The 57671-nt window shown below is 69.3% G+C and carries 43 protein-coding genes, 2 tRNA genes and 2 pseudogenes (1 of these 47 running past the window's edge); 39 read left to right on the forward strand and 8 right to left on the reverse strand.

The window, feature by feature from the left end:
- The first annotated feature begins 479 nt into the window (after nt 1-479).
- Complete coding sequence (locus BIV24_RS16935) at nt 480-2531, forward strand: glycosyltransferase family 4 protein (protein WP_245766843.1); 2052 nt, start codon at nt 480-482, stop codon at nt 2529-2531.
- 116 nt (nt 2532-2647) lie between these two features.
- On the opposite strand, the gene BIV24_RS16940 is transcribed toward BIV24_RS16935, so the two are convergent.
- Nucleotides 2648-6211, reverse strand: coding sequence for a bifunctional glycosyltransferase/CDP-glycerol:glycerophosphate glycerophosphotransferase (locus BIV24_RS16940; RefSeq protein WP_071367162.1), 3564 nt, complete (start codon nt 6209-6211; stop codon nt 2648-2650).
- Between the two features lie 22 nt (nt 6212-6233).
- Nucleotides 6234-8465, reverse strand: coding sequence for a bifunctional glycosyltransferase/CDP-glycerol:glycerophosphate glycerophosphotransferase (locus tag BIV24_RS16945; protein ID WP_071367163.1), 2232 nt, complete (start codon nt 8463-8465; stop codon nt 6234-6236).
- A 331-nt stretch (nt 8466-8796) separates the two neighbouring features.
- On the opposite strand from BIV24_RS16945, the gene galE reads away from it, so the two are divergent.
- The 6 genes from galE to BIV24_RS16975 all read left to right on the forward strand — a co-directional run bounded on the left by galE (nt 8797) and on the right by BIV24_RS16975 (nt 15068).
- Nucleotides 8797-9768: a UDP-glucose 4-epimerase GalE gene (gene galE / locus BIV24_RS16950; protein ID WP_071367164.1), complete on the forward strand. Its 972-nt coding sequence runs from the start codon at nt 8797-8799 to the stop codon at nt 9766-9768.
- A 196-nt stretch (nt 9769-9964) separates the two neighbouring features.
- Nucleotides 9965-11092 (forward strand): glutamate 5-kinase, encoded by a 1128-nt coding sequence (gene proB / locus BIV24_RS16955; RefSeq protein ID WP_177198747.1) that lies wholly within the window; start codon nt 9965-9967, stop codon nt 11090-11092.
- A gap of 144 nt (nt 11093-11236) precedes the next feature.
- Nucleotides 11237-11740, forward strand: a complete 504-nt coding sequence (locus tag BIV24_RS16960; protein WP_071367166.1) for a hypothetical protein — start codon at nt 11237-11239, stop codon at nt 11738-11740.
- Nucleotides 11741-11822: 82 nt separating this feature from the next.
- On the forward strand, nt 11823-13109 hold the full coding sequence (locus BIV24_RS16965) for a glutamate-5-semialdehyde dehydrogenase (RefSeq protein ID WP_071367167.1): 1287 nt from the start codon (nt 11823-11825) through the stop codon (nt 13107-13109).
- Nucleotides 13110-13208: 99 nt separating this feature from the next.
- Complete coding sequence (locus tag BIV24_RS16970) at nt 13209-13817, forward strand: SCO2584 family spore wall biosynthesis protein (RefSeq protein WP_071367168.1); 609 nt, start codon at nt 13209-13211, stop codon at nt 13815-13817.
- 183 nt (nt 13818-14000) lie between these two features.
- Entirely contained in the window at nt 14001-15068 is a 1068-nt protein-coding gene (locus tag BIV24_RS16975) for an SCO2583 family membrane protein (protein WP_071367169.1), read from the forward strand.
- A gap of 184 nt (nt 15069-15252) precedes the next feature.
- Here BIV24_RS16975 and BIV24_RS16980 read toward each other — a convergent pair whose 3' ends face one another.
- Nucleotides 15253-16392 (reverse strand): M48 family metallopeptidase, encoded by a 1140-nt coding sequence (locus tag BIV24_RS16980; protein ID WP_071367286.1) that lies wholly within the window; start codon nt 16390-16392, stop codon nt 15253-15255.
- 414 nt (nt 16393-16806) lie between these two features.
- Here BIV24_RS16980 and BIV24_RS34450 point away from each other — a divergent pair, with 414 nt between their 5' ends.
- The 6 genes from BIV24_RS34450 to BIV24_RS17005 all read left to right on the forward strand — a co-directional run bounded on the left by BIV24_RS34450 (nt 16807) and on the right by BIV24_RS17005 (nt 20887).
- A complete protein-coding gene (locus BIV24_RS34450; RefSeq protein WP_177198748.1) occupies nt 16807-16962 on the forward strand; it encodes a hypothetical protein in 156 nt (51 codons plus the stop codon).
- An 82-nt stretch (nt 16963-17044) separates the two neighbouring features.
- Nucleotides 17045-17707: a nicotinate-nucleotide adenylyltransferase gene (gene nadD / locus BIV24_RS16985; RefSeq protein ID WP_071367170.1), complete on the forward strand. Its 663-nt coding sequence runs from the start codon at nt 17045-17047 to the stop codon at nt 17705-17707.
- A gap of 16 nt (nt 17708-17723) precedes the next feature.
- Nucleotides 17724-19493 carry a LytR C-terminal domain-containing protein gene (locus BIV24_RS16990; protein ID WP_071367171.1) on the forward strand — a complete coding sequence of 590 codons (1770 nt, stop codon included), beginning with the start codon at nt 17724-17726 and terminating at the stop codon, nt 19491-19493.
- Nucleotides 19494-19606: 113 nt separating this feature from the next.
- Entirely contained in the window at nt 19607-20053 is a 447-nt protein-coding gene (gene rsfS, locus BIV24_RS16995) for a ribosome silencing factor (RefSeq protein WP_071367172.1), read from the forward strand.
- Complete coding sequence (locus tag BIV24_RS17000) at nt 20050-20718, forward strand: histidine phosphatase family protein (protein ID WP_071367173.1); 669 nt, start codon at nt 20050-20052, stop codon at nt 20716-20718. The genes rsfS and BIV24_RS17000 overlap by 4 nt, the downstream gene beginning before the upstream one ends.
- A gap of 96 nt (nt 20719-20814) precedes the next feature.
- Nucleotides 20815-20887 (forward strand) — tRNA-Ala (locus BIV24_RS17005).
- A gap of 233 nt (nt 20888-21120) precedes the next feature.
- Here BIV24_RS17005 and BIV24_RS17010 read toward each other — a convergent pair.
- Entirely contained in the window at nt 21121-21579 is a 459-nt protein-coding gene (locus tag BIV24_RS17010) for an SgcJ/EcaC family oxidoreductase (RefSeq protein WP_071367174.1), read from the reverse strand.
- An 89-nt stretch (nt 21580-21668) separates the two neighbouring features.
- On the opposite strand from BIV24_RS17010, the gene BIV24_RS17015 reads away from it, so the two are divergent.
- The 3 genes from BIV24_RS17015 (at nt 21669) to BIV24_RS17025 (ending at nt 23092) form a co-directional block, all read left to right on the forward strand.
- Nucleotides 21669-22169 (forward strand): MarR family winged helix-turn-helix transcriptional regulator, encoded by a 501-nt coding sequence (locus BIV24_RS17015; protein WP_071367175.1) that lies wholly within the window; start codon nt 21669-21671, stop codon nt 22167-22169.
- A 477-nt stretch (nt 22170-22646) separates the two neighbouring features.
- Nucleotides 22647-22880, forward strand: coding sequence for a hypothetical protein (locus BIV24_RS17020; protein WP_071367176.1), 234 nt, complete (start codon nt 22647-22649; stop codon nt 22878-22880).
- A 139-nt stretch (nt 22881-23019) separates the two neighbouring features.
- Nucleotides 23020-23092 (forward strand) — tRNA-Ala (locus BIV24_RS17025).
- Between the two features lie 114 nt (nt 23093-23206).
- Here the strand turns inward: BIV24_RS17025 and BIV24_RS17030 are convergent.
- A pseudogene (locus BIV24_RS17030) lies at nt 23207-23990 on the reverse strand (NADH-ubiquinone oxidoreductase-F iron-sulfur binding region domain-containing protein); the annotation flags it as partial.
- Nucleotides 23991-24462: 472 nt separating this feature from the next.
- Here BIV24_RS17030 and leuS point away from each other — a divergent pair.
- From leuS to BIV24_RS17080, 10 genes and pseudogenes are all read left to right on the forward strand, one after another.
- Entirely contained in the window at nt 24463-27384 is a 2922-nt protein-coding gene (leuS, locus tag BIV24_RS17035) for a leucine--tRNA ligase (protein WP_071367177.1), read from the forward strand.
- A 169-nt stretch (nt 27385-27553) separates the two neighbouring features.
- Entirely contained in the window at nt 27554-28291 is a 738-nt protein-coding gene (locus tag BIV24_RS17040; protein WP_071367178.1) for a hypothetical protein, read from the forward strand.
- 72 nt (nt 28292-28363) lie between these two features.
- Nucleotides 28364-29209: a DegV family protein gene (locus BIV24_RS17045; RefSeq protein ID WP_071367179.1), complete on the forward strand. Its 846-nt coding sequence runs from the start codon at nt 28364-28366 to the stop codon at nt 29207-29209.
- A gap of 136 nt (nt 29210-29345) precedes the next feature.
- Nucleotides 29346-30464: a ComEA family DNA-binding protein gene (locus tag BIV24_RS17050; protein WP_107459524.1), complete on the forward strand. Its 1119-nt coding sequence runs from the start codon at nt 29346-29348 to the stop codon at nt 30462-30464.
- A complete protein-coding gene (locus BIV24_RS17055; protein WP_079168325.1) occupies nt 30461-33109 on the forward strand; it encodes a ComEC/Rec2 family competence protein in 2649 nt (882 codons plus the stop codon). The genes BIV24_RS17050 and BIV24_RS17055 overlap by 4 nt, the downstream gene beginning before the upstream one ends.
- 31 nt (nt 33110-33140) lie before the next feature.
- Nucleotides 33141-33382: pseudogene (locus tag BIV24_RS32015) on the forward strand (arylamine N-acetyltransferase); the annotation flags it as partial.
- Between the two features lie 187 nt (nt 33383-33569).
- Nucleotides 33570-34451, forward strand: a complete 882-nt coding sequence (locus tag BIV24_RS17065) for a YceI family protein (protein ID WP_071367181.1) — start codon at nt 33570-33572, stop codon at nt 34449-34451.
- Nucleotides 34452-34492: 41 nt separating this feature from the next.
- Nucleotides 34493-34738, forward strand: coding sequence for a hypothetical protein (locus BIV24_RS17070; protein WP_071367182.1), 246 nt, complete (start codon nt 34493-34495; stop codon nt 34736-34738).
- 82 nt (nt 34739-34820) lie between these two features.
- Complete coding sequence (gene holA / locus BIV24_RS17075) at nt 34821-35810, forward strand: DNA polymerase III subunit delta (protein WP_107459542.1); 990 nt, start codon at nt 34821-34823, stop codon at nt 35808-35810.
- Between the two features lie 203 nt (nt 35811-36013).
- Nucleotides 36014-37903 carry a recombinase family protein gene (locus tag BIV24_RS17080; protein WP_079168326.1) on the forward strand — a complete coding sequence of 630 codons (1890 nt, stop codon included), beginning with the start codon at nt 36014-36016 and terminating at the stop codon, nt 37901-37903.
- Between the two features lie 61 nt (nt 37904-37964).
- Here the strand turns inward: BIV24_RS17080 and BIV24_RS33900 are convergent, their stop codons facing one another.
- Nucleotides 37965-38159 carry a hypothetical protein gene (locus BIV24_RS33900; RefSeq protein ID WP_143064617.1) on the reverse strand — a complete coding sequence of 65 codons (195 nt, stop codon included), beginning with the start codon at nt 38157-38159 and terminating at the stop codon, nt 37965-37967.
- 158 nt (nt 38160-38317) lie between these two features.
- Here BIV24_RS33900 and BIV24_RS34455 point away from each other — a divergent pair, with 158 nt between their 5' ends.
- From BIV24_RS34455 to BIV24_RS17120, 7 genes are all read left to right on the forward strand, one after another.
- Complete coding sequence (locus BIV24_RS34455) at nt 38318-38788, forward strand: hypothetical protein (protein ID WP_071367185.1); 471 nt, start codon at nt 38318-38320, stop codon at nt 38786-38788.
- Nucleotides 38785-38997, forward strand: coding sequence for a hypothetical protein (locus BIV24_RS17090; protein WP_071367186.1), 213 nt, complete (start codon nt 38785-38787; stop codon nt 38995-38997). The genes BIV24_RS34455 and BIV24_RS17090 overlap by 4 nt, the downstream gene beginning before the upstream one ends.
- A gap of 605 nt (nt 38998-39602) precedes the next feature.
- Entirely contained in the window at nt 39603-40196 is a 594-nt protein-coding gene (locus tag BIV24_RS17095) for a hypothetical protein (protein WP_143064618.1), read from the forward strand.
- A gap of 594 nt (nt 40197-40790) precedes the next feature.
- Entirely contained in the window at nt 40791-41657 is an 867-nt protein-coding gene (locus BIV24_RS17100) for a hypothetical protein (RefSeq protein WP_143064619.1), read from the forward strand.
- 13 nt (nt 41658-41670) lie between these two features.
- Nucleotides 41671-42006, forward strand: a complete 336-nt coding sequence (locus BIV24_RS17105; protein ID WP_071367189.1) for a hypothetical protein — start codon at nt 41671-41673, stop codon at nt 42004-42006.
- Between the two features lie 370 nt (nt 42007-42376).
- Nucleotides 42377-42772, forward strand: coding sequence for a phage terminase small subunit (locus BIV24_RS36665; protein ID WP_483883275.1), 396 nt, complete (start codon nt 42377-42379; stop codon nt 42770-42772).
- A 945-nt stretch (nt 42773-43717) separates the two neighbouring features.
- Complete coding sequence (locus BIV24_RS17120; RefSeq protein ID WP_079168327.1) at nt 43718-47908, forward strand: transglycosylase SLT domain-containing protein; 4191 nt, start codon at nt 43718-43720, stop codon at nt 47906-47908.
- Nucleotides 47909-48222: 314 nt separating this feature from the next.
- Here BIV24_RS17120 and BIV24_RS17125 read toward each other — a convergent pair whose 3' ends face one another.
- Nucleotides 48223-48489, reverse strand: coding sequence for a GntR family transcriptional regulator (locus tag BIV24_RS17125; RefSeq protein WP_071367193.1), 267 nt, complete (start codon nt 48487-48489; stop codon nt 48223-48225).
- 166 nt (nt 48490-48655) lie between these two features.
- On the opposite strand from BIV24_RS17125, the gene BIV24_RS17130 reads away from it, so the two are divergent.
- Both BIV24_RS17130 and BIV24_RS17135 read left to right on the forward strand, forming a co-directional pair.
- A complete protein-coding gene (locus BIV24_RS17130; RefSeq protein ID WP_071367194.1) occupies nt 48656-49021 on the forward strand; it encodes a hypothetical protein in 366 nt (121 codons plus the stop codon).
- Nucleotides 49022-49254: 233 nt separating this feature from the next.
- Nucleotides 49255-49452: a DUF397 domain-containing protein gene (locus tag BIV24_RS17135; protein WP_071367195.1), complete on the forward strand. Its 198-nt coding sequence runs from the start codon at nt 49255-49257 to the stop codon at nt 49450-49452.
- Nucleotides 49453-49827: 375 nt separating this feature from the next.
- Here the strand turns inward: BIV24_RS17135 and rpsT are convergent, their stop codons facing one another.
- Nucleotides 49828-50094, reverse strand: a complete 267-nt coding sequence (gene rpsT / locus BIV24_RS17140; RefSeq protein ID WP_071367196.1) for a 30S ribosomal protein S20 — start codon at nt 50092-50094, stop codon at nt 49828-49830.
- A 231-nt stretch (nt 50095-50325) separates the two neighbouring features.
- Between rpsT and lepA the strand changes: the two genes are divergently transcribed.
- The 4 genes from lepA to hemW form a co-directional block, all read left to right on the forward strand.
- Nucleotides 50326-52194, forward strand: coding sequence for a translation elongation factor 4 (lepA, locus tag BIV24_RS17145; protein ID WP_071367197.1), 1869 nt, complete (start codon nt 50326-50328; stop codon nt 52192-52194).
- 243 nt (nt 52195-52437) lie between these two features.
- Nucleotides 52438-54312 (forward strand): AMP-dependent synthetase/ligase, encoded by a 1875-nt coding sequence (locus BIV24_RS17150; RefSeq protein WP_071367198.1) that lies wholly within the window; start codon nt 52438-52440, stop codon nt 54310-54312.
- Nucleotides 54313-54534: 222 nt separating this feature from the next.
- Nucleotides 54535-56472 (forward strand): SpoIIE family protein phosphatase, encoded by a 1938-nt coding sequence (locus BIV24_RS17155; protein WP_071367199.1) that lies wholly within the window; start codon nt 54535-54537, stop codon nt 56470-56472.
- Nucleotides 56473-56512: 40 nt separating this feature from the next.
- Nucleotides 56513-57671, forward strand: partial view of a radical SAM family heme chaperone HemW gene (gene hemW, locus BIV24_RS17160; protein ID WP_071367289.1) — the 5' portion only. 74 nt of this gene lie beyond the right edge of the window; only the first 1159 of its 1233 coding nucleotides appear in the window; the start codon lies at nt 56513-56515; the stop codon falls past the right edge of the window.

The raw sequence follows: 57671 nt of genomic DNA on the forward strand, positions 1-57671 counted from the left end.
CGTACTGGACGTACTTGGGCTTTCGTCTGGCGCGGCGAGTGGGGGTACCCCCTGCTCGAAGAGCTTGGGGGAGCGTGCCGGGCGTCGCGACGGGGCGAACGTTGCCTGCCGCGGCACTGGAAGACTCGTGAAGACCTTGGGGTGACGGCCTCGACGCGTGGGCGGCGGGGCCGGACTCCTTCGTGTGGTGATGGGGGAATGGGCCGGGGAGACAGGGCGGGCCCCGCTCTTGCGTACCCGGTGCGTGGCGGGAACTCCTCACACCGTCCCCGCACATGTGTCTCAATCGTGATCTCTGGAGAACAACTTCTGGTCGTTCGACCTTGTCTGACATGCCGTAACGCCCCGCCTCGATCGGCGTACGGCTGTCGGCGGGGGAAATCAAGACAGGCGAGTCGGCGTACCCGTGCCGCAACCGGTTCTCGGACCGTGGTCAAGGGCGGCGTCGGCACCCGGCGTCCCGAATGGGGGTTTTCACTGTGAAGATCGCATTTCTGGTCCGCGACCTCTGCCACATGGGGGGCGTGGTGAGTGCGACCCAGAACCTGGCCGGTGCGCTCGCCGAGAAACACCAGGTGGAGATCGTGGCGCTGCGCAAAGTGCGCGACGAGTCGTACTTCCCCCTGGACCCGCGGGTGTCGGTGCGGGTGCTGAGCGATCTGCGTCCGCATTCGCCGGTCTCCGACGTGGACGACCCGCTCGTGGACAAGTTCCCGCTGATCTACCCGCTGAACGTCGGCGCCGAGAAGCCGGTCGTCAGCAGGCTTGCCGAACTGCGGCTGCTGGAGTACCTCGCCACCACGGACGCCGACGTGGTGGTCAGCTCCAGCCCGCGCAACACCATCATGCTGGCCCAGGCCCGGGGGACCTACCTCAAGGTCACCCAGGAGCACTCGAAGCCGGCCATCTACGCCAAGGACATCAAGGAGCGGCTGTTCCCCGCGTACCTGTCCCTGGACGCGTTGACGGCGCTCACGCCCGAGGAGGTCGCCGACATCGGCCGGCAGGTGCCGGCGGTCCGGGACCGGCTCGCGGTCATGCCCAACTGCGTGCCCGCCGCGCCGATCCGCTCCAAGGGCACCAACAAGGTCGTCATCACCGCCGGCCATCTCACCGACAACAAGAACCACGCGCTCCTCGTCGAGGCGTTCGCCCAGGTCCACGCCCAGGCGCCGGACTGGACGCTGCGCATCTACGGGAACGGCGCCGAGAAGGCCCGGCTGCGGGCCCGCATCGAGGAACTGGGGCTGTCCAACAGCATTTTGCTGATGGGTCCGGCCGCACCGGTCACGCCCGAGTTCGGCAAGGGTTCGATCTTCGTCCTGCCCTCGAAACGGGAGGCGTTCGGCAACGTGATCGTGGAGGCGATGGCGGCCGGGCTGCCCGTCGTCAGCACGGACGCCGACCACGGCCCGCGCAACATCCTCACCCACGGCGAGGACGGTCTGATCGTGCCGCGCGGTGACGTGGACGAGATGGCGAAGGCGATCCTGCAGCTGGTGCGGGACGACGAGCTGCGGCGGAAGATGTCCGAGAACGCCGTGCGCAACGCCGAACGCTTCCACGAGACGGCTGCCCGGGAGCGCTTCGAGGCCATCGTGGAGGAGGCGCTCGCCCGCAAGGCGCTGCCCCGGCATGCCACCGCCCGGGTCGACGCCGAGGGCAGCGTGTACATCGGTGTGGGGCGGCTGCCCGAGAACGCCCGGGGCGCCGACCTGGTGGTGCGCAGAGGCGGCAAGGACGTCGAAGAGCGCCGCTTCCCGCTGTCCGCCGACGGCGAGGCTCTCATCCCGTGGGACGCGGGCCTCCCGCACGGCTCCTGGAACACGCTCCTGGCCACCCCGTCGGGTGCCGAGGTGCCGCTGAGCACGGACGGCTACGGGTGCGACACCCGGGACCTGCTCGCCGTGGAGCTGCCCCGGCCTCAGGGTCATGCGCTGGCGCTGCTGCTGCCCTACCGGCACGACGACGGCGGGCTGCGGGTGCGCAGCGCGCTGCGCGAGGTGCATGCCGAGGTGGGCCCCGTGCAGGTGGACGAGCGGGTCATCCGGATCCGGGCGGACCTGTGGGGGGCCGAGCCGGGCTCGGGTGCGGTGGTGGAGGCTGTGCACCGCCGTGACAAGAAGCGCGTGCTCACCTTCCCGCTGCAGGACGCCAAGGGGGGAACGGTCGCGGCGGTGATCGACTGCCAGAGGCTGGCGGCGGAGCACTCCGACAAGGACGACAAGGAAGTCATCTGGGACTTCTGGGTCCGACCGGCGGACGGGGCGCCCCGTGTCGCCCTGGCGAAGCTGGCCACCGACGTGCTCAGGACGACCGACGTGTTCACCTTCCCGCGGCCCGTGCTCTCCTCCGGCTCCGCCACCCCGGCCGTTGCCGGCGCGCGACCGTCCGTGGTGAAGCGGGCCATACGCAAGGCCCGGGGCGCCCAGGGCGCGACGACGCCCCCGGCGGCGGCCAGCCGACGGACGGAACTGCGGCCGTACTTCACGGCCCTGAGCCAGTTCGCGGTGAAGACCGTGCGGCTGTGACCGTCTCGCCGCCCGCGGTGCGAGGCGGCCCAGACGCAGGGGAACAACGGGCCGGGCCCCAAAGGACGCGTCGCGTCCTTTGGGGCCCGGCCCGTTGTGTCACTCGGGCACGCCGGTCACAGCTCCCGGCTCTGCTCCAGCATCCGGTCCACGACCCGCGCGGAGGCGTGGCCGTCGTCCAGGTCGCAGAACAGGTGGTGGAAGCGGTCGAAGCGGTCCTGGTACTCGACCGACACCCGGTCGATGTCGCGGATCGAGTCGACCAGTTCCTTGGAGCTGAAGATGAGGGGCCCCGGTGAGTCCTGCTCGAAGTCGAAGTAGAAGCCGCGCAGCGTGTCCCGGTAGTGCTCCAGGTCGTAGGTGAAGAACAACATGGGCCGACGCAGGTGGGCGTAGTCGAACATGACCGAGGAGTAGTCCGTGATCATGATGTCGGCCGCGACGTACAGGTCCGCGATGTCCGGGTACTCCGACACGTCCCACACGAACCCGTTGCCCGCGCCGGGCACCGCGTCGACGACGTTGGAGTGGCGGCGGATGAGCAGGACGTGGTCGTCGCCCAACCGCCGCTGTGCGTCCTCCAGGTCGATCCGCAGGTCGAACAGGTACTGGCCGGCGCTGTGCGACTGGTCGTCCCGCCAGGTCGGTGCGTACAGCACCACCTTCTTCCCCGCGGGCAGGCCGAGCCGCTCCTTGACGCGTGCGGCGATGCTGTCCTTGTCGGGTGAGTAGAGGTAGTCGTTGCGCGGGTAGCCCGCCTCCTGGATCTCACCGTCGTACGAGAACGCACGCTTGAGGATCGGTGTGCTGAAGCGGTTGGAGGACACCAGCAGGCTCCACTGCTTGGCCTCCAGCGCCAGCTTCTCCTGGTAGCGGCGGTCGAAGTGCAGGGTGTCGATGTCGTGGCCGATCTTCTTCAGCATCGTGCCGTGCCAGGTCTGCACGATGGCCTGGCCGGGCCGCCGCTCGATCCAGGCCGGCAGGTGGCCGTTGGTGACGATGTAGCGGCTGGAGGCCAGCGCCTCGTACCACTCACGGCCCCACATCCGCACCGGCTCGACACCCTCGGGCAGGATGACCTGTCCGTCGCGCACGGCCCACAGGTGCTTCAGGTCCGAGCCTCGGCCCACCAGCTCCTCGTACATGGCCCGCGGGCTGTCGGAGAACTGCTTGCCGTTGTAGCTGAGGTAGAAGACCTGGTCCTTCAGCGGCTGCTGCCGCAGCGGCTCGTACAGTTCACGGCGCAGCTGATTCTGGCGGTAAGAACCGCGCTCCAGGTCGTTCAGCTCGGAACGGCAGTTCAGCTGCGGGAAGTCGGCCCAGCGGTTCTCCAGCTGGTAGAGGCGTCCGCCCAGCTCGGCGTTGAGGGGGAACTGCGAGGCCGCAAGCCGGTCGATGACGAAGGGGACGTCGGGCGTCTCCCCTTCGGACGGACGCAGGAAGAGGTTCCAGCGGCCGGCTCGCAACGGCACGTTGCCGCTGCCGCCGAGCGCGGAGGGGTCGAAGTCGACCTCGAAGCGGCCGTCCTCGGACCAGCGCGCCTCCACGAACCGCTCCTCGAAGCGGTTGCGGGGCTTGAGCAGGAACCGTGCGCCGGTGAGCCGGGCGTCGGTGTGCGCGGCGATGGTGATGCGGCCGTCCTTCACGCCGACACGGTCGATCACGGCGCGCCGGGTGCGCCCGGAGAACTTCAGATAGCCGGTGTTGCCGGCGACTACGGCCACTTCGCATGGCACGGCCTGCTCACCGAGCGAGGCGGGCGGGTGGAACCGTGCGTCGGCCAGGCCCTCCTGGAGCACGGTGCTGAACTGACGCTCAGTGCCCCGCGGGTCCGTGGCGACCATGACGGTGGACCAGGTGCGGCTCGTCGGCTGGGCCTTGGCGTCGATGCTCTCGTGGAACGTCAGCGCCACATCGGCCACCGGGACCTCCACCGAGAACCGGCGCGTGCCGCCCTCCTCGGTCACGGTCACCGGGTACTCGTGGACCTCGGCGCCCTTCTGGTTCTTCACCCGCAGCACCACGTCCTCGCCCGCGGCGAGGGGGACCCGGATCTCGCCGGTGACCTTAATCCGGTCGCCCTCCAGCGTCCGCCCGGTGATCAGTGCACGGACCTTCTCGATCCGCAGCTTGAGCGCGCTGCCCTCGACGGACGGCAGCAGCCGGAAGTCGGGGCTCAGCCAGTGGTACGGCGGGAAGTTGCAGGGGGCGCCGCCGCTGGACTGCACGGCGGTGCGGCGTACCAGGCCGGAGGCGTAGAGGCCGAGCCCCACGTGCCACATGCCCTCCTGCCACTCACCGCCCTTGCGCAGCCGGGCGGGGTCGATGGCGACCTCCCAGCCCGCCCAGTCGTAGTTGTAGCGGTCCTGACCGGAGTCGGTGGTGCATTCGGGGCGCTGCAGGTTCCGTGCGGGCAGCAGAATGCGGCGGCGCGACTTGTCCTTGCGCAGCTGCAGCACCTTCACCGAGGAGTGCTTGGACGCCAGGTCGATCTTGTCGATCCAGGCGTTGCCGGACAGCACCAGCTTGCCCTGCGACCAGGCGATCTCCTTCAGCGGTGCGCGCATCTTCAGGTCCCGGTCGATGCGCAGCGCCTTGCGGGGGAATTCCACCTCGGCGTCGGCCAGGGACGGGAAGGAGGCGTACTTGCGGACCAGGCCGCGGACCTCGATGGCTTCCTTGCGCCGCTGCCCGGCCTGCAGGGTGATCAGCTCGTCGAGCTGGTGCTTGCGTACCAGGAGCCACTGCACCCGCAGCGGGGTCGGCAGCGCCATGACGATCTTGGGGTCGATGTGGTCCAGGAAGCGGTTGGCCGAGCGCAGGAACTCGGCGCGGTACTCCGCGTCACCGTCGGGCACCACGTTGAGGAACAGCCGCAGGTCGTCGAGGAGGACGCGGGTGTCGTACTCCTGCTTGAGCCGGGCGAAGGACTCGCCGGTCTGCTTGCCCAGGAAGGCGCTGATCTCCAGCACGGACGTGACACGGTCGCGCACGCCGGCCGGGTCGGTGCGGCGCTGCGTGATGGAGGGGGCGGACTCGCCCTCGCGCAGCCGCCAGTAGTAGCACGGCTCGGAGATGACGTCGACGGCCTCGGCGAGGTAGTGGGCCCGCATGGTGACGGGGGTGTCCTCGTACAGGCGGCCCTCGGGGAAGGCGAAGCCGTTCTTCTCCCAGAACGTCCGGCGGAACACCTTGTTGCAGGCGATCCGGTCGGCGACGAGCTTGCCGTATTCGGATATGTGGGTGCGCTGGCGGGCCTCGCCCGCGAGCATCCGCATCAGCGGCACCTGCCAGGACTTCTCGCCCTTGAGGTGGAAGACGTTACCGGTGGCGAAGTCCGAGCCGCTGTCGTCCAGGCTGCTCATCATCAGGCGGTAGGCATCCGGTGGGATGACGTCGTCGCTGTCGATGAACGTCAGGAACTCCGACTGGGGGGCCATGTGGGCGATACCCGTGTTGCGGGCGGCCCCCAGGCCTCCGTTCTCCTTGCGTATCAGCCGGAAACGGGGGTCGCGCGCCGCGTACGTCTCGGCGATCGCCGCCGAGTCGTCCGGCGAACCGTCGTCCACCATCAGGACCTCGAAGTCCTGGAACGACTGTGCCGCCAGCGAGTCGAGACAGGCCGGCAGATAACGCTCGACGTCGTATATGGGAACGATGACACTGAGCCGAGGAGCCATGGCCAGGTTTTCCTTTCGGGGGTCAGGCCTGCTCGACCAGTTCGAGCGCTTGGGCAGGCGTCGGTGCGTGGGAACGCTTGGCGAACGGGACGAACGGAAGCAAAGTCGCCTCGCCGAGGAAGACGCGCCGGACCACGCGTTCAGCCGCTCGCCCGTCGTCGAACTCGCAGAAGCGCCGGCGGAAGGCGGCCCGGTGTTCGGCCGCCTCCTGACCGTCGTAGGCGTCTGATACGAGCAGACCGATCAGGTCGGCCTGCGAGGTGGCCACCGCGCCGGGCGGTTCCTGAAGCAGGTTGAAGTAGGTGCCGCGCACCGCGGAGTAGATGTCCCAGTCGGGGGCGTAGGTGATGATCGGCCGGTCCAGGATCGCGTAGTCGAACATCGCGGAGGAGTAGTCCGTGATCAACGCGTCCGCGGCGAGGTACAGCTCCTCCACCCGGGTGTGCCCCGAGACGTCGACGATCCGGCCGCTGCGGCGCAGTTCGGCGACGTGCGGGGAGCTTCCGTAGAAGTAGTGGCCTCGTACCAGCAGGGTCACGTCGGGCCCCAGGTCCTCGGCGACCCGGGCGAGGTCGAGGCTCGGTACGAAGCCGGGCTGGTACTCGCGGTGGGTGGGCATGTAGAGGAAGGCCTTGGTGCCGTCGGCCAGCCCGAGCGCGGCGCGTGCCCGGCGCACGTCGTGGGACGTGGCGTTCACGAGGATGTCGTTGCGTGGATAGCCGCTCTCCAGGGAGGTGAACGAGCAGGGGTACACCCGTTCCCACACGGCGGTCGAGAACCGGTTGGAGCTGAGGCTGAAGTCCCAGCGGTCAGAGCGTTCGAGGAGCTTGTCGAAGCTCATGTCCGTCGACGCCGGGTACTTGCGCTGGTCCAGACCCATGGTCTTCAGCGGTGTGCCGTGATGGGTCTGCAGGTGGACCTGCCCCTCACGCTTGACCACGCGGTCGGCGAAGTTCACGTTGTTGACGAGGTACTTGGCGCGAGCGAGGGCGGCCCAGTACTCGCGGGAGCCCACGCGGACGTACTCCACGCCCTCGGGTATGCGGTCCACGTCGTCCGGCCGGATGGCCCACACACGCCGGATGTGCGGGGCGAGACGGGCGAGTTCGGCGTCGATGGCAGCCGGGTTGCAGGAGACGCTGCGGCTCCAGTAGGCGGAGAACAGCGCCAGGTTCTCGTCGAGCGGAAGCTTCAGTTGCGACTGGTAGAAGATGCCCATCGCGCTGCGCTTGGACCGCTTGATGGCGGTGCGCGCACGGGTCTTGACCGCCTGACGCAACCGCGCCGCGGTCGTCGCACCGGCCATGGTGGTGTACGCGTCCCGCTCCAGCAGGGAGTACTTGTGGCCGCGGCTACCGGCCGGCCGCTGGAAGTCCTTGGGGACTCGGGCACGGTAGTCCTCGGCGGCGCGGTGGAAGAACTCCGCCCGCGCGTCCTGGGGCAGACGGTCGGGACGTTCCAGCACCGTCAGGTAGTGGTTGACCATCTTGCGGAACAACCGCTCGCGCCACTGGGAGAGTTCGGGGTGGGCGTCGACGAACTCGAAGACGCGGCGGTACTGGTCGAAGACGTCGAAGTGCTTGCGGCTGACGGTCTTCAGGATGTTGCCGCCCTCGCGCCGCTGCCGGTACATCACACAGACCCGGTCCAGCAGGGCGATGCGCTCCGCGCTGATCATGGAAGGGAACGTCCAGGGCGCGTCCTCGTAGTACCCCGGCGGGAAGGTGAGGTCGTGACGGGCGATGAAGTCCCGGCTGTAGGCCTTGTTCCAGACGATCTGCAGCAGATCGAGCAGTTGCGGCCGGTCGGCGAGCGGGAACACGTCCGGTCCGTCGCCCTTGAGCAGGTCCGCCCGCTGGTTGGGGAGGATCCGGCCGTCCCAGTAGCTGCGGGCGTAGTCGTAGACGAGGATCTCGGGGTCACCGGTGTCCTCGAGGCGGTTGGCTATCGCCGTGAGCGCACCGTCGGTCAGCGTGTCGTCACTGTCCAGGAACAGTACGTAATCGCCCGCGGCCTTTTCCAGTCCGGCGTTGCGCGCGCGCCCGAGCCCCACGTTCTCCGTGAGGTGAATCACATGAACTCGCGAATCCCGCTCCGCGTATTCGTCGAGAATGGCACCCGAACCGTCGGGCGAGCAGTCGTCGACCGCGATGATCTCGAAGTCCGTGTAGTCCTGCCCGAGTACCGAGTCGAGGCACTCGGCGAGATAACCCTGCACCTTGTATGCGGGGACGACGAGAGAGAGTCTGGGCATCCTTACAACCTGTTCCGGGGACTACCACACGAGCGTGAGCTGGGGCCAGAGCGCACTTCGTCAGGTGATCGAATCGAAGCGCACCGCCGCATCAGCGTAAGGGATTCACTAGAAGTTTCCGTGGGCACGGTAGTCAGATGGTCAAGGGGGTCGCCATAGTCCCGAGAGTTCTCCCGAGGGCGCTCGTCGCCCCTTTCCGGCCGACTGGAGAACTTCCGTAGGGTTGCTCTCGCCCGCCGGTTTTGACGTTGTGTCCTAAATGCCGGACTCGATTTTCCCGGGCGCATGCACGAGTCTGCTGCACATTGACGAAGACCTGGGAGGCGTGAGGATGAGCTGGCTGGTCACGGGCGGCGCCGGGTACATCGGGGCACACGTGGTGCGTGCCATGACCGAGGGTGGCGAACGCGTGGTCGTCTACGACGACCTGTCGACCGGCAGCGCCGACCGGGTGCCCGCCGATGTGCCGTTGGTCGTGGGCAGCGTGCTGGACGCGGCCCTCCTTGAGCAGACGATCCGTGACCACGCCGTGACCGGCGTGGTCCACATCGCAGGCAAGAAGCAGGTGGGGGAGTCGGTGGAGCGGCCCCTCCACTACTACCGGGAGAACGTCACCGGCCTGCAGACCCTCCTGGAGGCGATGACGGCCACCGGCGTCACCAGGATCGTCTTCTCCTCGTCCGCCGCCGTCTACGGCATGCCGGACGTGGACGTCGTGACCGAGGACACGCCCTGCGTGCCCATGAGCCCTTATGGCGAGACCAAGTTGGCCGGTGAGTGGCTGATCGGTGCCGCCGCACGGGCCCATGGCATCCGGGCCGCCTCCTTGCGCTACTTCAACGTGGCCGGGGCGTCCGCCCCCGAACTGGCCGACTCGGGCGCCTTCAACCTCATCCCCATGGTGTTCGAGCGGCTCGAGGCCGGCGAGGCCCCCCGGATCTTCGGCGACGACTACGCCACGCCGGACGGCACTTGCGTACGCGACTACATCCACGTCCAGGACATCGCCTCCGCTCACCTGGCGGCGGCGCGACGTCTGAGCGAAGCGCCGGAGGGAACCGCGCTCACCCTCAACATCGGCCGTGGTGAGGGCAGTTCGGTCCGGCAGATGGTGGATCGCATCCTCAAGGTCACCGAGAACGAGCACATGACGCCCGAGGTGACCGCCCGTCGGCCCGGCGATCCGGCGCGCGTGGTCGCGTCGGCGGACCGCATCCGTGAGGAACTGGGATGGGTCGCCCGCCACGATCTGGACGAGATGATCGAGTCCGCCTGGCAGGGGTGGCGCCACCACCACGCCTGAGGCCGCATGGCGCCCGGCGGCGGCAGCGGGTCGGCCGGGCGCAGGAGCCTTGAGGTCCGGGTCGTCAGGGGAACGTCGGCAGACCGCGGACCGTCCGCCCACCGGACGGGAGCGCACCCCGCACAGCCCCTTCGCGTAGATTGCCCTGAAGGGCAGCGGATCCGCATCGAGCGCGCGTGAAAGGGGCGGACCACACGTGACAGGGGCAAGGCAGGCCGTGGGCGAGGCCCGCAGGGTCGTCGTCAAGGTGGGCTCCTCCTCTCTGACGACCGCCGCGGGCGGACTGGACGCCGACCGGGTCGACGCGCTCGTCGACGTGCTGGCCAAGGTGCGCAGCGGCGGGGAGAAGGAGGTCGTCCTGGTCTCCTCCGGCGCCATCGCCGCAGGCCTCGCCCCCCTCGGACTGCGCCGCCGCCCCCGTGACCTGGCCCGTCAGCAGGCCGCCGCCAGCGTCGGCCAGGGCCTCCTGGTGGCCCGCTACACCGCGTCCTGCGCACGCCACGGCATCCGTGTCGGCCAGGTGCTGCTCACCTCCGACGACACCAGCCGCCGCGCCCACCACCGCAACGCCTCCCGCACGCTCGACAAGCTCCTTGCGATGGGCGCGCTGCCCGTCGTCAACGAGAACGACACGGTCGCCACGGACGAGATCCGCTTCGGCGACAACGACCGCCTCGCCGCCCTTGTCGCCCACCTCGTTCACGCCGACCTCCTGGTCCTCCTCTCCGACGTCGACGGCGTCTACGACGGCGACCCCAGCAAGCCCGGCACTTCCCGGATAGCGGAGGTACGGGGACCGGAGGACCTCGCCCACGTGGAGATCGGCAGCGCGGGCAAGGCCGGCGTCGGCACCGGCGGCATGGTCACCAAGGTCGAGGCGGCCCGGATCGCGGCCGCAGCCGGCATCCCCGTGGTGCTCACCTCCGCCGTCCACGCCGCAGACGCCCTCGCGGGCCGGGACACCGGCACCTACTTCCATCCCACCGGCAGGCGCTCCGCGGACCGGCTGCTGTGGCTGCAGCACGCCTCCACCCCGCAGGGCGCGCTCACGCTCGACGAGGGGGCCGTGCACGCGGTCGTCGCACGCCGCAAGTCGCTGCTGCCCGCCGGTATCGCGGCGGTCGAGGGCGACTTCACGGCCGGTGACCCCGTCGAACTGTGCGACAGCGAGGGCCGGGCGGTGGCGCGCGGGCTCGTGAACTTCGACGCCCAGGAGATTCCACGACTGATCGGCCGCTCGACCAGGGAACTGGCGCGCGAACTCGGTCCCGCGTACGAGCGCGAGGTCGTCCACCGGGACGACCTGGTCGTCCTCCACCCGTAACGGGCGGCCGAAAGGCATGCCCCGCGAGGGTCGTGGGGTGGGGACGTTCCGTAAAACCACCCCACGGAGCCGTGCGGCCTGCTCAACTTTGTTCCACGGGCACATTCCGTACGAGCACCACGAGCACTGCGTAAGGAGGCCGTCGTGAGACGAGTACGCCCTGGGGCGTCGGCGTCCCGCGGTCGTGGCACCCCCGGTGCCTCCCGTGCGGGCGGTGGAGAGCGCACGCTGACCAGCGTCGCCGTCGGCGAGACGTACGAGGATTGCGGTGATACGGCGGAGGAGGCGTATGAACGGCCCGGCGACGCCCCCCGCCTGTGGCACGTCACGCTCAGCGTCTCCGGCGACAAGGCCCCGCTGAACGAGGTCCGGCGCGCCCTGGAGCAGCTCGCCCACGACCACCCTTTTCTGCTGACCAGCCGCTATGCGGGCGACCACGCGGAGATCCGTTACTGGGAGGAGGCCCGCGACCTGCACGACGCCGCCGCCGTCGCGCTGCGCCTGTGGGGCGAGCACCGCCACAGCGCGGGGCTCCCGCCCTGGGAGATCGTCGGCCTGGAGGTCATCGATCGCGAGACGTACCACCATCGCGTCGCCGAGGGGTACGGCCCGCCGCCCGCGACCCGGGTGGGCATACAGCCCTTTTGAGACCTCCTGAGATCCTTCGCGACGCGTCTCGGCGTGTGGGATGACCCGTGGGTGGGACCGTCCGGCGCACTACCCTTCCCCCATGACCACGCTCTCGCCGTACGACTCGATGTCCCCGGTCGCCCAGGCCGCCTACCGTGCTCAGGCCGCCGCCGCCGACCTCGCGCCGCTGCCGCGCGCCGAGAAGGACGACGCGCTGCTCGCCATCGCGGACGCGCTGGAGGTCCGTGCGAGCGAGATCGTCGAGGCCAACGCCCGGGACATCGCCCGCGCCCGCGAGGCCGGTACCAGTGAGGCGGTCATCGACCGGCTCACGCTCACCCCCGAACGGATCCGGGCCATCGCCTCCGATGTGCGGGACGTGGCCGCACTGCCCGACCCGGTCGGCGAGGTCGTCCGCGGCTCCACCCTCCCCAACGGAATCGACCTGCGCCAGGTCCGTGTCCCGCTCGGCGTCGTCGGGATCATCTACGAGGCCCGCCCGAACGTGACGGTCGACGCCGCCGCACTGTGCCTGAAGTCCGGGAACGCGGTGCTGCTGCGCGGTTCGTCCTCCGCGTACGAGTCGAACACCGCCCTCGTACGGGTCCTGCGCGACGCGGTGGGCGGCGCCGGGCTGCCCGCCGACGCCGTGCAGCTCGTGCCCGGTGAGGGCCGCGAGTCCGTGCACGAGCTGATGCAGGCCCGCGGCCTGGTCGACGTACTCATCCCGCGCGGCGGTGCCTCCCTGATCCAGACCGTCGTCCAGGGTTCGAAGGTCCCGGTCATCGAGACGGGCACCGGCAACTGCCACGTCTACGTCGATGCCCGGGCCGACATCGACATGGCGATCGAGATCCTGATCAACTCGAAGGCCCAGCGGGTGAGCGTGTGCAACGCCGCCGAGACGCTCCTCGTCCACCAGGACATCGCCGCCGAGTTCCTGCCGCGCGCCCTGGAGGCCCTCGCGGACGCCGGGGTCACCGTGCACGCCGACGAGCGCGTGATGGCCTACGCCAAGGATTCCCGGGCCACGGTGGTGGAGGCCACGCCGGAGGACTGGGACACCGAGTACCTCTCGTACGACATCGCCGCCGCGGTCGTGGACTCCCTGGACAAGGCCGTGCAGCACATCCGGCTGTGGAGCTCCGGCCACACCGAGGCGATCGTCACCACCTCGCAGCAGGCCGCCCGCCGTTTCACCCGATTGGTGGACTCGACGACGGTCGCCGTGAACGCGTCCACGCGCTTCACGGACGGCGGCCAGTTCGGCTTCGGCGCGGAAATCGGCATCTCCACCCAGAAGCTGCACGCCAGGGGGCCGATGGGCCTGCCGGAGCTGACGAGCACCAAGTACATCGTGACCGGGGACGGGCATGTACGGCCCTGAGTGTCCTGCGCTCCGGTAACTGTCTGTGAACCGTCCCGCCAGGCAGATGAAATTCCTTACCGTCTGCCCAAATTGACCCCCTAGGTCTACTCTGGATCCGTGCCGGAGGACGTGGGGGGCATGCCGTTTCACGACGGCCGGGAGCCCGACGACGACCGCGACCGCGGAGGCAGGGACGAAGAGTTCGCCTCCGTGGTCTTCGACGAGGCCTTCGTACGGGCCGCCGTGGTCCATGAGCCCACGGCCGTGGAGAGACTCCTCGCCGCCGCCGAGGCCCGCGCGGAGGCCCAGGAGGCCCAGGAGGCCCAGGAGGCCGAGGCGCGTCGGGCGCGTGCCAGGCGCGCGCGAGCCGACGAGGACGGATTCGGGTCCGACGAGGGTCGTGAATTCGGCCTTGGCCGGGAACTGGACGACCTGGACGACCTGGAGATCCTGGAAGGCCACTACGGCGCGCGGGGCGGCTATGGCAGGGGCGCCCGCTGGCACCGCCCGGTCGCCTGGATGCTGGCCCTCGTGATGGGCATAGGCATGGTCGCCCTGGCCTTCACCGCGGTGTACCGGGGAGCGTCCTCGGGCCGTCAGGAGCCGGTTCCGTCGCCCACCAGGACCGGCCTGGAGCAGGGCCAGAAGGCCACTGCGGGCACGGGCCCCTCGGCTTCCGTGGAGTACTCGCCCCCGGCGTTCTCGGCGGTTCCGCGGACACCCTGACGTACAAGGGCCTGGGCACTTCTGCTTCCGCGGTGCCGCATACCGCCCGAAGCGGGTGGTCCTTACACTCGGCCGGTCGCCCGACCCCGGTTCGGCGTCCGTTTGCGATCCTGGTGAAGACCTGTCAGAAGTTGTCGTGTACCAGGGCGTTTACCTGAGCGCCGGGAGACCTAATCTGAAGGTATGGGCGGGCTTGGAGACCCACCTGAGGGGGCATCCGCGGGTGCTCCCGGCGGTGGCGAGGACGAATACCGATCTGTCGTGTTCGACGAGTCGTTCGTCAGGGCTGCCCGCCTCCAGGAGTACTCCGCGCGGGAGCGCATAGCCGACCACGCCCCGGCCGTACGCCGCCGTCCGGCGCTGCGCCGCGGACTTCCCCGGCAGGCACTGATCCTCGTCGTGCTGATGGCCGTCGCGTTCGGCACGGCGATCTACATGAGCCTGCGCCACTCGGATGAGGCGTCCACGGTGCGATCGGTCGAGCCGCTGCGGATGACGGTGATACCCCTGGCCCCGCGCTCCGCCGTGCCCGGCTCCACGGACCCCGAGGCGCTGTACGCGCACAGCCCCGCCGCCCGGTTCCGCGTCGGCGCCGAGGGCATCACGCTGCCCGCCGTCCGGCGCATCCCGCACTTCTCCGACGACCAGGTCGTCGCGGCCCTGGCCACGGCGAAGGACTACCTCGTCAAGTCCTCGCTGGACCCGGCCGTCCTCACCGGCGGTGCCACCCGCCCGGTACGGCTCCTGCTGGCCCCCCAGCAGCTCGACCAGTTCGACCGGAGCTTCGCCCGCCCGGCCGCGGACGGCCGGCACGCGCCCACGGGCTGGCTGGTCCGTTTCGACTCCTCCCGCGTCCAGTTGGCCGACCACCGTATCCGTGTCCAGGGCACACTGCGGGTGGCGGAGGCCGATTCCGGGGCGCTGGAGGTCACCGCCGACCACATCCTGGTGTACGCGCTGAAGCCGGTCGGATCCGATGCGAAGGCGCGGGCCTCGCTGTTCACCGTGCGGCGCGAGCTGACTCTCCGCTTCGACCACGACGACCTGCGCCTGCACCAGGCCGAGCTGGTCGTCTCCTACGTCCAGGCCGGGCCGCTCGCCTGCTCCGAGGACTCCATGAGCCAGCTGCGGCCGCTGCTGGCGGGACAGATGGCCAAGGCGGGCGGCCCGGTCGGCACCGACCCGTACGCGACGGACAGCGCCACGGCGCTGTGCGGCACTCTGGCGGCGGGCGCACAGCCGAAGCCGTGAGCGACCGGGACCGCCGCCCCAGGGCAGGCCGGGAGCGCTGAGCGGACGGGCGCCCCGGGACCGCGCATCGCGTCGCGGGCTTCCGGGGAGGCCGATCCCCAGGCGCCCTCCGGTTCAGGGCAGCCGACGGTGGGGGCATCCCCGGCCGTCCGGCCCGCCCGCAGGCCGGTCCGGGGCGCCGGGATCAGCCGTCGGCGTCCGGGTTCTCGTCGTCCGGCCGGCTGTCGCGCGGCTCGCGCGGCGCGTCCTTGGGCGCGTCCTTGGGGGAGTTGCCGGCGAAGCCGGCGAAACCGCGCCGTACCCGGCCGCCGAAGTCGCCCGCGAGGTCGCCCGCGCCGCCCGCGATATCGGTGACCAGCTTCATCAGCGGATCCTTGGAGCGCTTCACCTCGTTCGCGTAGCTGGCCGCGGACTGGCGGAAGGAGTCCGACACCGAGGTGTCCTTGTCCTCGTCGCGCCGCGGGTAGTGACCGTCCATGATGCGCTGGTAGTCACGGGTGGCGGCCCACTTGCGCAGCTCGGCCGCGCGGACCGTGGCGAAGGGGTGGGTGCGCGGCAGCACATTGAGGATCTTGAGCACGGAGTCGCGCAGGTCGCCCCCCGCCTCGTACTCCTCGGCCTGCTCCAGGAACGCGTCCACGTTCATCTCGTGCAGGTGGTTGCCACCCGCGATCTTCATCAGGCCGCGCATCGAGGCCTGCAGGTCCTGCCCGACCAGCAGCCCGGCCCGGTCGGCCGACAGCTCCGACTTGCGGAACCACTCGCGCAGCGCGGTCACGATTGCCATGATCGCGACGTTGCCCAGCGGGATCCAGGCGACCCGGAGCGCGAGGTTGGTCAGGAACAGCAGGATGGTCCGGTAGACGGCATGGCCGGACAGCGCGTGCCCGACCTCGTGCCCGACGACAGCCCGCATCTCTTCTTCGTCCAGCAGTTCGACGAGCCCCGTCGTCACGACGATGATCGGTTCGTCCAGGCCGATGCACATCGCGTTCGGCTGCGGGTCCTGGGTGACGTACATCGGCGGGACCTGCTCCAGGTCCAGGATGTGGCAGGCGTCCCGCAGCATGTCGTTGAGATGCGCGAACTGCATGTCCGAGACCCGTACCGAGTCGGAGAGGAACAGCAGCCGCAGGCTGCGCTCGGGCAGCAGGCCGCTGAGGGCCTTGAAGACCGTGTCGAAGCCGCTGAGCTTGCGCAGGGCCACCAGGGCCGAACGGTCCGCCGGGTGTTCGTACGCGCGCGAGGAGATCCCCGGGAATCGCCTGCGCTGCCTGCTCGGCATGCTCTCGTGCTCGTTCTGCTCATGACCGACATCGGACATGTGGTCCCCCATGTGTCTGAAGGCTCAGTGTGCGTTTGAACATCGGACGACCGCGCGGCGTGCGCCTACTCACCGCACGCCTGGCCGATGTGCCCCCGAAGCGGGATCCAGCCTAGGCGGAGATACGGCGACAGGGCAGCACGGAATGCGGAGCGATCCCGGGGAGCACCTCCCCGCCGCCCGGCTCGCCGAGGCCGTACCGGCCGCCGACCGAGCCGACCCCGTCGGTTTGCGACCCCGGCAGCCGGGGAGAGGCCGCTGATCGGCCGGCCTCGCGGACGCGTCCGTCCCGGTCCGGCGCCTTTGGAAGGCGCCCATCTCTCCAACGGTGGAGTCGGCGTGATCGGCGCGGAGGCTCCCGCATACGATGAGCGGACGTCTTTATCCCGCCCAAACGGATAGGTTCTGCCGAAGATGAGCTTCCACAGCACCGCTGCACAGTTGGCCACCCTCGCCGAGGGCGAAGGCGGCAATCACGAGAGCCTCAGCCCGTTCGTGACGGGTGGAGCGGCCTTCCTCATCCTTCTCGTCCTGCTGTGGATCACGACCCGCTTCAACCGCGACCGCTGAGCCCGGCACGCGGCCGGTCCCCGTCCTTGGCGGGGGGCCTGTCGAACGGTGCCCGGCGGCCGGGCCGGTAGGGTCTGCACGCATGGGAGAGCAGCACATGCCCACCGGTCCGGCGAAGGGCCTGGGACCCGGCCCCGGAAGCGGGCCGTCGAACCCGGGCAAACGCCGCCTCGGCGTGATGGGCGGAACGTTTGACCCGATCCACCACGGGCACCTCGTCGCGGCCAGTGAGGTCGCCGCACAATTCCACCTCGACGAGGTGGTGTTCGTGCCCACCGGCCAGCCGTGGCAGAAGACCGACCGCAGGGTCAGCCCGGCCGAGGACCGCTATCTGATGACGGTCATCGCGACCGCCGAGAACCCCCAGTTCTCGGTCAGTCGCATCGACATCGACCGCGGTGGCCCCACCTACACCACGGACACCTTGCGTGATCTGAAGGCCCTCAACCCCGACACCGACCTCTTCTTCATCACCGGCGCCGACGCGCTCAGCCAGATCCTCACCTGGCGCTACACGGACGAGTTGTTCTCCCTCGCGCACTTCATCGGCGTCACGCGCCCCGGCCACACTCTGGCCGACCCGGGGCTTCCCGAGGGCGGTGTCTCGCTCGTCGAAGTTCCCGCGCTCGCCATCTCGTCCACAGACTGCCGTGTGAGGGTCGCCCAGGGCGCACCGGTCTGGTATCTGGTGCCGGACGGCGTGGTGCGCTACATCGACAAGCGGCAGTTGTACCGCGGCGACTGAGCCGAGAGGGGCACCGGTGAACGACCGATACGACGGATACGCGGGCGGCGACCAGTACGAGCTCGTCGGCTACGACGAGTTCGGGCAGCCTGTGTACCGGCAGGTGCCCATGCGGCAGACCCCGCAGGGCTACGACCTCTACGGCACCCAGCACCAGCAGCACCAGGAGCCCCAGAGCTACGGATACGACCCGTACGCCGCCGGCCTTCAGCAGCCCATGGCGCCGTACAACACCGGTCTGCAGCAACCGGTGTCCTCCCACGACACCGGCCAGCAGCCGCCTGTGGCCTCCTACGACCCCTACTCCCCGTACGGCACCGCCACCACCGGCGACTACGACCCGTACGGCCAGACCGCAACCAGCGGACAGCAGCCGCGCGTTGCCGAACAGACCGCCTACATCCCGCAGCAGGCGGGCCCGGCCGAGAGCGCTCCGGGCCCCGCGGGCGGCTTCGCCGACGGTGGCGCGCCCGGACGGGCGCAGGCCGACTTCGGGAAGGAGCCGCAGGGCGAACGCGACTACCGCACCGAGCAGTTCGCGTTCGTCGAGGATCCCGAGGGCGACCCCGAAGACGTCATCGACTGGATGAAGTTCACGGAGAACCGCACCGAACGCCGTGAGGAGGCCAGGCGCCGCGCCCGCAGCCGGATCGTCGCCCTCGCCGTGGTCCTCGCCCTGGTGGTCGTCGGCGGCGTCGGCTACCTCTGGTACGCGGGCAAGCTGCCGGGCACTTCCTCCGGCGGCGCATCCGGCACGGAGTCGGCCGCGGGCGCCCAGAACCGCGACGTGATCGTCGTCCACCTGCACAACACCAAAGCCGGCGGCACCTCCACGGCGCTGCTCGTCGACAACACCACCACCAAGCAGGGCGCAACCGTCCTGCTGCCCAACTCCCTTGCCCTGAGCACCGACGACGGCACCGCGACCACCCTTGCCAAGTCGGTCGCCGACGACGGCTCCTCCGGCACCGGCGACTCCATCGATGCAGTCCTGGGCACCAAGGTCGAGGGCACCTGGCGTCTCGACACCCCCTACCTGAACAACCTCGTCGAACTCGTCGGCAACATCGAGGTCACCACCGACACCGACGTCCCCGACCCGGGCGCCGAGAAGAAGGGCGGCCCGCCCCTGGTACACAAGGGCGAGCGGCAGAGCCTCAGCGGCAAGATGGCCGTCGCGTACGCCACTTACCAGGCCTCCGGCGAGTCCCAGGACGCCCAGTTGGAGCGGTTCGGTCAGGTCATGCAGGGCGTGCTGCGCAAGTTGTCCTCGGACCCGCAGGCCGCGACGGTCACCGTGCAGACGCTCGCGCAGATCCTCGACCCGTCCCTGACGGACAAGGACCTCGGCGCCTTCCTCGCCAAGCTCGCGGACCACGCCAAGCAGGGCGACTACAAGACCGAGCTGCTGCCGGTCCAGTCCGACGGCACCGTCGGCGAGAAGGCCACCGACAGCGTGGTGAAGAACCTGCTCGGCGGGACCGTGAAGAGCCCCGAGGCCGGCGACGCCGTCCGGGTCGGCATCACGAACGCCACCGGTTCCAAGGGCGCCACCGAGCAGGCCCGCGTCGCCCTGGTCAATGGCGGCTACTCCTTCATCGACGCCGGCACCGGCACCACCCAGGCCATGTCCCAGGTCACCTACGCCGATGACGGTCAGAAGGACAGCGCGATCGAGGTCGCCAAGACCCTGGGTCTGCCCACCGGCTCCGTGAAGAGGGGCAAGGTCACGTCGAACGCCGGCGTCTCCGTCGTCCTCGGCCAGAACTACAAGACGTCGTCATGACACGGGTCACACCTCGGCGTGCCGGGGTGTGACCCCCGTAATCACCTGGGGTGTCGTCGGCAGTCCGTGAGACCCTTGTGGTTACCACTGACCGCCCTACGGAAAGCCTTGTAGTGACCGCCACGGACCGTTCTCTCGAGCTCATCAACACCGCCGCCCAGGCAGCGGCCGACAAGCTCGCGCACGACATCGTCGCCTATGACGTCAGCGATGTGCTCTCGATCACGGACGCCTTTCTGCTCGCGTCCGCGCCCAACGACCGCCAGGTCAAGTCGATCGTCGACGAGATCGAGGAGCGGCTGAACAAGGAACTCGGCGCCAAGCCGGTGCGCCGTGAGGGCGACCGCGAGGCCCGCTGGGTGCTGCTGGACTACGTCGACATCGTGGTGCACGTCCAGCACAGTGAGGAGCGCGTCTTCTACGCCCTGGAGCGGCTGTGGAAGGACTGCCCCGAGCTGGACCTGCCCGCCGACGCCCGGGCCACCCGTGGCAAGGCCGCCGAGCACGCCAGGCTGCGGGCCGCCGAAGAGGCCGCGGAGCTGGGCGGGGAACTGCGGTGACCGTCCAGGGCGCCGGCACCCGGAAGACGGGCCGGGGCCGCCGCCTCATCCTCTGGCGTCACGGCCAGACCTCGTGGAACGTGGAGCGGCGCTTCCAGGGCTCCACGGACGTCGAGCTGACCGGGGCCGGCCTCGGTCAGGCCCGCCGCTCCGCCCGCCTGCTCGCCTCCCTCGAGCCGGACGCCATCGTCGCCTCCGACCTCACGCGCGCCGTCACCACGGCCGCCGAGCTGGCCGCGCTCACGGGCCTGGAGGTCACCCTCGACGAGGGCCTGCGCGAGACGTACGCGGGCGTCTGGCAGGGGCTGACGCACGAGGAGATCCTCGCCCGGCACGGCGAGGAGTACGCCGCCTGGAAGCGCGGTGAGCCCGTCCGCCGCGGCGGCGGCGAACTGGAGACCGAGGTCGCCGACCGCGCCGCCCCCGTGGTGCTGCGGCACGCCGAGAAGCTTCCCAAGGACGGCACCCTCGTGGTGGTCAGCCACGGCGGGACGATCCGCACCACCATCGGCCGCCTGCTCGGCCTGGAGGCCCGTCACTGGGAGAGCCTCGGCGGTCTCTCCAACTGCTCCTGGTCCGTCCTCGGTGAAGGCGCTCACGGCTGGCGCCTTCTGGAGCACAACGCAGGCACCCTGCCGGAGCCGGTCCTCGGCGACGACGACTGACGCCTTTTCACCCGCTGCCGGTACCCGGATTTCACTTTCCGGCAGGTCGCAGGCTAAAGTTCTTCTTGTTCGCCCCGCCGGGCGGGAAGAACACGAGGGGCTATAGCTCAGTTGGTAGAGCGCCTGCATGGCATGCAGGAGGTCAGGAGTTCAATTCTCCTTAGCTCCACGGATCGACACTTTCGAAGGTGTCAAGGATCGATACGAAAGATCCCGTCCCCGACAGGGGGCGGGATCTTTCATGTTGCCCGCAGCGCGCCGTTGTCGCTGCTCCCCGCCTCGGCCGTTGCAGGGCGTGACGAGCGGCACAATCTCTCCCACCGCTCCCTTGCTCAGGTGCTCCCCGGAGCTGCTCATGTTCCCCACCCTTCTCGGGTGGTGGGGAGCGAGCGGCGTCGGAGCCTACTTCTCGGCGGCCGGGACGGAGTCCGGGGCGAACCGGTAGGAGATGGATTCCATCAGTGGCCTGTGCTTGGTGTTGTGGAAGGCCGCGATGCGCCACTTCCCGTCGTCCTGGCGGACCAGGGTGTAGGTCTGGACCTTGGTGAGTTTGTGCGGCCGCTTGTTCTTGTAGGTGTCGCCGCGCCCGTTGACGACGGCTGTGTCGGGACCGGGGAAGCGGATGTCGAGGACCTCGTCCGCGAGCTTGGTGCCCTTGATGAACGTCGCCCACAGCGCGCGGTGGCTGTCCGCGATGTCCCGGCGCCCCTGGTAGAGGGTGCCGATGTAGGTGGTGTAGGTGGCGTCCTCGGTGAACAACTCGCCGTACGCCTCGGCGTCGTGCCGCCCCCAGGCGGTGACGAGTTCGTTCAGCACCGATGTGATGGCGGCGACGTCCTGCGCGGTCGTGGTCGTCGTCATGGCGCACTCCCTCTGGTTAGACTGGCGCAGAATCTCTACGGGAGCAGTATCTGCATCTGTGCAGATAAATTTAGGAGATGTTTCCATCGATGGCAACCCCGGCGGACGCAGCAGATGAACACGTCGTCTTCCGTCAGTACCTGGACGCGGTGGGGCTTCAGGGCCTGGCCGGTGCGGAGGCTGCCGGACTGCACACATCGGAGTGGTACGCGCTGAGCCTGATCACCCTGGAGGGCAGCCTCACCTCAGGTGAACTGGCCTCCAGGACCGGGCTCACCACCGGTGCCACCACCCGTCTGATCGACCGCCTCGAACGGGCCGGGTATGTCCGCCGCGTCGCGGACCCCAAGGACCGCAGACGCGTGATCGTCGAGCCGGTGCCCGACGGGCTCGGCCGCATCGAGGAGGTCCTGAGCCCCGCCCGCCGTCACATCGCCGAGGTCCTGGCGCGCTACACCCCCGAGCAGCGCGCCCTGCTCTTCGATTACTTCAGGCAGGCCGCACCCGCGTTCCGCGCGGCCACGGAGGAGATCCGCAAGAGCGCGGCCCCGCGGCGCAGCAGGACCACCCACGCCAAGGGCGACAGTTGACCGCGGACGCAATGAGACCTGCCATCGGTTGCCGAGCCTGACCAGGCGTCACTTCACCGATGAGGCACGGGCGAACGCGCTCCGTTCGGCGCGCCCTTCCTCAACCGGCTTGAGTCAGACGGGGATCCGGGGGCGTACAGCTCTTCGGGTGCGCTCCTCACCTGCATGTACACGCTGGTTGAGGCGGCCACTGCGGGGGCCGCGTCCCGACCGGTACGAAGGCGTCGCTGACCGTATTGGTCCCGCCGTGGCAGAATCAAACGGCCGGAAGGGGGCGCGGCCCGACGGGAGGGAGAAGCGATGCCTGCGAGCATCCGCGGGGAGGTCCACGATCTTCCCGCAGTGGCGGTGACACGTCGGAATGCCACTCTCCTCGACTGCCCTGCCTGCGGTTCGGCCCACGTTGCCCAGGTCCTCGGCGACAACGGTGGCATTTCCTACGTGTGCACGGCCTGCGGCCACAGCTGGAGCTGATCGATGGGGGCACACAGGCGGAAGTGCGACTGGTGCGGCAGCGGCACGCCGATCGTGCGTGACATGGAGCCGGTCAACCCGGGCTACCAGTACTGGTGCGAGGAATGCGCGCGGGCGCTGATCATAAAAGGCGACCCGATCGAGACCTACCGGGAACTGGAGGGGGAGCCGATCTACGGCCGGCTCCTCGACGAGCACTGCACGCTCAAGCGTTTCTACTCGTTCGCGACGGCCTGATCAGGACCGGTATCGGCCTTCGTCTCCCCCGGGAACGGAACCGATTTGGTGGTGCACCCGGTGGAGCGTGTAATGTTGGCGTCGCCGCCGGGGAAACCGGGCGACACAAACAACATGCGGCTCGGCCGCATGGCCGCAAGGGGCTATAGCTCAGTTGGTAGAGCGCCTGCATGGCATGCAGGAGGTCAGGAGTTCAATTCTCCTTAGCTCCACAGAAGTTGAAGGCGGTCCATCCGATGGGATGGGCCGCCTTCGGCGTATGTGCCCGAAGAGGGACCGGACGGAGGGCCGCCTCGCTCGGGTGGTCTGCCGTCTGGTCCGCTCGCTCAGCGGCCGAGGGCGCGGCGCCCCCGGCCCTGGGACAGTACGGGCAGGTTGCCGTGGGACGGTGCCCCGGCGCGTGTGTCCTGCTCGATCCGCAGCGCCGGCGCCGGGCAGCGGCGTACGGCCCGCAGCGCCTTCGCCTCCGCGTACCGCGGCACCGGCGCCTGGGCGGCGGTGGGGAAGCCGTCGGCGCCCAGCTCGAAGACTTCCGGGAGGGTGTCCGCGCACAGGCCGTGGCCGCGGCGCAGCGTCCAGTCGACGAAGATCTTCTGCCGGCCGGCACCCGCCTCCCGCTCGGCCCGCCCGCCCTCCAGGAGCGGCAGCGCGCCCTCCACGGGCCTGCCGCAGCCATGACCGAGGACATGCGCCGCCAGGTCGTCCGTGAAGGCCTCGATGGTCGATTCCGGAAACATCGCCGAGCCGTCCGGGTGTGAGCACGTACCACGCCTCTTCACGCTCTTCGCGACCTGCTTGAGTGCCTCCTGGGCGGCGGGACCGCCCCCGCCCAGGATGTCTTCCAGACCGCGGGCCGCCGCGGGCAGCCCGAGATGGCAGGGGCCGCACTGCCCCGCGCTCTCCTCGGCCAGCCACCTGGCCACCTGCAGGGACTCGCCCAGCGGGCAGGTCTCCTGGCCGAGGGGCAGGATCGCGCCGACGCCCAGCGAGCCGCCCACGGCCTCCAGGGAACCGCGCGAGACGACGGCCTGGCCGACCGTCGCCGCGTCGATCCATCTGCCGTGGCAGCCGCCGGTCAGGCACGCCCTGCGGGACCGGCGGGGCGCCGGCTCGAAGGTTCATGGGGGTGACTCCGGACGGTCTCGGGAAGGCGGTCCCGCTGCTGCACTCCAGGTCGCTCCAAACCGAGCGGTACGGGATTTGAGTTATTGCGTCGTTATCAAAGGCAGGGAGGTTGTCCATGTCCGGTTGACCGCCATGACACGAAGTGGTGTTTGAACCCTGTTCATCTTTTCGAGATCTTCACAACCCGACCGTCGACGTCCGGGTACGGTCCCGCCCCGTATCGGGCTCCCTTCCGCCCTCGGGTGTGCCGGGCCCGTCGCGGCGTCCTTGGGCGCTGCGGTACCCTGACGCCATGCGTGCCGTACGCCTTCTGCTTAGCGAGCCGCGCTGATCAGTCCCGACCACGGGCGAATCCGATGGTCGGAATCAGCGCGGCGTCCCCTCCTGTGCGAGGGGATTTTTCGTTTCTTGAATGTCACAGTCGCTGGCAGAGACGATCGATGGAGCTTTGAGGATCATGAGCGAGACGAACCCCGCTGCCGCCGCTGCCGTGTCGGCGGAGGCAGCGCCGCACCGCTACACGGCAGCCATGGCCGCCGAGATCGAGGCGCGCTGGCAGGACTTCTGGGACGCCGAGGGCACCTACGAGGCACCGAACCCATGGGGGTCCCCCCGCTCGAGCGAAGCCGAGAGTGGGGGAGGGGACCTGGCTGGTGACCCCGAGGTGGTCGCCCGGCCCAAGAAGTTCATCATGGACATGTTCCCGTACCCCTCGGGTGCGGGCCTGCACGTCGGTCACCCCCTGGGCTACATCGCCACCGATGTGTTCGCCCGGTTCCAGCGCATGACCGGCCACAACGTCCTGCACACCCTGGGCTTCGACGCCTTCGGCCTGCCCGCCGAGCAGTACGCCGTGCAGACCGGCACGCACCCGCGTGTGTCCACCGAGGCCAACATCGAGAACATGAAGTCCCAGCTGCGCCGGCTGGGCCTGGGCCATGACAAGCGCCGGTCGTTCGCCACGATCGAACCGGACTACTACAAGTGGACCCAGTGGATCTTCCTGCAGATCTTCAATTCCTGGTACGACGACGAGGCGAAGAAGGCCCGGCCGATCTCCGAGCTGATCGCGCAGTTCGAGAGCGGCGAGCGCGCCGTACCGGGTGACCACGGGCGCGCGTGGAACGAGCTGAGCGCCACCGAGCGCGCCGACGTCCTGAGCGAGTACCGCCTGGCGTACGCCTCCGACGCGCCCGTCAACTGGTGCCCCGGCCTGGGCACCGTCCTGGCGAACGAGGAGGTCACCGCCGAGGGCCGCTCCGAGCGCGGCAACTACCCGGTCTTCAAGGCCAAGCTGCGCCAGTGGAACATGCGCATCACCGCGTACGCCGACCGGCTGCTGGATGACCTGGAGGAGCTGGACTGGCCCGAGGCCATCAAGCTGCAGCAGCGCAACTGGATCGGCCGCTCCGAGGGCGCCCGGGTCGACTTCCCGATCGACGGCGAGGCCATCACGATCTTCACCACGCGCCAGGACACCCTGTTCGGCGCGACCTACATGGTGCTGGCGCCCGAGCACCCGCTGGTCGAGAAGTTCACCCCAGAGACCTGGCCCGAGGGCACGCACGATGTCTGGACCGGTGGCCACGCAACGCCCGCCGAGGCCGTCGCCGCCTACCGTGCCCAGGCTGCCTCGAAGTCCGATGTCGAACGGCAGGCCGAGGCCAAGGACAAGACCGGCGTCTTCACGGGCGCGTACGCCGTCAACCCGGTCAACGGCGAGAAGATCCCGGTCTTCATCGCCGACTACGTCCTGATGGGCTACGGCACCGGCGCGATCATGGCCGTACCGGCGCACGACAGCCGCGACTTCGCCTTCGCGCGCGCCTTCGAGCTGCCGGTCCGCTGCGTCGTCGAGCCGAGTGACGGCCGCGGCACCGACGCGTCGACGTGGGACGACGCCTTCGCCTCGTACGACGCGAAGATCGTGAACTCCACCGGCGAGGCCGTTTCGCTGGACGGCCTGAACGTCGGCGACGCCAAGGCGCGCATCACCGAGTGGCTGGAGCGCAAGGGCATCGGTCAGGGCACCGTCAACTTCCGCCTGCGGGACTGGCTGTTCAGCCGTCAGCGCTACTGGGGCGAGCCCTTCCCGATCGTCTACGACGAGGACGGCATCGCCCATGCGCTGCCCGAGTCGATGCTGCCCCTGGAACTGCCGGAGGTCGAGGACTACTCCCCGCGCACCTTCGACCCGGACGACGCGGACACCCAGCCCGAGACGCCACTGTCGCGCAACGAGGAGTGGGTCAACGTCACCCTGGACCTGGGCGACGGACCGAAGAAGTACCGCCGCGAGACCAACACCATGCCCAACTGGGCGGGTTCGTGCTGGTACGAGCTGCGCTACCTGGACCCGCACAACGACCTCAAGCTGGTCGACCCGGAGATCGAGCGCTACTGGATGGGCCCGCGCGAGGGCATGCCGCACGGTGGCGTCGACCTGTACGTCGGCGGCGCCGAGCACGCCGTGCTGCACCTGCTGTACGCGCGGTTCTGGTCCAAGGTCCTGTACGACCTGGGGTACGTGTCCTCGCCGGAGCCGTTCCACAAGCTGTTCAACCAGGGCATGATCCAGGCCTTCGTCTACCGCGACAGCCGGGGCATCGCGGTGCCGGCCGCCGAGGTGGAGGAGCGCGACGGCGCCTACTACTACCAGGGCGAGAAGGTCAGCCGCCTGCTGGGCAAGATGGGCAAGTCGCTGAAGAACGCGGTCACTCCGGACGAGATCTGCGCCGAGTACGGGGCGGACACGCTGCGTCTGTACGAGATGGCGATGGGCCCGCTGGACGTGTCGCGTCCGTGGGACACGCGCGCGGTGGTGGGCCAGTTCCGGCTGCTGCAGCGGCTGTGGCGCAATGTCGTCGACGAGAGGACCGGCGAGGTCACCGTCGTCGACGCCGAGCCGGACGAGGAGACGCTGCGTGCCCTGCACAAGGCGATCGACGGTGTGCGCCAGGACCTGGAGGGTCTGCGGTTCAACACCGCCATCGCCAAGATCACCGAGCTGAACAACCACCTGACGAAGGCACAGGGAGCGGTACCGCGCCCGGTCGCCGAGTCCCTGGTGCTGCTGGCCGCGCCGCTGGCCCCGCACGTCGCCGAGGAACTGTGGCGCAAGCTGGGCCACACCGACTCGGTCGTCCATCGGGACTTCCCGGTCGCCGACCCGGCGTATGTCGTGGACGAGACCGTGACCTGCGTGGTCCAGGTCAAGGGCAAGGTCAAGGCGCGCCTGGAGGTTTCGCCCTCGATCTCGCAGGAAGAGCTGGAGAAGGTGGCGCTGGCTGACGAGAAAGTGGTCGCGGCGCTGGACGGTGCCGGGATCCGCAAGGTGATCGTGCGCGCGCCGAAGCTGGTGAACATCGTCACCGCGTAGCCGTCGTCCCATCTGGGCGTAAACGCCCAGGTGACCGGTGCGATGTCAACGTGTCGGGGTAGTCCCCTACGGGCAGGTTCGGGGTTCATACGGAACCCAGGGCCTGCCCGTTGCGTTTACGGTGGGGGAGCGGTGCAGCAGCCGCGCGGCCGGCCTGAGGAGGAGCGTCGTGGAAGCCGTTTTGACTGTCGTGGCGCTCCTGTTCGTGCTGTGCGTCGTGCTCGGCGCCTATGCCACGGTGAAGGCGATCGGCGCGGCCAAACGCGGCGTGGACCGCACCATCGCGCAGGCCCGCCGCACGGTAGAGGACACCACGCTGCGGGCCAAGACCTTTGCCCAGCCCGGTCCGGTGGGCGAGGTCGCCCAGCTCCGTCTGAAGCTGCGTACCACCATGCGCGCCACACAGGACGCGCTGCACGCGGGCGTCACCGAGGACGAGTCGCTGAAGGAATCGCTGGACCTCTTCAAACGCCTGAGCGCGCACGGATTCGAACTGGACGCCGAACTCAAGCGACTGGAGGCCGAGCCGGACCGCAGCACGATGGCCTCCCGGCTGCCCGGACTGCGCGAGCGCACCGAGCGGATCACGCAGTCGGCGGACTCGCTGCGCTGGGCGGCCCACGACCGGGCGCGCCGGTTCGCGGAGGACGACCTGGACGCGCTGAGTGCGCAGATCGACGTGGAGGCGGGCGCGCTGCGCCACTGGGTCACGGATGCGCCGACGGTGTCCGCCCCCTCCTGGCCCGAGGCGCCGACCCCGGAGACCGCTGCCGCCGGCGACCGGACATGGCCCGAGACACCCGAGACCCGCGCGCCGCAGGGGTCGACGCGGCCCGCCATCACCCCGCCGGGACAGCGGGTCGTGCACCCCTGGCAGAAGAAGGCACGTCCCGAGAACACCCCGTGATCCCGACGCGGTGCGCCCCGGCCGGTGGGGCCGGGCTGCCGCCCGTGCGTTCCGGCAGGTAACCTCCAGCACATGTCCCGCCATGTCGCGATCGTCACCGATTCAACGGCCTACCTGCCGCCGCGGACGATGGAGCGCCACGGCATCACCGCGGTGCCGCTGACCGTCGTCCTGGGCGACCAGGCGCTCGAGGAGGGAACCGAGGTCTCGGCCCGTTCCCTGGCTCAGGCCCTGCAGAAGCGACGGCCCGTCACCACCTCGCGGCCCAGCCCCGAACTGTTCGCCGAGACCTACCGCAAGGTCGCCGAGACGGGCGCGACCGGCATCGTCTCGCTGCACCTGTCCGCCGAGTTCTCGGGCACGTACGACGCCGCGGTGCTCGCAGGGCGCGAGGCTCCCGTGCCGGTACGCGTGGTCGACACGGGGATGGTCGCGATGGCCCTCGGCTTCTGCGCGCTGGCCGCCGCGGAGGCCGCGGAGGCGGGCGGCACCGTGGACGAGGCGGTCACGGCGGCGGAGAAGCGGGCCGCGGGCACCTCCACGTACTTCTACGTCGACACCCTCGACTATCTGCGGCGCGGCGGCCGGATCGGGGCCGCGCAGGCGCTGCTGGGCTCGGCGCTCGCCGTGAAGCCGCTGCTGCAGCTGGACGGCGGCCGCATCGAGTTGCTGGAGAAGGTGCGCACGGCGTCCAAGGCGATCGGTCGCCTGGAGGAGATCGTGGCCGAACGCGCGGGCAGCGCGAACGTCGACATCGCGGTCCACCATCTCGCCGCCCCCGAGCGGGCTTCGGCTCTCGCGGATCGTCTGCGGGCACGGGTGCCGGGACTGGTCGAGCTGCATGTGAGCGAGGTCGGAGCGGTGATCGGGGCGCATACGGGGCCCGGCCTGCTGGGGGCCGTGGTGTCGCCGCGGTGACGGGTGACGCCCGCCCGCGCGGTCGCAGCCGCGGCTGTTACCCATGTGAGTGACGAGATTATCCACAACTGGGAAGTAATCCCCGGAATTTGACCAAGATCATCGCGAAGCCGGCGATGTGCCCCATCCTCGGCGCATGGCACTTCGATCACCTTCACGCGCCTCGACTCCTACGAGCGGTCCCGGCCGCGGGCCTTGCTCCGACGGGCGCACACGCCACCGTCTGCGGCACGCGCGGGGCCGGGCCCGACAGCCCCACCAGCCCCCGGCCGCCGACATCCTGCGCCTGCGCGCGGAGGCACTCTTCCCGGACGGGGTGAAGGAGTGGCGGGAGTCGGGGAACGGGCCGCCGTCTGCGGCCCGGGACGTCGACCAGCCGCGGATGCGTACGACAGCGGGCGGCGGGACCGGCCGACTGCCGGGAGGGGACGGCGTCGAGCCGGTCCGGCTGCCCCGGCCGGGAGGGGCCGCCCCGGCGCCCGCGGCCCGCGCCGACGGCCCTGTACACGAGGTGCCGGGTGACACATGGGGGGAGCGAAGGTTCGGGCTTGCTGTGCGCGAGCGGCTGCCGCTGTGGCTGCAGACGCGATGCGGGCTTGAACGCAAGAGCGTGGTGGCGTTGAGCGTGCTGCTCCTGATCGCCGCGGTCTTCGCCGCACAGCATTTCCGGGCCGGGCGGACGCAGCAGGTACAGGCACCCGAGGAGGTGCGGGCGGCGGCGCCGCACGGGGTGCGGGAAGCCAAGCGGTGGGCTGAACCGAGTGGTTCGGCAGCGCCACAGCCGGGGGGCGGGAGCGGGACAGGGGCGGGTGGTGCGGTCGTCGTGGACGTCAGCGGCAAGGTGCGCAAGCCCGGGCTCGTCCGGCTCCCGGCCGGATCCAGGGTCGCGGACGCCCTGCTGGCCGCGGGCGGAGCGCGTCCGGGCACCGACACCGACGGCCTCAATCGCGCGCGCTTCCTGGTGGACGGCGAACAGATCGTGGTCGGCGGCCCCGCCCCCGCGCCGGGCACCGCCCCCGCGGGCGCGGCCATCGGTGGATCCACGAGCGGTGCGGCCCCCGCCACCCCGGTTTCGCTCAGCACGGCGACCGCGGATCAGCTCAACGCGCTGCCGGGCGTGGGTCCCGTTCTCGCCCAGCGCATCGTCGACTACCGCACCCAGCACGGCGGATTCCGTTCGGTCGACGAACTCCGCCAGGTCAACGGCATCGGTGAGCGCCGCTTCGCCGACCTGCGGAACCTCGTACGACCATGAAGGGGCCGGAGGAGGGCGGCGCGGGCGGGCCGCAGCCGCCGCCCCGGGGCACACGGGCCGGCCCCTCATGGGCAGCGGGCTCCGACCGCACGGCCGCGCACGGCATCCTCGATCCGCCCGCCGCGCGCGCCGCCGTCCCCGGCAGGCTGGGCGATCCGCACCCCCGGCAGGACAGCCCGACGGACCTGCGACTGGTGCCACCCGCGCTCGCGGCCTGGGTGACGGCGGCAGCGGCGGTGGACGCCCCGCCCGCGTGGGTCACCGGTGTGGTCGTCATCTGCCTCGCTGCGGCAGGCGGGTTGCTGGTGGTGCGGCGGCAGGGGACGAGCGGTGACACCGAGGCCGGTCGCCGGCCCCGGGGCTCCTGGCCGAAGGTGTCCGTCGCCGCCTTGCTGCTCAGTGTCGCGGCGGCCGGGGCTTCCGCCGGGCTTCACGGCGCGGACCTGCGGAGGGGTCCCGTCCCTGCGCTCGCGCGTCAGCACGCCGAGGTGAGCGCGGAGATCGAGGTCACCTCCGATCCACGGTTCACCCGGCCCAGGGTCAGGGGCGACCACGCGACGCCGACCGCCGTACTGCTCGACGGAAGGATCCGGCGTCTGATGAAGCCGGACGGGACCGTGACGGCGACCCGGGCACCGGTCCTGGTGATCGTCGATATGAACCGCCGGACGGTGACGAGCGGTTCGGCGGGTGCCGCGAAGGAGGCCTGGGCCACTTCCTGGCCGACGCTGCTGCCCTCCACGCGGGTGCGGGTGACCGCGCGGCTGGTACCCCCGCTGACCGGGGGCGACCGCATCGCCGCCGTGGCGCGGGTGCGAGGCGGGGAACCGCCCGACGTGGTGGGCGGGCCCACCGGGGCGCAACGCTGGGCGGGGCGGCTGCGCGCCGGGCTGCGGGAGGCGACGGAAGGGCTCGATCCGGATCCGCGGGCGCTCTTGCCCGGGCTGGTCGTCGGGGACACCGCACGGGTCACGCCCGAACTGGACGACGCCTTCAAGGCGACCGACCTCGCCCATCTGCTGGCCGTCAGCGGAGGCAACTTCACAATCCTGCTGGCCCTGTTCATCGGACCGGCAGGCCTGGCGCAGCGCGTCGAGCGCCGGGGGCTCGCACCCCGGCTCGGCATCCCGCTGCGCGGGACGGCGCTGCTCGGCGGTGCGCTCATGCTCGGGTTCGTGGTCGTGTGCCGACCGGATCCGAGCGTGCTGCGGGCCGCTGCCTGCGGCGCGGTCGCTCTGCTCGCCCTCGTGACCGGGCGCCGCAGATCCCTGCTTCCCGCGCTGGCCACGGCCGTCCTGCTGCTGGTGCTCTACGACCCCTGGCTCGCCCGGAGCTACGGCTTCCTGCTCTCCGTGCTGGCGACCGGCGCCCTGCTCACCATCGCCCCGCGCTGGAGTGCGTCGCTGCGACGGCGCCGTGTGCCGCCGCGCCTGGCCGAGGCACTGGCCGCGGCGGCTGCCGCGCAGGCGCTGTGCGCGCCGGTCATCGCGGTGTTGTCGGCGCGGGTGAGCCTGGTCGCGGTGCCGTGCAACCTGCTGGCGGAGTTCGCGGTGGCGCCGGCGACGGTGCTGGGCTTCGCCGCACTCGCGGCCGCACCGGTGGCCATGCCCGTTGCCAAGGCGCTGGCATGGGGCGCGAGTTGGCCGGTGGGGTGGATCGCCGGTATTGCGCGTACGGGGGCGTCGCTGCCGGGCGGGGGAGTGGACTGGCCGGGCAGTTGGCAGGGGGCGTTGTTGCTCGCGGCCGTGACGGTGCTCGTCGTGTCCATCGGCCGGCGCCTTCTGCGGTACCCCTGGCTGGCCGGCGTCTGTGCCCTGGTGCTGCTGCTCGTGGTGGTGCAGCCGCCGCCCCTGCCGCGGGTGATCACCGGATGGCCACCGCCCGGCTGGAGGTTCGCCATGTGCGATGTGGGCCAGGGGGACGCGACCGTGCTCGCGGCGGGCGACGGCACGGCAGTGGTCGTGGACGCGGGTCCCGATCCGGCGCTGGTCGACCGATGTCTGACCCGGCTCGGCATCACCCGTATCCCGCTGCTGGTGCTGACCCACTTCCACGCCGACCATGTGGCGGGACTGCCGGGCGTGCTGCGTGGGCGTTCGGTGGGCGCGATCGAGACGACCGGGTTCGAGGAGCCACCGGACCAGGCCGCGTCCGTACGGGCGCAGGCGGCCGCCCGGCACGTTCCGGTGACGCGCGGTGTGGCCGGGGAGCATCGCCGCACGGGGGCCCTCGACTGGCAGGTGCTGTGGCCGCCGCCGGCACCCGCCCTGTCCCCGGACGGTCCGAACGACGCGAGCATCGCACTGCTCGTACGCTCTGCGGGACTCACCCTGTTGCTGCTCGGCGATCTCGAACCGTCCGCCCAGCAGGGGCTGTTGAGGTCACCGGCCGGTGCCGGGCTGGGGCCCGTGGACGTCCTCAAGGTCGCCCATCACGGGTCGGCCTACCAGGACCCGCAGCTCATACGGAGGGTGGCGCCGCGGCTCGCGCTGGTGTCGTGCGGCCGGGACAACCCGTACGGCCATCCGGCGCCGAGCACCCTTGCGGCGCTGCGGGACGAGGGTGCGCTCGTGCTGCGTACGGACCGGGACGGGGCGATCGCCGTCGTCGGGGAGGGCAACGGGCTGGGCGTGGCGAGGGACTGAGGTGGCGGACTCCGCACAGGTTGACGCCTGCCTGAGCAGGATCGGGGCCGAACACCCGGCCCGGCCCACCACCGATGCGCTGCGCGAACTGCAGCTGCGTCACCTCCGACGGTCCCGTTCGAGAACCTGTCGATCCGCCTCGGCGAGGAGATCGTGCTGGAGGAGGAGTGGCTGCTCGACGAGATCGAGGGAGCGCGTCGGGGCGGCTTCTGCTGCGAACCCGCCGGGGCGTTCGGGGCGTTGCCGCGGGCGCTCGGCCCCGACATGGAGCTGGACAGGGTGCCGCGGGTGCGAAAAGCCGAGCGGAAAAGTCCAATTGGGGGTACTCCGGTTACTCATGCGTAGTCCCAGTACATGCGCCGGTTTCCCGCGATGTAGCCCCGTGTTGCCTCGAATGCCTTATTGATGATCGAATGCATCTTCGGTAACAGTGGTGTCACGTCGTGCAGGGGTGTCGCAGATGATCGGCCGTTGGCGGGGAAACCGTACGAACCGGGTGCAGCGGACCGGGCCGCTCGCGGCGATACGCACGCCGCCCCGCGCCGGAGTGCTCAGCTGCCGGGTACTTGATCCGGTCAACGAGCCGGTGGCGCACGCCGAGTTCGCGGTCAGCGACGCCCTGGGCCGCAAGGTGGTGACGGGCGAGACGGACCCGTTCGGGTCGTTCCTGGCGACCGTGCCGGCGGGGGAGTACCGGGTGGCGGCGTCGGCCGAGGGGTACACGCCCTACCTGGCGAGCGCCGTCGTCGCGGAGAACTCCCTGGCCTCGCTGGGCGATGTCACGCTTCAGGTCGCCCGGCCGCCGGAGCTGCCGAGGGCGGGCGAGTGGGAGATCGACCCGACGCATTCCTCGATCGCGTTCACCGCGCGGCACATCGGACTGGCCCGGATCCACGGGCGGTTCAACACCTTCGCGGGGGCGGCCCGGGTCGCCGACCCGATGGAGAGGTCCGCGATGCACGTGGTGATCGACGCGGCCTCCATCGACACCAACGTCGCGCTGCGCGACCAGCATCTGCGGTCCGCGGACTTCCTGGACGTGACGCGCTTTCCGACCCTGGAGTTCTACAGCGACCGGTTCGTGCACAAGGGCGGTGCGCGATGGGCGGTTACCGGGGCGCTGACCCTGCACGGGGTGACGCGGACGGTGACGCTGGACACGGAGTACCTCGGCCTCGGTAACGGAGTGGAGGGCGAGGTCCGGGCCGCCTGCCGGGCCACCACGGAGCTGCACCGCGACGATTTCACGGTGAGCTGGCAGGCGATGCTCGCCCGGGGGATCGCGGCCGTCGGGCCGAGCATCGTGATCGACCTGGATGTGCAGCTCGTGCCCAAGGGCTGACCTGCGCGTTCGCCGTCGATGGCGTGCCGGAGAATGGCTCCGTGAGCGATGTGAGACACGTGCTGGTGCTGCCCGACCGCGATGCCGCGGAAGAGGCGGCGGAGGCACTCGGGGAGCGGTTCGGCCTGGACGAGGAGCCGCGGATCGTGCGGGACGCCCTGGCCGGTGAGGACGATGCCGAGGACGCGCAGTGGCTCGTGGTGCTGCGGGACGAGGAAGGGCTGCTCGACCCGGAGTGGCTGGACGAGTTCGCAGGGGAGTGGGACGGCTGGCGGGAGGAGCCGTGACCTGTGGGGCGGCGACGGGGTCCGGCGGTGAGCGGCCGGAGCCGGGACCGTGTTGTCAGTGGCGCGTGGGATGCTTTCCGTGATGGCCAAGAAGACCGCGAATGACGACCTGCTCGCCCCCGTCACCCTGGCCGTGGGCCAGGAGGACCTCCTGCTCGACCGTGCCGTGCAGGAGGTGGTGGCCGCAGCCCGGGCCGCCGACGCCGACACGGACGTACGGGACCTGACCTCGGACCAGTTGCAGCCCGGCACGCTGGCCGAGCTGACGAGTCCGTCGCTCTTCGCCGAGCGCAAGGTCGTGGTCGTACGCAACGCACAGGATCTGTCGGCCGACACGATCAAGGAACTGAAAGGGTACTTCGGCTCGCCCGCCGAGGAGATCACCCTTGTGCTGCTGCACGCCGGCGGCGCCAAGGGCAAGGGGCTGCTCGACGCCGCGCGCAAGGCGGGGGCGCGGGAGGTGGCCTGCCCCAAGATGACGAAACCGGCGGACCGGCTGGCGTTCGTTCGGGGAGAGTTCCGGACGCAGGGGCGGTCGGCGACGCCCGAGGCGTGCCAGGCGCTCGTCGACGCGATCGGGAGCGATCTGCGGGAGCTGGCGTCCGCGGTGTCCCAGCTCGTCTCGGACATCGAGGGCACCATCGACGAGGCGGTGGTCGGGCGGTACTACACCGGACGGGCCGAGGCGTCGAGCTTCACGGTCGCGGACCGGGCGGTCGAGGGGCGGGCCGCCGAGGCGCTGGAGGCGCTCAGATGGTCGCTGGCCACAGGGGTGGCGCCGGTGATGATCACGAGTGCGCTCGCGCAGGGGGTGCGGGCGATCGGGAAGCTGTCGTCGGCGCGTGGCGGGCGTCCCGCGGACCTCGCCCGCGAGCTGGGGATGCCGCCGTGGAAGATCGACCGGGTGCGACAGCAGATGCGGGGATGGACGCCGGAGGGTGTGGCGGTCGCGCTGCGGGCCGTGGCCGAGGCCGACGCCGGCGTGAAGGGCGGCGGGGACGATCCGGAGTACGCCCTGGAGAAGGCCGTTGTCACGATCGCGCGGGCGGCGCGGTCCAGGGGGCGGGCGTAGTCACAGGGGCGCGTCTGCGCCCAGTGGGCCTGCCGCCCCGCGCCCCCACGGGGTCGGGCCCCGGATTCGGCGCACCCGCGCCCCGTGCACGCCGAAGGCCCCGCCGCCCGTCCTGGGGAAGGAGGGGCGGCGGGGCCTTCGATTCAAGCTCGTGGGCTCGTACCCGCGTGGCGAACGCAGGCCGTGGTAACTATCGTCCCAACATGGCAAACCCATTCAAGCTCCACCCGGGGCAAGAGGTAGTCGACGAGCCGCCACCCGGACGCCTCCGCGTCGTGGGCTCCGTGCGACTGAGCAAGTACACCGACGCGTCGACGTCGCCCGAAGTGCAGACCGAATTCATCTATGAGGGCGCCCGTGCTATCGGAGGCGAAGTAGTCGGGTGGGCAAACGACACGGACATCTCTGCACTGAAAACGACGCCGTGGGAACGCGAGCAACTCCGCTACTGGCTCGACAATCCAGCGGAGTGGGACGCGATGATCTTCCAAAGAATGGACCGTGCGGTCCGCAGCATGGGCGACATGGCGGACTTAGGGCGCTACGCAAAGAAGCACGGAAAGCGACTGATCTTCGCCAGTGGACCCGGAGGCGGCCGGCTGGAGCTGGACTTCTCGTCGCCCATGTCAGAGCTGATCATGTTGATTCTGGCGTTCGCCGCCCAGCTCGAAGGCCAGACGATCATGGAGCGCAACAAAGGCGCCGCCGCGCATCTCCAGTCCCTCGGACGGTGGGCCGGAGGAATCATCCCGTACGGCACCATCCCCGTCCGGAAGACCTTCAGCGACGGAAACGAAGGGTGGTGGCTCGGGCGCGACGTCGACACGACGTGGCAGCACGTCATGGAGATGGTGGCCTTGGCGATCGAGGGGAAGGGCTACGCAGCCATCCGTGACCACCTGACTGAGATCAAGGCCATCACGCCGAAGAACCACCGTGCCCGCCTCGCTACGCCGCCTCGCGACCGCGACCCTGAAAGCAAGTGGAACGACACCACGATCCGCGACATTCTCCGCTCTCAGTTCCTCCGCGGCTACCAGGTTCGCGAGGACGGAACCGTCGTCCGTGACGCGCAGGGGAGCCCGGTGAAGGCCGGCGAAGCCCTAGTGGACGACGACACGTGGTACAAGCTGCAAACGGCGCTCGCGGATCTGTCGCGCCCGGATGCTGGTAGGCCGAAGCGTAAGGACGGTCACCCGCTCTTGGGGGTTCTCCAGTGCGAGCACTGCGACGTGAACGCGTACCACCATTGGGTGATCAGTCGGAAAAAGCTCCGCCCCTATGGGCGGGCCATCGTCGACGCCGTGAAGCGCTCCGGGTTGCCCTACGTCCACGACGACGCCGCAGAGAGGCTTACCGTCACAGTCCCCGGGCGTACGGCGGCCGTCGTCAACGCCACGCGGAAGGTGGCCCGTGCGGAGGCGGAGGTGGCCGTGGCATCCGGCGACGACGTCACGTTCCACTCCGGGAAGTTGCGCGTCGACGAACTGACGGCGCTCTGGGAGGCGCTCGGGCTCGGGGATGGCCTGGACGGTGTCACGGGCGCCCGCAAGCGCCATCTCTTCGCCTGCAAGGGTGCCCACCACCCCGACGGGGTCCCGAAGCCGAGCATCGACTTCGAGGAGACCCTGAAGTGGGTCGACACAGAGTTCGTGGAGCGTCTCGGCCGCCTCCGGCGTACGGAGGTCGTCACCACGGCGGGTGTGGACAACCGCCCTGCCATTGCGGAACTGAGTGCCGACATCAAGTCCCTGATGGCCCAACTGCCGAAGCTCCGCGGGGTTGCTGCGGACGTTGGGGCAAACCAGTTGAACGGACTTTCCGACAAGCTGGCGGAGTTGGAGAAGACGCCGTACATCCCTCCCCAACGTCGCACCGTTGAGCTTGACCGGACGTGGGGACATGACTGGGCAGAGACCGACTGGGGGCCCGTCCGCCTTCAGATGCTCATGGACGCGGGCGTGAAGATCTACATGCGCAACATGGACCGCGTGAGGCAGCCGGTAGGGGAGCGGCTCCGGATGGAGATCGGCACGCACGTTGCCCCGGAGGACGACGCGCTTGCCGACGTGGCCTATCAGGAGAGCCTCTAAGGTCGCGGCTGGATAGAACTGTTGAGAGCCCCGGAGGTCAGCTTCCGGGGCTCTCTCGCGTCTACGGTGCCTTGCTCCACGGGCCGGCTGGAGGGCGTTCCGGGAGCTTGGCGCCTGGCCGTCGGCAGTAGTACGCGACGAAGCGTCGGAGGACGTCTGAGCGGTCCGTGTCGTCGGGCACGGCGTCCCCGAACGCCTGCCACAGCTCCGCGTCGATTCGGAAGCGGCTAACGGGCGTCTTCGGTTGGTTGGGCATGGCAGAACGGTAGCAGAGGTGTAGCCACACCGAAGGGGTTGCGGAGGTGTGGCCACACCTCCTAAGGTGTAGCCACACCCCGACGCAAGCAAGACGAAGGGCCCGCGAGATCTTGGCGGATGCACGGGCCCTTCGTTTCCATCGCTGGAGGCTCCAGAATGACACACACCGACTTCACGACCCTCACGCCCGCGCAGCCCAACGACGAGCGTTCCGGCGACACGTCCGGCGTCGTCCTCGTCGTCGGCGACGCCTCGTCCCCCGTCGCTCGCGAGGATCTCACCGCCTTCGCCAGTGACGTCGCCGACCGTCTCCAGCTCCCCGCGAAAGTGGCTGTCGGCCGCGACTACGACGTCAAGAACTTCGCCGGAGTGGTGCTCGCGGACACATGGCTCGACAGCGTCTCCTCTGTCGTCCTCGGAATCGAGGCGCAGGAAGCCGACATGTGCGTCATCGACGCCGACATGCTGTACGCGTACAGCATCGACACGCGGTGTGGGCATTGTGGGGAGTACGACGACGCGGCGCCGGTCCTCGTCGGCAACACGTGGACGACATCCGTGTGCGCTCCCTGTGCCGCTGAGGCTGCCCGTGTCGCCGCTACACGCACCGTGGCGGTGGCGGCATGAGCAACGAAGCTGCGGACCTGCGGGCGCTGCTGGAGGCCGTTTTCGAGGCGCTCGACGTCGACGGCGACTGTCGCATCGTGGACCGTGCCCTTTGGGCGCGCATCACGGTACGCGGAGCGCTCGACGAGGAGCCGGAGTACGTCGGCTGGAACGCGAGGTACCTGCGCCGGAAGATCGCGGAGGAGGCGGAGCGCCAAGGGAAGAAGTGACCGAGCGTGACGAGCGGCGGGCCAACGGGGCAACCTGGCGGCCCGCCTCGTCGCGTCCGGCGCCTCGTCCCCGTGGCAGATTCGACCCTCCGGCGCCTCGTCGAGGTGGCCTGATCCCGTTATCCGTGGCGTGAATCCTTTATGTCCGATTCCAGGTTTGATCGAGTGTCAAATTGGACCCTCCCCATGACCTGGGGTTTTGGCCAGAAGGGTCAAGCTGACCCCCTATCCCAATCTCTCTCTAGACGCGTTAGAAGGAGAAGGAAAGTTGCAGTTAGTCTGACACTTCGACCACAGCCTCTTCGGCGACGTCGGCGCACCCCTGACGGAGGGCGTGGGAGGCGACGTAGACGGACGACGCCACGAGAGGCCCTCAGGCGGCCGTCTGGCGCCTTTAAAGGTCGCCCCGGTCTCTGAGTCCACCGAACACGCGAAAGGGTCGCAGCGGCCCGTCTGTGGCTTCGAGACGCTCTGCCCCGCCCGTCGCTACGCAGCGTGATGGTTACCGGCCTGCGACGTCGGACCAAACATCTGCCTCCGATTCCCCCATAACCCCTGTGTAAGCCGACGCATCCGCGCGGCTTGCCGGCGAATGGGGAACAAGGATGACTGACGAATTCAGCGGACCTGCGCGACGTCCCACGAGGCGGGGGTGCGAAGCTCTGGAAGAAGAGCACTTCGTACGGGAGTTGGAGGAGAGCGGGGCGTACGTCTCGCCCGGCCGCATGCCGTGGAAAGGGCTCTCCGGCCGTGACCCGCTCGAAGACCTGACCGATGAGGAGCGCGGGGAGCGGGCGTGGGAAGACTGGAGTGACGCCATGTACGACGACGATGACCCCGACCGCCCGCAGCGTCGTCGGCCGACGGGACGGGAAATCGACGTCGTACCCCCCGTCGTCCATGAGGTAGCCGTGACCGTCGATCCCGAGATAGCTGCGGCGTTCGCCGCGCGACAGGCCGAGGCGACGGAGGGGCGGACGTGGGACGTCGACGGAGGACGGGTGACCGTCGTCGGCGACGTCAAGACGTGGTCCGGCCCGTGCATCGAGTGCGGACAGGCGTTCACGCAGCGCCGGTTCACCTCGCAGCGCCGGAAGTGGCGACGGCTTTGCGGCGAAGCGTGCTCCGCGGAGCGACGCCGGGCGGCCAACCGGGAACGGATGCGTGCAGCACGAGCGGCTGAGGGCGACGCCGCCTGACGCTGTGCGCACGTACAGGTAGTTATGGAGGGGGGCGTAATTCACGCGACGAGGCGCCCCCCTCCTCGCCGCATCCGGGAGTCTCCGGCCGCCATAATGCCTGCCGTTGAAGACCCTCGCGACGCGTGACGTCGCTCTCTCCTCCGACGTCACGCCGTAGGGCTCCCGCCTGTGTCCCGCAGGGAGCGCGTCGAGCACTGGCCTCCCCTCTGTGGGCCGTGTCGCTCCGCGCCGCCACTCCACGGGCGGGAGCCCCATCCTTTTGCCATTGATTCGAACGATATGACCGAAGAACGGACGGAGAACCATGCGCGCGCTCGACGTGCCCAGCCGTGGATCACGGCCGTGCCTCACATGTGGCGAAGTCTTTCCGCACACATTGGACTTCTTCCCAGCCGATCCGATGGGGCGAGGCGGTACACGTCCTCACTGCACCGGGTGCTGGAACCGGAAGCGCCGTGAGGAGTACGCCCGGAACCCCGAACCAACACGCCAACGTATGCGCGAGCGCTACGCCGCGCGTGCGGCTCACTTCAAGGCCCTTGCCCACTCCGGGCAGGGGCCTTCTTCATGCCCAGACACGGAGGAATGATCATGCGAGACACCGATAACCCCGAACTCACCGCAGCTTGGGCGACGGTCCCTGAAGTAGCGACGGCACAGGAGCGCCACGAGGCGGCCGTCAAGCTGCGCCGTGACTTCCCCCGTGGGCAGACGCCTGCGGAGGCTCTGGCGGCCGTCCAGGACGACGCCATAGCGACGTTCACGGCCGCGGGTAAGTGGCCCACGGACTACGCCAAGAGGGCCGCCAAGGCACACGCTGACGCCGTCGCATGGGAGGCGGAGGCGCTCGCTCTGCGTCGCCTGGAAGACCTCACGAAGGCCACAGCCGAAGACCTGCGCGACGCCCTGTCGGCCGACGTACTGACGCACCTTGGTGGTCGGCTGACGGAGACCCTGGAGGCCGCAAAGGACGCCGGGGAGATCCTGGGCGACGTCACGAGCGCCGAACAGGCCATCGAGGCGGGTGTGGATGTCCTGGATGCCTGGAGGCGCCTTACGGGGCTTCTGGGGGACTTCCGCAACGTTCGCGAGGCGCAGTGGAGCGTGCTCCGTTCCGTCGCGGGAGAAGACGAGCGGGCGCGTATGCGGCTGTGGATCCGCGACGGCCACGGCGAGATTCAGGGTGTGCGCCTGGACCACGTTCCGCCGCACATCGTGGACGTGATGCGGTCTCAGACGTACTCCATCGAATACCTCGTGTGGCTCGCCCGGAGCGGCGCCGGGTACGTCCCGACGTCCTTCGAAGACCTGGAGGCGGCCGTCGTGGACTCGACGGGCTCCGTCGTCTACGACGACGCCGGACCGCTCGTCGACTACTCCCCGCGGGAGACGACGATCCCTGAGCCGCCCGCCCCGAAGCCGACGGGTGCCGAACGTACGCCCGTCCTTTCCTACTGAACCCGGAGCAGCAATGAACGAACCGACCCCCGAACAGCTCGCGGCCGGCGAGCCGAAGGGCCTGACGCCGGAGATGTGCGCGCGGCTGCGCGGCGAGACGCGCGAGGAACTCAGCGTGGACGCTGACGCCTTCCTTACCGAGTTCACCCCGCCGGCGCCCGTTTCCCGATCGGGTGGCGCCCGCGGAGTCGACGTGTCGAGTAACGGCGCACGGACCTCCACCGGAGGCGCCGCGCGATACCGCGAGCGTCACGGCCTGGACGACGACGGGCGACGCCCCGAGCGACGTCAGACGGCCAGTGACGCCCGCAACCCGTTTCAGGAGCGCGGTTACGAAATGGAGCGCTAGGCGCTCCGGCGCCTAGCCCACCACAGACGTACGCGACGCCAAACGGCATCGGTTAGGTGCGTAGCGAGAACGGTCACGACGACCGTAGTAAGCGTGTCAAGAGCGCTGATGATGAGCGATCCCACCGAAGATCCTTCGCGGAATGCGGTGGGACGAGACGCGCGTGAACTCACCGCGGATGAGTGCGGTTGCGGCTCGCGGCCTGCGAGCGTCCACGTGGGTCGCGGCGTGGTCCGGCGCGGGCGGGTGGCGAACTCCCGCCCCGCTAATCCGTCGGCGCACCAACGGCCTTTAAAACATACCCCATTACTGGAGGAAGCATGGTGCCTGTCAAGTCGAAGGGTCACCTTAACGGAATCGGGCAGGGCTGATGCCGCATCGCGGAAGACCAGGACCACGGCCACAGCCGAACGCCCCTCGTTCCCGTCACAAGGTCGACGAGCGCCCTATTCGCTATCTGCCGCCCGATGGTTGCCAGGACGAGCCGCCCCCGCTTCCTCCGGGACGTGACTGGTCCCCCGCTGAAGAGCAGCACTGGCGGGAACTCTGGGGTTCACCCCACGGGTCCGTCTGGGACGACAGCGTGTTCCCCGCCGTTGCGGCACTCGTCGTTGCGACGTCGACGATCCTGCGCGGAGGACGCGTGAGCGCCCAACTAATCGGCGAACAGCGGGCGTTGATGAACGACCTGGGCCTTACGCCAGCGGCAATGGAACGGATGCGCTGGCTGATCGGTGACCCGCCCGACGCCGTGAGGCCGGACTGATGGGCCGACGTCAGCAGCGCGCACAGCGCATGCGCGACGAGGCGCGCGGCGTGGACACGCGGACTGGTGAGATCCCGGAGTTCGCGTGTCCGCCTCGCCTCCTCGCGCCTGCCGTGGTTGAGGAGTGGTTGACCACGGCGGAGCTGGAGGCACTGAGCGAGGCAGACGCGATGATCCGTGCTTCTGTGCGTTGGCGATGTGCTCGCGATGAATACGCGTTGTCGCTCGACGACAGCACGCACCACCTGCGCGCCCGCGTCGCTCAGCTCTGCGGCCCCGTGAGCCGGCCTGTGTGGCGCGACGAGTTGGGCGCGCCGTGGCACGTCCGACGGCAGTAGCAGCCTCAGAAATACGGACATACCCAGGCATATAACCCCCTCCTCGGTCCCTCGCTCACCGTAAGCGTGCTGGGCCTCGCCCCGCATCTGCGACGCGGATAGGTCGCGAAGCGCCCTCGGAACGCCCTTCAGACGCCTTCTGACGCCCCCCGCCAGGGTCCTCCCGCGTCGCGGACGAGGCGGATCGTGTCCGACGGACGAAGATGCGGCACGCGAGAGACCAACTTTCGACCACTGAAAACCGCAGGTCAGAGCCCTAAAAAGCGTTACACCGGCCCCGGGGAATCTCCCCGGGGCTTTCGTGTTCCCTGGAGCGCAATATGACGATTGACCAAACGAACTGCCTCCGTCCCGGATGCCGGTTCGCGCCTCTGCCGGCGCTGACAGAATCCGGAGGACTCGAACTATCTGAGTTCTGTAGTAATGCCTGCGCCGCGTGGCATGCAAATGCCGTGGAAACGGCCAGACTCGACGACTCCCCCGACGTTCAACGGCACTCGCAACGGCTTTACCACGTCGGCGAACTTCTCAACCTCCGCGATCACCCGAACGACATGACGTTTTTCACCACCCCAACGGGCGTTGACGCAGAGAACGGGGGCGTTTGATGGCCGGGGATCTCGATATCGTCGGGACGGCTGCGGTTGATATCGTCCCGATCCTCCCGCAGTTCCACACCAAGTTGAAGACGCAGGTTCTTCCTATCGCCGATCGTGTCGGTGAGGAGGCAGGACGCCGCTTCGGCGAAGCGATGTCGCGGAATATCACCGTCGCCATCCCCGACGCTGTAACCGCAGGTGGACGCCGTGCGCAGGCGTCCGCCACGCGTGAAGGCGGGCAAGTTGGTGGGGCCTTTGGTCGGGCCGTCAAGCGGAAATTGGAGGAGGCGTTTCGCTCCCTCCCTCGCGCTGACGTCCGGCTCGGTGACACCGGGCTAAACGCTGACCTCGACCGTTTGCGCGCCCGCCTTCAGACGTTGTCCGGTAAGGCAATCGGCCTCGATATCGACGCCGGCGCAGCGCTCGCCGAAGTAACGGAAATCGATGCAGCGTTGCGCCATTTGGGCGCGCAACATCCCGACGTAAACGTCCGTGTTGATACGGCTGCGGCGCGTGCTGCATTGGCGGACATCCAAAGAGCCATAAACGACGTCGATAACGACGACGTTCACGTCCGTGTTGACGTCGATACCGCACGCGCCATGGTGGCATTGCGTTCACTCGCAATCGCGCTTGGTGGCGTCGCAGCCATTCCCGTAATCCCCATTGCTGCAGCCGGTATCGGCGCCATCCTCGCGGCAGCGACGGCAGCAGGCGCCGGCGTGGGAGCCCTGGCCCTGGCGGCAATCCCCGCTGTGAAGGGCGTCACTGAAGCTATCCAGGCCAAGAGCGCCGCGGACAAGGAGTCGGCAAGCGCGACGGACAACAGCGCTGCCGCATCTAAGCGTGGCGCTCAGGCCGCACTTCAGATGGAGTCTGCTCAGCAGTCTCTAGCCTCCGCCCACCGACAGGCCGCGCGGTCCATCGCGCAGGCTAATCGGCAGATCGAGGACGCAGAGCGGGGCATCGTCGACGCCAAGCAGCGCGTCAAGGATGCCGAAGCCGCTGTAGTCGACGCTGCCCGGCGTGCCGCGGACCAGCGCCGCCAGGCCGCGGAAGCCGTCGAGCGCGCAGAGCGGTCCCTGACGGACGCAAAGAAGGCTGCGACGCAGGCGGAGGTTGACCTCACGCAGGCGCGGAAGGACGCTGCCGAGCAGCTCGCGGCACTCGACGACAAGCTGACTGACGGCAAGCTCTCCCAGCGTGACGCCGCTCTCCGCGTCGCGGAGGCTGAGCAGGAACTCAACAGGGTCAGGGCTCAATACAACGTCGGCAAAGCGAACGAGCTGGACCTAGAGCGCGCACAACTCGGTTACGACCAAGCCGTCCAAGCCCAAAAAGAGCAGTCGAAGGCTTACGAGAAGCTCCAGCAAGACGCCAAAGCGGCCAAGGCTGCAGGCGTCGAGGGGAGCGACCAGGTAAAGAAGGCCCATGACCGACTGAAGGACGCTCAGCAGAAGGTCGCGGACGAGGCGAAGGCCGTTGCCGACGCACAGCGCAACGCGGCTCGCGTCCAAGTCGAGGCCGCGAAGTCCGTCGAGGATGCTCAGCGCAGGGTGTCCGACGCCCTTCGGGGGCAGGCGGACGCTCAGCGTGCCCTCTCTGACGCCGTCCGGAACGCGTCCGACGTCCAGGTCCAGGCCGCGGACTCCATCAAGTCCGCAGAGCGGGGAGTCCAGTCGGCTCGCCTGTCGAGCATCGACACCACGCAGAAGGCAGCGTCCAAGACCGACGCGTACCGCGAGGCGCTCGCGAAGCTGACGCCGGAACAGCGCAGGTTGTACGACTCCATCGCCGGTCCGAAGGGTCTGACGAGAGCATTCAAGGACTGGTCAGCGTCGCTCCAACCTGACGTACTGCCGCTCTTCACGAGGGGCGTGGACGGGGCGAAGGCGTCGCTCCCGGGCCTGACACCGCTCGTCCGGGCGGCAGCAGATGCCGTGGGTGTCCTCATGGACAAGGCTTCGGCCGAATTGAAAACGCCGTTTTGGCGGGGCTTCAAAAAGGACATCAACGCCAGTGCAAAGCCCGCAATCGTCGGACTCGGCGTAGCGTTCGGAAACGTCCTTAAGGGCATGGCCGGAATTGTCGACGCATTCCTCCCGCACATGGACGGTATTGCGGCGACGATGCAGCGCATAACGAAGCGCTTCGCCAACTGGGGCGCTAATCTAAAGGGCTCACCGGAGTTCGAGCGGTTCCTCCAGTACGTCAAGGAGAATGGCCCACTATTCGCGCGGACCATCGGCGATATCGCGGGCGCGTTCCTGGCGATCGGGGCAGCACTGTCACCGCTCTCCGGCCCACTGCTTCAGGTGATCGGCGGTATTGCCCAATCGGTCGGATTGATGGCGACGAACCTGCCGGGGTTAGTGCCGCTCGTGTACGGGCTGTTCGTGGTTACGAGGCTATGGGCCATATGGCAACTCGCCGTGAACGGTGCAATGGCGGCCTTCAACGTCATCATGGGTCTCGGGCCGTGGGGTTGGATCGCCATAGCCATTGGTGGTGTTGTCCTGGCCATCCTCGCTCTGTGGAAGAACTGCGAGTGGTTCCGTGACGCCGTCGGGGCAGTCTGGGGAGCGATCCAGAAGGCTGCGATGTCGGTCCGGGACTGGTTCGCCGGACCGTTCGTCAACCTCTTCACCAAGACCATCCCGCGCACCTTCCAGGCGGTACTGGACTGGGTTAGGAAGAACTGGCCATGGATCCTGGGCGCACTGACGGGACCGATCGGCCTGGCTGCTGTCGGCATCATCAAGCACTGGGACCAGATAACAAGCGGTATTTCCGATGCGTGGCGATGGCTGAAGAGTAAAGTCCTCTTCCCTATCCGGGACTTCTTCATGAAGACAGTTCCAGGGTGGGGAACCACACTTTCAGATAAGCTCGTCGGCGCGTTCATCGACGCGACGAAGGGCATCAAGAGCGCCTGGGATAAGATCGCGGGGATCGCTAGTAAGCCGATCAACTTCGTGATTGACGCCGTCTACACGCACGGCATTAAAGCCGTCTGGGACAAGATCGCGGAGTTCGTAGGACTGCCGAAACTCCCGAAGGCGCCAAAGCTCCTCGACGAGACGCCGAAGTTTGCCGACGGTGGCCCAGTCTTCGGGGGAACTCCCGGCAAAGACAGTGTCCGGGCGTGGCTCATGCCAGGAGAATTCGTCCTGCGAACGTCTAGTGCCAGGAAGATCGGATACGGCAACCTCGATCATCTCAACCGCACAGGCGAGTTGCCTGGCGTCCCGCGATTCGCGGGCGGTGGCATCGTCGGCGACGCCTGGAATTGGACGAAGAAGACTGTCGGCGGAGCCGTATCGAAGGGCATCGACTGGGCGAAGACGGCCGGAGATCTGATCGCACACCCATCAAAGGTGTGGAACCGGCTCGTGAAACCCATCCTCGACAACGTCAAGAAGCATCTCGGCGTCGCTCAGATGGGCAAGGTACTCACGGCGATTCCCGTCAAGATGGCGTCCGGCCTGAAGGACAAGATCGTCGACGCTGTGACGTTCTCCGGCGGAAGCGGAGGCGGTGGCAACATCGGCGGCGTCATCCCCACAGGCCAGCGGAAGTCGATCATCACTGCCGCCATGGCGGCAGCACACGTGCCCCCGCCTGGCACCGTGGACGCTTGGTTGCGTGGGATGAATACCCTGATCATGCGTGAGAGCGGCTGGAACGCGAACGCCCGGAACGACTGGGACAGCAATGCTCGCGCCGGCCATCCGTCGCAAGGATTGACTCAGACGATCCCCTCGACGTTCAACGCGTATGTACCGGCGTCGCTGCGGAGTAAGGGGATCTTGGACCCGGTGGCGAACGTGGCGGCGTCGATTCGGTACATCGTCAGCCGCTACGGGAACATCGCGAACGTCCAGCAAGCGAACGCCAACCTTCCCCCGAAGGGCTACGCACTGGGCGGGCGTGTCGCGCCGACGTGGTTCGACAGCGGGGGCTACCTACCGAAGGGGCTGAACCTCGTTGCCAACGGCACAGGGCGCCCGGAGCCCGTTATGACGTCGCAGCAGTGGTCCGACATCCGAGCGGCCAAGAGCGGCGCTTCGACGCCGAACGTCGTCGTCGAGAACCACACCTATCTAGGCACACGCGAGATCACAGACATCGTCGACCATCGGGTCATCGTGCGGGAGGAAGCTACCGCACGCGCCATCAATGACGGTCGCCTCGTCTGACGCACACCTGCGCCGCCTCGTCGCCATGACGGGGCGGCCCGCACACTCCCTACTTCACGCCCCGCGGATCCGACATGGCCGCGGGGCGTCCCTATGACTTCACTCAGGAGGAACCATGCTTGGGCAGCCAGCGAAGAGCGAGACCGTCACCTGCGGGCACTGCGGTACGGAGCTGCGTCAGACGCCCGGGTGCGGGCGAGTGCGCCGATTCTGCAACGGGGACCATGGCAAGGCGTACCGGCGCCGCATGAGGGCGCTTGGGTTCGACGTCTGACAGGCTTCCGCCCGCTGAACCACCCCGCCCCCCGCACGGCCTACGAGGGCCGCGCGGGGGGCGTTTCGTCGTCTCCGCTACGGGGCGACACGAACGATCCGAGGCCCTGTTCTGTGTAGGTGACCCCCTGCTCGCGCAGCGCGCGCAATGCCTTCTGCGCGGTCGCCGAGGCGACGCCGAATTCGGCCGTGATCTGCACAAGCGACGGCACGCGCGTACGGGGCGGATAGGTCCCGTCCTCTATGCGGGCCCGCAGCACGTCAGCGATCTGCCGCCACCTCGGCGCGTCCGGCTCAAACTCGATCATGCATCACACAGTGGCACCGGATAGCGCGTCACGCGATGTACGGAAATGCATCCACTCCCATAGCGCGCTACCCCGCGCCACGGTTACACTCCGGACAAAAGTGGACCCCCGCGACCGCTGCGAACGGCCCGGGGGCATGGCCGACGCTACGACAGGGAGCGACGACATGGCACACGATACGGAGACACTCGATCAACGCACCAGGGCGGCAACTCGCCTTGCACTGCCCGCCGTCGGCACCCGCACCCCTGAGCAGGTACGCGGCGCCGCGTGCGTGTGGTGCGAGGACGAACTGAGCAACGCCGACGCCGTCGACCTCGGCCAGCGGTCCGGCAATTTCGCCGGGCAGGTCACCCGCTGGTTTCCGCGTGGCTGCGCCCGATGCGTGCGTGTGGCGGTCCGCACCGAATACGCGAACCACGCAGGGACGTGCGAACAGTGCGCCGACGACCCCACCGTGTGTGAGATCCGCCGGGACCTGCGCCGCCTCGCACTGGAAGTGCGGCGCCTCGTATCGGAGGCACGCCGATGATCTGCGCACGCTGCGACAAGCCGATCCGGGACGACGAGGAATACATCACGGAGCCGATGCTAGGGGGGAGCGCAGGCGGGTCGGACATCCACCTGCACACGCCTCTTTGCGAGCGACCGCCGGAGGTCGAGCACCCCCGAACCTACCCCACTGGCCTCGGCCGCTGAGGACTTCCGGCGCGCCCCGTTGCGAGGTGCACCGGTAGATCAAAGAACCAATCGAAAGGTACAGCAATGCACGAGAGCAACACCCTTGACTGGCGTACGTCCTCGTACAGCGGCGGTAACGGCGCCTGCGTCGAGGTCGCTAAGACGGGCGCCGGCGCGCACTTCCGGGACACTAAGGACCGCCCCCGTGGTGCGACCTTCGCCTCGGACACGGCATGGGGCGCCTTCCTCCACGGCGTGAAGGCGGGCGCGTTCAGCGCCTGACCCGTCTCCGCAGTAGTGCCCCGGCCGACTACTTGGCCAGGGACGAGGCGCCGCCCGATAGCGCCGAGCCCGCACCCGCCTGCGGGGTGCGGAGCGGCAGAAGCCCCGCCTATCTCTTCCCGTGGTAGGCGGGGCTTCGGCGTCTTCCCACAGGCAGACACAGCAGCGCCCCCGGAGTGGGTCCGGGGGCGTTGTCACAGCGTGGCGACTGTGTGGTCTGTCCGCAGTCCGAGGTAGAGGGCTCGGGGGTATCCCTTGCGGTTGGGTATGCAACTTTCCCAGGCTTGCGAACGCAGGCCGCGTACGAACCCCGGGTGCCGGATGGGAGCGGATGAGAGAGGGCCCGCTCGGTTCCCTCCGGCGTCAAATCAAGTGTCAGCCCTTGAGGGACGCGACCTTCGTGGCCAGCGCCGACTTCTTGTTGGCAGCCGAGTTCTTGTGGATGACGCCCTTCGAGACGGCCTTGTCGAGCTGACGCGCGGCGACGCGCTGGAGCTCGGTGGCCTTCTCGACGTCACCCGCGGCAGCGGCCTCACGAGCCTTGCGGATCGCGGTCTTGAGCGAGGACTTGACGGCCTTGTTGCGCAGGCGCGCCTTCTCGTTCGTCTTGTTCCGCTTGATCTGGGACTTGATGTTCGCCACGAATGAGCCTTTACAGGTTCAGGCACGCGAGACTGACCGTCTCCCGCGCCGGTGATTTCTTCAGATGTGCCTCGCGCCGAGAGGGCATGAGACACAGTGGTCCAGGCTACCAGCCGCCTTTCGGGCCGCCCAAACCGGTCGCAGCCTCTCGCGCGTGGGACCATGGAAGCTACGTATAGATCCGACCCGAGACCGCAGAGACTGCGGACGCCTCAAGAATCAGGACCCTGCGTGCCCGCGATCCCTAGCCATGTGCCCGAGCCGAGCCGTACCGACCCGGCGCTGATCCGCAACTTCTGCATCATCGCGCACATCGACCACGGCAAGTCCACGCTCGCCGACCGGATGCTCCAGCTGACCGGCGTCGTCGAGCAGCGGCAGATGCGTGCTCAGTACCTCGACCGCATGGACATCGAGCGCGAGCGCGGCATCACGATCAAATCCCAGGCGGTGCGTCTGCCGTGGGCCCCGACCCACGACCCGGGCAACACGCACATCCTCAACATGATCGACACCCCGGGGCACGTCGACTTCACCTACGAGGTCTCGCGCTCGCTCGCCGCCTGCGAGGGGACCATCCTCCTCGTCGACGCCGCCCAGGGCATCGAGGCCCAGACCCTCGCCAACCTCTACCTGGCGATGGAGAACGACCTCACCATCATCCCCGTCCTCAACAAGATCGACCTGCCGGCGGCGCAGCCGGAGAAGTTCGCCGAGGAGCTCGCCAACCTGGTGGGCTGCGAGCCGGACGACGTGCTCAAGGTGTCGGCCAAGACCGGCCTGGGCGTCGAGGCGCTGCTCGACAAGGCCGTCGAGCAGATCCCGGCCCCCGTCGGCGTCGCGGACGCACCAGCCCGCGCGATGATCTTCGACTCCGTGTACGACTCCTACCGGGGCGTGGTCACCTACGTCCGTGTGGTCGACGGACAGCTCAACAAGCGTGAACGCATCAGGATGATGTCCACCAACGCGACCCATGAGCTGCTGGAGATCGGCGTCAGCTCGCCCGAGATGCTCCCGGCCGACGGGCTCGGCGTCGGCGAGGTGGGCTACCTCATCACCGGCGTGAAGGACGTCCGCCAGTCCAAGGTCGGTGACACGATCACCAGCCTGCACAAGGGCGCCGAGGATCCCCTGGGCGGGTACAAGGACCCGAAGCCGATGGTCTTCTCGGGCCTGTATCCGCTCGACGGCTCCGACTACCCCGACCTGCGCGAGGCCCTCGACAAGCTCCAGCTCAACGATGCCGCGCTCGTCTACGAGCCGGAGACCTCCGCCGCCCTCGGCTTCGGCTTCCGCGTCGGCTTCCTCGGCCTGCTCCACCTCGATGTGGTCCGCGAGCGACTGGAGCGCGAGTTCGGGCTCGACCTGATCGCCACCGCGCCGAACGTGGTCTACCGCGTGATCATGGAGGACGGCGAAGAGATCACGGTCACGAACCCGAGCGAGTTCCCCGAGGGGAAGATCGCCGAGGTGTACGAGCCGGTCGTCCGGGCCACGATCCTCGCGCCCACCGAGTTCATCGGCGCGATCATGGAGCTGTGCCAGACCCGTCGCGGCACCCTCCTCGGCATGGACTACCTCTCCGAGGACCGCGTCGAGATCCGCTACACCCTCCCGCTCGCCGAGATCGTCTTCGACTTCTTCGACCAGCTGAAGTCCAAGACCCGCGGGTACGCCTCCCTCGACTACGAGCCGACCGGTGAGCAGTCCTCCAGCCTGGTCAAGGTGGACATCCTGCTGCACGGCGACAAGGTCGACGCCTTCTCCGCGATCACCCACAAGGACCAGGCGTACGCATACGGCGTACGGCTCGTCGCCAAGCTGAAGGAACTCATCCCGCGGCAGAACTTCGAGGTGCCGGTGCAGGCCGCCGTCGGCTCCCGGGTGATCGCCCGCGAAACCATCCGCGCCATCCGCAAGGACGTCCTCGCCAAGTGCTACGGCGGTGACATCTCCCGCAAGCGGAAGCTGCTGGAGAAGCAGAAGGAGGGCAAGAAGCGGATGAAGATGGTGGGTTCTGTGGAAGTCCCGCAGGAGGCCTTCATCGCCGTGCTCTCCAGCGATGACAGCGCAGGGGCGAGCAAGGGCAAGAAGTAACCGCTTGTCACCCGGGTCGAGCCGGGTGGAACAGGGGCCCGTCGTGCGAAAGTGCGGCGGGCCCCTGTGTATGGTCCGCTCACTCCTGGAGGAAGCGACGGCCCGCCGCCCCTTACACACCGGCCGGTCGGGCTCTACCCTGATCTCTGCTCCATTAGTTACTCGCGAGTTAAACAAGTGCCCGCGAGAAAATACAGCCGAAACGAGCAGCCAGCCGCACCGTCGCGGGCCCCGGAGGATGTCGTGAGCGACACACAGACTTTGATCGAGAACCGTCCGCCGTCCGTGGCGGCCCTCTTCCTGGAGCGCGTGGCGGCCACACCGGACGCCGAGGCCTACCGCTACCCCGTGCCCCCTGCCGCCGGTGCGGGCCCGGACGACTGGAAGTCGCTGAGCTGGGCGCAGGCCGCCGAGCGGGTCTACGCGGTCGCGGCCGGACTGATCGAGCTGGGCGTTCAGCCGGAGCAGCGGGTGGCGCTGGCCTCCTCGACCCGGGTCGAGTGGATCCTCGCCGACCTGGGCATCCTGTGCGCCGGTGCGGCCACGACGACGGTCTACCCGCAGACGAACGCCGACGAGTGCGCGTTCATCCTCGCCGACTCCGGGAGCAAGGTGCTCATCGCGGAGAACGCCGAGCAGCTCGCCAAGGTGCAGGAGAAGCGCGACGAACTGTCCGAGCTGACCCATGTCGTGGTGATCGACCCGAAGGATGTCGAGACCGGTGACCGGGTGCTCACCCTCGCCGAGCTGGAGACCCGGGGCGCCGCGTATCTGGAGGAGCACCCAGAGCTGATCAAGGAGCGGGTCGGAGCGATCACCAGCGACCAGCTCGCCACCCTGATCTACACCTCCGGCACCACCGGCCGTCCCAAGGGCGTGCGTCTGCCGCACGACAACTGGTCGTACATGGCCAAGGCGATCGCCGCCACCGGCCTGCTCAGTGCCGACGACGTGCAGTACCTCTGGCTGCCGCTCGCACACGTCTTCGGTAAGGTGCTCACCTCCGGCCAGATCGAGATCGGCCACGTCACCGCCGTCGACGGCCGCGTCGACAAGATCATCGAGAATCTGCCGGTCGTCCAGCCGACGTATATGGCGGCCGTGCCGCGCATCTTCGAGAAGGTCTACAACGGGGTCGCGGCCAAGGCGCGGGCCGGCGGCGCCGCCAAGTACAAGATCTTCCAGTGGGCGGCCGAGGTCGCGCGCGAGTACGCCAAGGTCACGCAGGACAACTTCCGGCGCACCGGCAGCCGCTCCGTGCCCTTCGGCCTCGCCGTCAAGCACAGGACCGCCGACGCGCTCGTCTACGCCAAGATCCGCGAGGCCTTCGGCGGCAGACTGCGCGCCTGTATCTCCGGCTCCGCCGCCCTCGCGCCCGAGATCGGCTACTTCTTCGCCGGCGCCGGTATCCACATCCTGGAGGGGTACGGACTCACGGAGTCCTCCGCCGCCTCCTTCGTGAACCCCGGCGAGGCCTACCGCACCGGCACGGTCGGCAAGCCGCTGCCCGGCACCGAGGTGCGCATCGCGGACGACGGCGAGATCCTGCTGCGCGGCCCCGGCATCATGCAGGGCTACCACGGGCTGCCGGAGAAGACCGCCGAGGTGCTGGAGTCCGACGGCTGGTTCCACACCGGTGACATCGGCGAGCTGTCGCCCGACGGGTACCTGCGCATCACCGACCGCAAGAAGGACCTCATCAAAACCTCCGGCGGCAAGTACATCGCGCCCGCCGAGGTCGAAGGCCAGTTCAAGGCGGTGTGTCCGTACGTCTCCAACATCCTTGTGCACGGCGCCGACCGGAACTACTGCACCGCGCTGATCGCCCTCGACGAGGTGTCCCTCCTGGAGTGGGCGAAGGAGAACGGCCTGGAGGGCAAGCCGTACGCGGAGGTCGTCGCCGCGCCCGCCACGGTGGAGATGGTCGGAAAGTACGTCGGGCAGCTCAACCAGGGACTCCAGCGCTGGCAGACCATCAAGAAGTTCCGCCTCCTGCCGCGCGACCTCGACGTGGAGCACGGTGAGGTCACGCCGAGCCTGAAGCTGAAGCGGCCGGTGGTGGAGCGCGAGTACAAGCACCTGATCGACGAGATGTACGCGGGCACGCGCGAGGCGTAGGGGCGCCTGGGATCCGCTGGCCTCCGGGGCGAACGCCGCCTGCCGGGGCTCAAGGTCCGCGGATCCCGGTGGTCGAATCCGTCCGGCTTCGAGCACCTCAATAGCACGGTTTTCACCCACGGCGGTCCACTTCGCCGACTCGGCGCTCATGGGCGCGGCCGGTCTGCCAACCTGTCCCCATCGTCAGAGTCGTATGCGTGCGCACTGCTCGGGGAGCTGTCGATGGGGGCCATTCCAACGCCACGGGAGACCGCCTCCCGTACCCCTGGCACGCCCGCGCACGAAGGGACGGGCCGGCGCGCGGTGGTGCGTACGACGCTGTTCGGCGGCCCGCTCGCGCCCGGCGCCGCCCGCCGTCTCGTGCACGACGCCCTCACCGGATGGGCCCACCTCGCCGAGCCTGACACCTTCACCGAGCGCCTGATGGACGACGCCCTGCTCGTCACCAGCGAACTCGTCACCAATGCCGTTGTGCACGCGGGCACGGACGTCGACCTGGTCTGCCGACTGGAGGAAGCGGGCGACCAACCGGCCGGCCTCGTCATCGAGGTCTGCGACCACCATCCCGCGCGGGCGGTACGGGAGGAGAGCACCGAACACCCCTACGGCATACCGGAGTACGGGCGCGGCCTGCGGCTCGTCTCCATGCTCTCCGCAGCCTGGGGGATCACGTATCGCACCGGCGCCAAGACCGTCTGGGCGAGGCTGCCCCTCGACGGAGCCCTGGACGCCGAGGAGGAGATCGAGGCGTACGCGGGCGGCGGCGCCCTGGAGCACGGGCCGGACGCCGCCGAGTCGCTCGCGTTCGAACCCTTCGCGTTCACCGGACCCCGGTACGGCGCACGGGACCGGGACGGGCGGGGTCACGGCGCCCTCTCCTTCCTGGCCGAGGCCTCCGATCTGCTCGCCGGACAGCTCGACGAGGACTTGGTCGCCGCGCTCACCGGACAGCTGCTCGTACCGCGGCTCGCGGACTGGTGCGCGGTGTGGCTGGAGGACGAGGTGACCGGCTGGCACGGGCCCGAGGCGGCGGTGGCCGGCGGCCCGCGGCTCGCCCGTGTCTGGCACGGCAGCGAGAACCGCATCGAGGAACTGCGCCGGGCCCTGGAGAAGGACCCGCCCCGGCTGCCCGAGTCGGTGGGCTCCCAGGCGGTGCCCGTGCCCTGGCCGGGCGAGGCGCTGGGTCCGCGGGGCGACATCGGGGCCGCGCTCGCCTACCGGCTGATCGCCGGGGGTCGGCCGCTGGGCACGCTCGTCATCGGACGGGCCGGGCTGTCGCGCTTACCCGACGAGGTCACCGGGCTCCTCGAGGACCTCAGCCGACGGGTGGCGCTGGCCATCGGAGCGGCCCGGCAGTACGCGCGCCAGGCCACCATCAGCCGGGTGCTGCAGCGCGGGCTGCTGCCCGGCGCGGTCGCCGAGATCCCCGGGGTGAGCAGCGCGCTCGTGTACGAGCCCCGCGACCAGGGCGGGCCGAGCGGTGACTTCTACGACCTGTTCCCGGCCGGCCGCGGACGCTGGTGCTTCGCGCTCGGCGACGTCCAGGGCAAGGGTCCGGAGGCGGCGGTCGTGATCGGGCTCGCCCGGCCCTGGCTGCGGCTGCTGGCCCGCGAGGGCTATGCGGTGCCCGACGTCCTGGACCGCCTCAACCAGCTCCTGCTGGACGACGCGACGGAGGCCTCGGACGCGGCGGCGCGGGCGCTGGTCACGGCGGGTGCCCCGGTGCCGTTCGCCGACGACGGCCCCCACGCCCGCTTCCTCTCCCTGCTCTACGGCGAGCTGGTCCCCTTCGACGGCGGGGTGCGCTGCACGGTCGCCGCCGCCGGGCATCCCCTGCCGCTGCTGCTGGGCCCGGACGGTGACGTACGGACCGTGGCACAGCCGCAGACCCTCCTCGGGGTCGTCGAGGACGTGACGTACACATGCCAGACGTTTGAGCTGCACCCCGCCGACACGCTCCTGTGCGTCACGGACGGCGTGACCGAGCGACGCAACGGCCCGCGCCAGTTCGACGACGGGGACGGGCTGGCGACGGCCCTCGCCGGCTGCGCCGGGCTGAGCGCGCCGCTGATCGCGGAGCGGATCCGGAGGCTGGTGCACGAGTTCGGGGCGAAGCCACCGGAGGACGATCTGGCACTGCTGGTGCTGCGGGCGGAATGAGCACGACGGGGAGCCCGGGCGGTACGGGACAATGGAGGACATGCCTTCCGCACTTCCCGACGGCGAGCCCGTCCCCGACGACGGGGCCCTGCCCGCGCACGCCCTGGCCGGGGCCGCCGATCGCCCTCTCGGGTTCTACCTCCATGTGCCGTACTGCGCGACGCGCTGCGGCTACTGCGACTTCAACACGTACACGGCGACGGAGCTGCGCGGCACCGGCGGGGTGCTGGCGTCCCGCGACAACTACGCGCAGATGCTGACCGACGAGATCCGCCTGGCCCGCAAGGTGCTCGGCGACGACCCGCGCGAGGTCCGCACGGTCTTCGTCGGGGGCGGTACGCCGACACTGCTGGCCGCGGACGACCTGGTACGGATGCTGGGGGCGATCCGCGACGAGTTCGGCCTCGCGGACGACGCGGAGGTCACAACGGAGGCGAACCCGGAGTCGGTGGACGAGCGGTACCTGGCCACCCTCCGGGAGGGCGGCTTCAACCGGATCTCCTTCGGCATGCAGAGCGCGAAGCAGCATGTCCTGAAGATCCTCGACCGCACGCACACCCCCGGCCGCCCCGAGGCCTGCGTGGCCGAGGCACGCGCGGCGGGCTTCGAGCATGTGAACCTGGACCTGATCTACGGCACGCCGGGGGAGTCGGACGACGACTGGCGGGCGTCGCTGGACGCCGCGCTGGGCGCGGGCCCGGACCACATCTCCGCATACGCCCTGATCGTCGAGGAGGGCACCCAGCTCGCACGACGCATCCGCCGCGGCGAGGTCCCCATGACCGACGACGACGTGCACGCCGACCGCTACCTGATCGCCGAGGAGACCCTGTCCGCGGCGGGCTTCGACTGGTACGAGGTATCCAACTGGGCCACCTCCGAGGCCGGCCGCTGCCTGCACAACGAGCTGTACTGGCGCGGCGCCGACTGGTGGGGCGCGGGCCCGGGCGCCCACAGCCATGTGGGCGGGGTGCGCTGGTGGAACGTGAAGCACCCGGGCGCGTACGCGGCGGCACTGGCGGCGGGACGGTCACCGGGCGCCGGGCGTGAGGTCCTGTCGGACGAGGACCGCCGGGTGGAGCGCATCCTGCTGGAGCTGCGGCTGCGGGAGGGCGCGCCGCTGTCCCTGCTGCGGGAGCAGGGGCTGGCGGCTTCCCGCCGCGCGCTCGCGGAGGGGCTGCTGCAGGAGGGGGCCTACG

Source organism: Streptomyces colonosanans, from assembly GCF_001866645.1.
In the GTDB taxonomy this organism is placed as follows: Bacteria; Actinomycetota; Actinomycetes; order Streptomycetales; family Streptomycetaceae; genus Streptomyces; species Streptomyces colonosanans.

Bases quoted from the DNA above. Each gene is read 5' to 3' on its own strand.
- BIV24_RS17065 (WP_071367181.1), top strand. From the start codon at position 33,570: ATGATCGGCCGTTGGCGGGGAAACCGTACGAACCGGGTGCAGCGGACC.
- BIV24_RS17105 (WP_071367189.1), top strand. From the start codon at position 41,671: ATGAACGAACCGACCCCCGAACAGCTCGCGGCCGGCGAGCCGAAGGGC.
- leuS (WP_071367177.1), top strand. From the start codon at position 24,463: ATGAGCGAGACGAACCCCGCTGCCGCCGCTGCCGTGTCGGCGGAGGCA.
- BIV24_RS16940 (WP_071367162.1), bottom strand. From the start codon at position 6,211: ATGGCTCCTCGGCTCAGTGTCATCGTTCCCATATACGACGTCGAGCGT.
- BIV24_RS33900 (WP_143064617.1), bottom strand. From the start codon at position 38,159: ATGCCCAACCAACCGAAGACGCCCGTTAGCCGCTTCCGAATCGACGCG.
- holA (WP_107459542.1), top strand. From the start codon at position 34,821: ATGGCCAAGAAGACCGCGAATGACGACCTGCTCGCCCCCGTCACCCTG.
- BIV24_RS34450 (WP_177198748.1), top strand. From the start codon at position 16,807: ATGAGCTTCCACAGCACCGCTGCACAGTTGGCCACCCTCGCCGAGGGC.
- BIV24_RS17090 (WP_071367186.1), top strand. From the start codon at position 38,785: ATGAGCAACGAAGCTGCGGACCTGCGGGCGCTGCTGGAGGCCGTTTTC.
- BIV24_RS17080 (WP_079168326.1), top strand. From the start codon at position 36,014: ATGGCAAACCCATTCAAGCTCCACCCGGGGCAAGAGGTAGTCGACGAG.
- BIV24_RS17100 (WP_143064619.1), top strand. From the start codon at position 40,791: ATGCGAGACACCGATAACCCCGAACTCACCGCAGCTTGGGCGACGGTC.
- BIV24_RS17095 (WP_143064618.1), top strand. From the start codon at position 39,603: ATGACTGACGAATTCAGCGGACCTGCGCGACGTCCCACGAGGCGGGGG.
- BIV24_RS17050 (WP_107459524.1), top strand. From the start codon at position 29,346: ATGGCACTTCGATCACCTTCACGCGCCTCGACTCCTACGAGCGGTCCC.
- BIV24_RS16965 (WP_071367167.1), top strand. From the start codon at position 11,823: ATGACCACGCTCTCGCCGTACGACTCGATGTCCCCGGTCGCCCAGGCC.
- BIV24_RS17130 (WP_071367194.1), top strand. From the start codon at position 48,656: ATGGCACACGATACGGAGACACTCGATCAACGCACCAGGGCGGCAACT.
- BIV24_RS17010 (WP_071367174.1), bottom strand. From the start codon at position 21,579: ATGACGACGACCACGACCGCGCAGGACGTCGCCGCCATCACATCGGTG.
- BIV24_RS17120 (WP_079168327.1), top strand. From the start codon at position 43,718: ATGGCCGGGGATCTCGATATCGTCGGGACGGCTGCGGTTGATATCGTC.
- BIV24_RS17045 (WP_071367179.1), top strand. From the start codon at position 28,364: ATGTCCCGCCATGTCGCGATCGTCACCGATTCAACGGCCTACCTGCCG.
- BIV24_RS34455 (WP_071367185.1), top strand. From the start codon at position 38,318: ATGACACACACCGACTTCACGACCCTCACGCCCGCGCAGCCCAACGAC.
- BIV24_RS17055 (WP_079168325.1), top strand. From the start codon at position 30,461: ATGAAGGGGCCGGAGGAGGGCGGCGCGGGCGGGCCGCAGCCGCCGCCC.
- BIV24_RS16980 (WP_071367286.1), bottom strand. From the start codon at position 16,392: ATGTCCGATGTCGGTCATGAGCAGAACGAGCACGAGAGCATGCCGAGC.
- BIV24_RS17135 (WP_071367195.1), top strand. From the start codon at position 49,255: ATGCACGAGAGCAACACCCTTGACTGGCGTACGTCCTCGTACAGCGGC.
- BIV24_RS17155 (WP_071367199.1), top strand. From the start codon at position 54,535: ATGGGGGCCATTCCAACGCCACGGGAGACCGCCTCCCGTACCCCTGGC.
- BIV24_RS17125 (WP_071367193.1), bottom strand. From the start codon at position 48,489: ATGATCGAGTTTGAGCCGGACGCGCCGAGGTGGCGGCAGATCGCTGAC.
- BIV24_RS17020 (WP_071367176.1), top strand. From the start codon at position 22,647: ATGGGGGCACACAGGCGGAAGTGCGACTGGTGCGGCAGCGGCACGCCG.
- BIV24_RS17015 (WP_071367175.1), top strand. From the start codon at position 21,669: ATGGCAACCCCGGCGGACGCAGCAGATGAACACGTCGTCTTCCGTCAG.
- BIV24_RS16975 (WP_071367169.1), top strand. From the start codon at position 14,001: ATGGGCGGGCTTGGAGACCCACCTGAGGGGGCATCCGCGGGTGCTCCC.
- nadD (WP_071367170.1), top strand. From the start codon at position 17,045: ATGGGAGAGCAGCACATGCCCACCGGTCCGGCGAAGGGCCTGGGACCC.
- BIV24_RS16945 (WP_071367163.1), bottom strand. From the start codon at position 8,465: ATGCCCAGACTCTCTCTCGTCGTCCCCGCATACAAGGTGCAGGGTTAT.
- galE (WP_071367164.1), top strand. From the start codon at position 8,797: ATGAGCTGGCTGGTCACGGGCGGCGCCGGGTACATCGGGGCACACGTG.
- BIV24_RS36665 (WP_483883275.1), top strand. From the start codon at position 42,377: ATGCCGCATCGCGGAAGACCAGGACCACGGCCACAGCCGAACGCCCCT.